We start from the raw sequence: 57,671 nt of genomic DNA, 5'->3' as shown, positions 1-57,671 counted from the left end.
TGATCTTAAAAATCCTGTCCTATTTCAATACGGAGCGCTCCGTTGATGAGGTCATCAAACCGTTTGAAGAAAAACTCGAAGACGGAGCATAGTTGCAAGGTTGCAGGCGCTTCCAGCTCTAACCCCAAACGCACGACTCAAGTTACAACTACTCGTCCAGTACCATAAAATAAGCCACCTGCCTGGGCTGGGAAGAACGGATTTTGATAAACTCGTTGTCGGAAAGGTGCTCAATCTGCGGCTTTACATAGCCGGTCGTATCATTTTCAATTTGTTCATAGGTCAGGTAAGCCTCAAACAGCTTTTCATCCCTTAGATCCGCATACTCGCCAATGGGCACATCGTATCTTACCGTTATGGAAGAGGGGCTATAGCTAATCCGTCTCCCTTCGGGCAGGTTGCGGGTTTCCAGATCAACGCTCACCTCTCCCTCCGTAAACTGGGCTACCGCAGCGTTAAACTGCACCTCCTGCTGCGACAGGCTGATTAGTTCATTTTTGTTCAGCGGGACCGTCCGCGAGATATTCTCAGACACTCCCTCTACTACCAGTGAATCGGTCGGCCACCCGGTTATATCTTCGATCAGGGAAACAGCCCCGCTGATCTGTATGCTGTCCGGCTGTACCGTCGGTTTTCCTGTAAATCCATACTGTTGCTCAAAAGAAATGCTGAAAATCGGCTGAACAGGCACCATTTTCGAAATACGCTGCTCTAAATTCAGCGTCAGCATCAGTGGTTGTACTTTCTGTATATTCACTTCCGACATCGCATTCATCTGCTGCTGCACCTGGTCGTATAAATTAACTTCGGAGCCCGTGACATTGAGATTAACCGGGGGGGGGTTATTATAAATGCTGATAAGCTTCCATCCTTCCCCGGAAATACTTACCGTTGCCGTTTCGGGCAATCCCTGTGCCAGGGCACGATCTTCCGGCATCCCGGCAGCCACGATGGGGAGATCGACATTCAGGTTATAATCCCTGCTGAGATTGACCATAAACCAGAAGCATACGGCCAGGATAAGCGACACCGCAAAAACCACGATGCGCTCACGGCCGACATCCGCAATTTCATCCTCGTTTGACTTCTGGATGAGATTTTCCCAGCCTTCCGATATATTTTGCTTAATTTTGTCAGGAGTAGGTAATTCCATGGTACTTAAATCATGTTCATCTTGATACAGCCGGGGATCTAATATAACCGGGGGGCGAATCCTATGCAACGGGATGAGCTGCATTTCTCACGCACTGAACGGTGAAAATAACACCAGGTATTTAATCTTACAGCTATCAGGAGCGAACCACGATCTCCCTGATAATTTTTTCCCCCACCTTTTCGTTCAGTTTCTTGGCGATGCTGAATCGCTTCATATGGATCTCCTGTCGCCAGGCGGGATTTTTTACGTGAACTACTAAATTGCCGTGTTCAAAATGGATATTCTCCGTCTCCCCGGCAATACGCTCGCCCACCGTCTGTTCCCAGATAGACAGAATCATGCCTCGTTTGAGCCTTTTTCGATGGGGATAGTCGTCCAGAAAATCCTTGAGGGCATCTCTCAGCAACTTGGGACTATTTGATCGATATCGTGACATAGGAGCTCCTTGTTATTTACCGTTATACCTGGCTTACCTCACCCTGCTCTACCCGAAATTTCCGGTTTTTTGCACCGTCAAAGGTTACATAGTCATCAAAAGGAATGGGGTTGGCGGCCGTCACAAACGTTTGGCCCGCGTGCTCAATTAAGGCATTTAAGAGCACTTCCGTTCGCTGGGCGTCCAGATCCCCGAACACATCATCCAGTAAAAAAATAGGGAGATCATCCAGCTCTTCCGAAAAATACAAAAGCTGCGCCAATTTCAAAGCCACCGCAAAAAGTCGATGTTGTCCCTGCGAGCCGTATTTCCGAAGTTCGAAATCATCGAGGTAAAACACGATTTCATCGCGGTGGGGACCGACCAGCGTGAGTTCACGCTCCATTTCGTGATCCTGTTCTTCCTCCAGTTTTGTTTTATAGCGTTCCCGGACGGTTTGATCCTCCCCGGAAGGCTCACAAAATGTTTGATAGACCAGGTGCGGCTTGTGCCGCATCCCGGAGATTACCTCATATTCCCGCTCCAGATACTCCTGAAACTGGTTAAGCACCTGCGTCCGTTTAGCTACGATACGCGAGCCGTATTCCACCAGCTGCACATTCCAGGGGGCCAGGTAGGCTTCCAGCACTTCCCGGGAGCCCCGGAATTCCTGCAGAAGCTTATTTCGCTGTTTCCGGGCCTTCCGGAAGTCCATCAGATCCTGCAGGTAACGCGGTGAAATCTGGCTGATAAAAGAATCGATAAAGGAACGCCGCTCTTTGGGTCCCTCACTGGTTAATTTCTTGTCGGCCGGCGACAGCACCACCACCGGCACCATGCCGATAAGATCCGACAGACGATCCAGCGGACTTTCATTGACAAATATCTTTTTGCCCTCGCCCCGGGAGTACGAGCATCCGACATCAAAACTGGACCGGATATTTCCCTCAAAATGGCCCTTGATCATAAAGAAGGTGGCATCATGATGGGATACATACCGGTCGCTGCTGGAGACAAAACTGCGGCTCATACACAAATAATGGATCGCATCGATCAGGTTGGTCTTGCCCGCCCCGTTCTTGCCGGTGATCACATTCAGATGCGGGGCCCATGCTACGTTTGTCTCAACGTGGTTACGAAAATTTTGCAAATGCAGACTCGTATTTCGCATAAATAAATGCTGACAGACTAAAAAGAGCGCATGGAAACAGGGCCTCATTGGTCCCTCATGCCTCTTTTTATGACCGGAGAGCAGCCTGGATCCTGGAAACTATATTCTCAACCGTCGAAGGTATCTCCTCCCATGAAGATAGCATTCGCACCCAGTTGCTCTTCGATACGCAGCAGCTGATTGTATTTGGCGATACGGTCCGTGCGACTCATGGAACCGGTCTTAATTTGACCCGCATTGGTGGCCACGGCTAAATCAGCAATCGTCGTGTCTTCCGTTTCACCGGATCGGTGAGAAATAACGGCCGTATAATCGTTCTTGTGTGCCATCTCAATCGCATCCAGTGTTTCGGTAAGCGTACCGATCTGATTAACCTTAATGAGGATCGAGTTGGCCACCCCCTGCTGAATGCCCCTGGCCAGCCGGTCGGTGTTCGTGACAAACAGGTCGTCACCTACCAGCTGCACGCGATCTCCTACCGCCTCGGTGAGTATTTTCCAACCGTTCCAGTCATTTTCATCGAGGGCATCTTCGATAGAGACAATCGGGTATTTATCAACCCAGTTGCTCCAGAATTCAACCATTTCTTCAGAAGAACGCTTGCTGCCGTCGCTCCATCGGAATTCATAAACCTCCTTATCGGCATTGTAGAATTCAGCCGTAGCGGGATCGAGCGCAATGACCACCTCTTCGCCGGGGATATATCCCGCCTTTTCAATAGCCTGCAGGATCACTTCAACGGCCTCCTCATTGGAATCCAGGTCAGGCGCAAAGCCTCCCTCATCCCCTACCGCGGTACTGTAGTTTTTATCAGAAAGCACGCTTTTCAGATGGTGGAAGATTTCGGATCCCATTCGAACCGCCTCGGAAAACGTCTCTGCACCGGCAGGCATAATCATAAACTCCTGCAGATCCACATTGTTATCCGCGTGCGACCCGCCATTGATAATATTCATCATAGGCAAGGGGAGCACTTTGGCATTGACGCCGCCGATATAGCGCCAAAGCGGAATGTTCAATGCGTTGGCTGCCGCATCGGCCGCTGCGAGCGACACGCCCAGCATTGCGTTGGCGCCCAAATTACCCTTGTTTGCCGTGCCGTCCAATTCCAACAGCTGATCATCAATGGCCACCTGGTTAAAAATTTCCTTTCCCCGCAGCTCTTCGGCAATGGCGGAATTCACATTCTCCACAGCCCGGGTTACTCCCTTGCCCAGATAGCGGTCGGAATCGGAATCGCGAAGCTCTACCGCCTCATGCTCTCCGGTAGAGGCCCCGGAGGGGACGGATGCGCGTCCCATGACTCCATCTGTCAATACGATATCAACCTCTACCGTGGGATTTCCCCGGGAATCAATAATTTGGCGTCCGATAATCTCATCTATTAAACTCATGCTCCTCAATATTTTTTATCAGTGAAATTGATTCGAAAGGTACAAGGATTTTACCTATGGATAAAGAAGAAAAAGCTGAGATTTAGCAGAAGGTATTCTGTAGAAAGTACAAGGTTGTAGGTATTAAGTAAAAGGTCCAAGGCACTACTTTATACTTTGTACTATTTGTACTTTGTACTGCCCTCACTTACCACATCCCCCCGAACGTGAACTTGATCTGCGGGGTACCGAAATATTTCTGGGCATCAAAATGAGATCTTGGCTCTCCCTGCTCATTTACCGCTATGGGAAATCCGTCCTCATCATATCCGTACGGGCGGTAAGGCTCCATAATCTGCAGTCCGTCTTTGAAATAGTAGAAAAAATAGCCGAACTCGATAGTGGTACGCGTGCCGAAAGAACGTCCGATGTCAGCCCCAACTTTGAGTTCACCGGCATAGCCCCACTTCGACTCGCCGTCGCCCCAGCCGGTAAAGAAATCATTGACGCGCTCCGCTCCCACTATAAATCCCGTGTTCGGGTTGATGCGAATATCACGAAATCCGTTCTCGTTGGAATCGTTCAGATAGGGGTAGACAAACGCCATGGCAGGTCCCGCAGCCGCGCCTACAAAAAAGCGAAAATTATCCTGGATTTTCCGCGCAAACAGCCGCTGTTCCAGCCCGAAAAGAAAAGGAAATCCGAACCCTCGTTTATATTTGTTGGGAACGATGCGGCTGCCCGTAAAAAAGCTTTGAAAAGTCTGCTCGCTCACATCGCGAATACCGGTGATACCCGCCTGAAAACTAAATTCCGTATAATCGCCAAGCACCCGGCTGAAATGTCCCCCGACGCCAAAACCAAAATTATTGAGCATAATATCAAAGCCGATCCCCGTGGTATACCCCTCGCTCAAAGGGGTTTTGGGATCCGGAGTGCCGACAACTTCCGGTTCCTCAAGCTGGGCATATACTGTGTTAGAAATGGGGCCCAGTGTCATAATCATCACTAATGCGGCCAGTACCGGTATAAATCTATTTTTTTTCATGCTTTAACTATTCCGTTTGATCTTTTGACCCGTTGCAGTGCTCTTTCTTTAACCGTTAGTATCCCAAAAAATTATGAAATATTTAAATTTTACTTAAATAAATTTGTAATTATATCCAAGTAAATTTGACTCTGGGTTAAGAAAGGCGTTTATTCAGGCTGTTTACGACCGAAGTAACTCACCAACTGAAGTAAATATATTATGAGTTCTGTAAGCATGTATCTTGTTTTCGGACCGGCCGGTACGCTCCGGCGAATGCCAGCCCAGCTATTCAGTAGTATTGAGCCAAAGTATACCTACAAGTACGACTCTTCTGACCACAATGACGAAGTGCACGTGGCGGTTTTCGAGGAGTATGAAAAACAGATTAATGCAAGTGTTACCCTTACCTGCATTGTTGAAATTACCGGCAAGCAAAACCGGTTCATACTTAAGAAAACCGGTGGACGCATGGGCTTTCGCGGCAGTTCGCTTGACGAAGAAAAACGGACCATCGATGATGAAGTAACCGATTTCATTCTTGATTTTGCCAAACGTTTTGGCCTTACGGTCCAGAAAGAACAGGATCAGGAAACGGAAGAGGAAGACTCTAAATAACGCTTATACTCACAAATGAGCAGCAAGGTGAAGGAATGGACGGTCCTTTCCATGTTGGAATGGGCTACTGATTATTTTAAAGAAAAAGAAATTCCCGATCCGAGGCACAGCATTGAATGGCTGTTGGCTGAGACGCTCAACACGAAGCGACTGGACCTCTATCTCAAGTACGACCGACCGCTATCACCGGCAGAGCTGGGGGAACTGCGTCCCATGGTCAAGCGACGCGCCAAACACGAACCGTTGCAATACATCATCGGCTTCTCGGATTTTGTCAATGCTCGTATCTCGGTGAATTCCGATGTCCTTATCCCGCGTCTTGAAACCGAACAACTCGTCGAGATCATCCTCAATCGCCATGACGAAGCAGAGGATCACTCCCTTTCCGTGTTAGATATCGGTACCGGTTCCGGTTGCATCCCCATCGCTCTCAAGATGGAGCGACCGGCATGGCAGCTGTCCGCCGTAGATATTTCGGTCAAAGCTCTGGAAACAGCACGGAGTAACGCGAAACAAAATGAGGTGCATGTCTCCTTTTCGGAGGGAGATATCATGGATCCGAAAACCATTGCCCCGGGCAACTCCTGGGATATTATTGTGTCGAATCCTCCCTATATAACACCGGAGGAAAAAAAGGCACTGGAACCGCAAGTTCGAACGTACGAACCGCACCGGGCACTCTTCACCGACGACATGGACAAAATGTACGGAAACATCCTCCGGTTTGCTGAAAAGAACCTGTCTCCGGGGGGTACGCTCTACCTGGAGCTGCATGACCTTTTTGCCGGGCAAATACAGCAGCTTTTTGATCAAAAAGACTGGAAAACCGACCTTCGAAAAGACTACGACAAGAAGGACCGTTTTCTTATCGCCCGCCTTAAATAAGGGCTGATTTATATCGTTTTTACTCTTCAGCTCCGGTATATTTTCACGGCAAATTACCAATCCACATTTTAGTGTGGATAACTTGTTGAAAACTTTTTTAATCACCGTATTTCCATGTTAACTAAAGGAAAAATCAATGTTAGCGTTGTATTAAGCGTTGTCAAGTCATTTTTGATAGAAAAGCTGTTAAATATTTAAATCATTGCTACTCATAGCTTTACACTGTTTAGAGTAATGTGGATAACTTTTGTAAAACACGATGATATTTTTTTGACATCTGTCTGTGAAATTGCCATCTTCGTTTCACCCTAATTAGTGACAGCACTCAGGATGTGTGGATAACTACAGGGTTTATTTGCACAGAAACACATTAATTTTTTTGGAGGTCTTGGGACGTTGAGTACACTTTCTGCCGAAGCTGCCTGGGAGCAGTGCCTGGATATCATTCAAGATAATATCAGCTATCAAAAGTATAAGTCATGGTTTGAACCTATTGATCCCGTTAAACTTGAAGATAACACTCTAACCATCGAAGTTCCCAGCCAATTTTGGTACGAATGGCTGGAAGAGCATTATTACGGGATGTTGCGGTCAACACTGGCCAAAGTATTGGGTGAAAATGGCAAGCTGGAATACTCGGTAGTACTGGAAAAATCTGATAATGAAACCAACAACCGGTCGGTGCGTCTTCCCCAGCGTCCCATGCCTCCGGACAGTAACCAAAATGAAAATATGAGCGGCTATTCCGAATACAGTCCGGGCAAGATCGAGAATCCCTTTGTCATTCCCGGCATACGGAAAGCCAAAATCGATTCTAACCTCAACAACAATTACGTTTTTGACCGATACATTGAAGGCGACTGTAACCGCCTCGCCCGCTCTGCTGCGATGGCCATTGCCGAGAATCCGGGGAGCAACTCCTTCAATCCTTTCTTTATCTATGGCGGCACGGGGCTGGGCAAAACGCACCTGATCCAGAGTATCGGCAACAAGGCCAAGCAGGAATACGGCAACGAACTGGCGGTCCTGTATATCTCTTCGGAAAGTTTCACGAATGAGTTCGTACAGGCCATCCGTAACAATCGCGCCAGTGAATTTACGATGTTCTACCGGCAGATTGACGTATTAATCGTGGATGATATCCAATTTTTCAGCGGTAAAGAGAAGACGCAGGAAGAGTTCTTTCATATCTTTAACGCCCTGCACCAGGACGGAAAGCAGATCGTACTGAGCAGCGACCGCGCTCCGCGGGAAATTCCCGATATCGAAGAACGGCTGATCTCCCGATTCAGCTGGGGACTCAGCGCCGACCTGCAGATCCCCGAATATGAAACCCGGTACGCTATCCTGGAGCGGAAAGCAAATGACAACGGCATCGAGCTCTCGCCGGATGTGCTTGAATTTATCGCACACAACTTCAAATCAAATGTACGCGACCTCGAAGGCGCGATCATCAAGCTGCTGGCGTTTGCATCGCTGCAGCATGTGGATGAAATAGAGCCCCAGATGGCCAAGCAGGTACTGAAGGACATGATCAAGGAATCACACACCTCGATCTCTATTGAGCAGATTCAAAACTACGTGTGCGATTATTTCGGCATCGATACCAATAAAGTCCGCGAAAAGACACGAAAACAGGAAATCGTCGAGGCCCGGCAGATAGCCATGTATCTTTCCAAGCAGTTTACCGACTCCAGCCTCAAAACCATCGGCCTTCATTTCGGGGGACGCGATCACTCAACGGTAATCCATGCGATCTCTACGGTGGAAGAACGCATGCAAACCACGGCCAAGCATAAACGAATGGTCGATGAACTGTACCAAAAAATCGAAATGGCCACCCTTTAATCACTTATGGCTACCCTGACCCTTAAAAGCCTCTGTTTCAAGGCTTATCATGGATTTTATGAGGAAGAGCGCCGGCAGGGGAATCGCTTTGAAGTCGATCTCACGTTCACGGCTGATCTGCGGCAAGCCGGTGACAGTGACCGCCTTGAAGACACCATCGACTACCAAAAAGCGGCGGACATCGTTCAAAAAGTGATGGAAGGACCCTCGCAGAAGCTCATCGAAACCCTCACCAAACGTATTGGCGACCAGCTTTTCGAATCGTTTCCGGAAGCGGAACGGCTACAGGTAGCCGTCCGAAAACTTATGCCCCCCCTTGACGTAGAAACCGCGTATTCCGAAACCCGCATGTCATGGCAACGGTCGTTGTAGCAGTTGGTTCCAATATGGGCGATCGCCGACAGCACCTCTCGGATGCCAGAACCTTTTTACGTGATCTTTCCGAAACAACCCTCACCGCCTCTTCCATCTACATCACCGAGCCCATTGGTCCCGCCACCCGCGACTTTTATAACGCGGTCGCCGCGCTGACCACCGATGCCGAACCCGTATCACTCATTAAAACATTCAAAACATTTGAAGCCGAACACGGGCGATCGCCCGGGCATCCCCGCTGGAGCGCCCGCACCATCGACCTGGATATTATTTCCTACAGTGACTTGGTGATTCAAACGGATAGCCTTATTATTCCCCACCCGGAATACCATAAGCGTTTATTTGTACTGGAACCGCTTCGGGAAATCCTGCCCCGATGGAAGGATCCGAAGACCGGCCGTTCGATGGATGAACTTCTTGCGGAAGCCCCCGATATGCGAATTAAAAAAACGGATTTACGTTGGTAAACAGATATGGCGAACCAATTCGAATTTATTGCAATTGAAGGTGTTATCGGCGCCGGTAAAACCTCCCTGGCCAAGCTGTTGTCCGAGCGGAACAGTGCCCGCCTGGTGTTGGAACAGTTCAAAGACAATCCTTTCCTGCCCAAATTTTATGAAGATCGTGAACGTTACGCCTTCCCTACCCAGATGGCCTTTTTGGCCAGCCGTTTTAAGCAACAGCAGGATATGCTGAGCAAAGACCTGTTTCACCAGATGACGATTTCCGATTATATCTTTGAAAAAGATCGTATCTTTGCCCGGCTGAACCTCGAAGACGATGAGCTGGCCCTTTACGATTCTATCTTTGATATTATGACCGGCATATCGGCCAAACCCGACCTGGTTATCTACCTGCAATCGTCCGTCGATCGCCTGATGGAAAATATCCGCCAGCGCGACCGCGACTACGAACGCAATATTACCCGAACCTACCTGGAAGAATTGAGCGAATCATACAACCATTTCTTCTACCATTACAATAAATCACCACTCATGATCATTAACACATCAGAGATTGATTTCGTAAGTAATAAAAAACACTTAGATTATATAGAAGAACAGATCTTCGATCAGCCCATACGCACTAATACACATATTCATATTATCCCTGACTAACCGTAATGATACGCACACTTTTATTTTTAGTACTGATGTACCTGCTCATCAAGGTTATCAGCCGACTTTTTTTAAACTCCGGATCCGGTAGCGACCCAAAAAACGGCAAAAGTTTTTTCTACCAGACTTTTCGCCAGTTTCAACAGGGACAGCAACAGCAGCGCCAACAGCGGAATCCCACCCGGGACGCCGATCGTTTTGAAGAGATTGAAGAAGCCGAATACGAGGACATCACCGAAGATGATACCTCATCTGCCAAATCGTCTGATTAACGCCTTAACTTTGCTTATCTTGCAGTGCACCAACTGATTCTAACGGAAACAGCTATAACTACATTTAACTTGAAAGCAGCTATTTCGCATGAACTTTGAAGAACAATTAGAAGAAGGACTTTCACTGCTCCACGAAGGTGATTACGATCACGCACTGGATATCTCCTACCAGCTCCAAAAAATGGAGCCGGAATCGGCCGACGGCTACCATTTGGAAGGGATGGTATTTCAGAAGCTCAACCAGTGGGAAAAAAGCATTGAAGCGCTCGATAAAGCCATCAAATGTGAAAAAGAAAAAAGCGGCTATTATAACCTGCGCGGCTTTGCCCACCTGCAGCTGGAAAATCTGGATGAAGCCAAGGACGATTTTGACAAGGCGATCGACCTGGATGACTCGCCCGCAGCGCACCGAAATCTCGTCCTCTATATGATTATGAGCGATGAGGGCAATGAAGCCATCAGCTACCTGCTCGACCGCATCCGAAATAATCCGAAAGATGTAGAAAACTGGATCCTGATGGGTGATCTTATGCAGCGCGCCGGACAGGGAGCCAAAGCCCGCACCTATTACGAGCAGGCTCAAAAGATGGATCCGGAGAACGAGTATATCAAAGAGCAGCTGGCCGAAATCTGATAAAGTAATACGGTACCGGATCTTATTTCACTCCAATCAGATTACGGGGCCGGACGGCATTTATTTGAAGGTTGTGTATTGGGATTTAAATGCTAATCATTTATATTAGGGGTCTTGAAATCAGATCCCTTCGTTGCCCTGGTGGCGGAATTGGTAGACGCGCTGGCTTGAGGGGTCAGTTCCCATCTTGGGAGTGCTGGTTCGACTCCAGTCCAGGGCACTTTAAGAAGTGAAATATTAGCCGTAAGGTGTTGACTCATAATAGGTTTGCATTTTACGGCTTTTTCTTTTTGTAAAGCAAACCGGTTGATAAGTTTGATTTCTCCTCTTTGAGCAGGTGGTATTTTTTGAGGTCCTTGCGCATCTCCACCCGGTCGCCCACCCTCACCATATCATTGAACCACATCTGCACGCTGGCCACCAGCCCGAGAATAGTATCATTAAAAATAAGCAGGGCAATTGCTGTCATCGCAATGTAGTAAGTTCACTATCATAAAAAAGACGAACTAAAGAACAACATTAAGGTTTTTCAAAGCCTCCCATTAATAGTATATTTGCTTAAAATATCGAAGGCTGCAAAGATTCTATCCTTATTATAATAACATTTCACATAATTTAAGGAGGATCTTGCCAGGAATTTATAAATGTTTACTATCAGAATTATGAAAAAAATTCCTTCACTGAGGAAGCAAAGCGTTTTTTATCTTCCAACCCATTATTTGCCCTTCTTATTCGTGGTTATAATGTGGACTTTTACAGGGTGTTCCTCTGACGTTAGTAGAGAAAAAATATCTGCCCAAATGTTCCAACATCATTTTGTAACCACCGAAATGCCAACGGGCGAAGAGAAGACGTGGGGATACGGTACGCCTTCAATGGCTGACTTCGACCAGGATGGAGATTTAGATTTTTCATTTGGCGTTCGCGAAGACAGTATCTATTGGTTTGAACACAAGGGATGGGATCATTGGTCGCGTCACACCGTTGGCGTGTTACCGAATCGGACGCTCGGCGCTACGTCATTTGATGTGGACGGAGATGGATGGGAAGACATAGTGACCGGAGGTTATTGGTACCGTAATTCCCAAAACCCACGCAAAAATCACTTTGAATTATACCAATATGACTCGAGAATTACTTCAGAAATCCATGATATTGTAGCATCTGATGTTGACGGAGACGGGAGTAAAGAGATGGTCGTAACCGGAGATGAGGTGGGACTTTTTTGGTACGATATTCCGGAAAATCCAGGTCAAAATGAAGATTGGCCGCGGACCACCGTCACATTGGAGGTCCTGAATGACCATGATGATATTCATGGAGGGATTGCCCCCAATGGGGTCGGAGATCTGAATGATGATGGATATGCAGATATCGTGCTGCCTGATCGATGGCTGGAGAATATAAATGAAGGCAGGGAATGGGAGTCTCACAGCTTGTCATTTGCGAGTAAGCGGGGCCCCTGGGGTCTTTCTGGTCGAAGCTGGATTGCAGACCTGAATGATGATGGACGCAGTGATATTGTGATGGTTGATGGCGACCAACAAGGCTCCCGGGGGGCATGGCTGGAAAACAAAGGAGGACAGCCACCTGTATTTGAAACACACTTCCTTCCTCAGAAGGCATCTGGTAAACGAGGCTCATTCCATTCGCTGCAAATAGCGGATTTCAATGGAGACGGACTTCTGGATATATTTGCAGTTGAGCAGGAAGACCCAACTATTTTACCCGAGGGGGCTCCGCCACGATGGTTTATCTGGGAAAACGTTGGCAATGAAAAAGAACCAACGTTTATTGAGAGAGTTATTTTTGATGGGCGGCTCGGCGGTCATGATGCTCTTGTCGGCGACGTAGATGGTGACGGGAATCTTGATATTTGTTCCAAGATATGGAAACGGTGGGAAAAAAATGCCAATGATGGTCGAGAACACGCCGATTGTCTACAAAATTTAAGGTAAGAAAACGATTTCTGATATTATATCAAAACCAGGGGGGATCAAATTTAACATCATCATGCTATTGGTGAGCCGGTAAATAGTTGATATCAATAAACAACATCGTTTAACCAGACCCAAGCAGGAGGTTGTTATGATTAGAAGACTATTTGTTACTACGCTCATGGTCGGATTGTTCAACGTGCCGACGGACGCTCAATCCACGTATATCGAATTAAGCTATCAATCGTTTAAACCCTTTGTCCATTTTCAGCTCAATTTAGGCAACTCACACAGTTATTACCGGGATTCCTACCAATCCGCCTACCTGAAAGGGTATATGGACGGGGTTAACGACGCCTATTATAACGACTACCGGTTTTATGAGCTGGTCCGCGATATCGATATCTATGAAGCCGGTTATCGTGACGGGTACAGGGATCGCGAGTTGTTAATCCGTCTGCGGGGCCGCAGCTGGTATCACCGACACCGGTTTATCTACGACGATTATCATTCTCCCTACTATTCGGTGCAAATATGGCTGGATGGACTGACATTCGCTTTTCTGCAGGCTCCCAGGCACCGGCTTCCCGATCGATGGATCCACCGGGTCCACCCGAAAGTCAGGCATTACCGCGCACGCATGCATAAAAGGAAGCATTATGCGCATATAGAAAAAAGGTATAAAAAACGCGTCAAACGCTTACGGAAAAATGCGCGAAAATCGCGTTCCCGCTACCGAAAGCAAAAAGGGCGGAACAATTACCGGTCCGGGAAAATACGCCGGGCTTCCACGATTGACAAAAGGAAAGCAAGAGAAAGGGTACGGCAGCCCCGGAAGAGGAGAACCCGTTCTCATTCCGTACAGCGAAAACGCCGCGGGCAGTCTGTCGGAAGCGCTCCCCGAAAAGCCCGTTCAGCCCGGCATATCAACAAACGGTCCCGGGTCAGGCAAAACCGCGGCCCTAAATCCACCCGACCGGCCCGGGTAAAAAGAAGCGGCAAGCGGAAGCGGCGCAAGGCCGTGCGCTCCGGCAGCAAAAACAGAAGCCCGCGCCAGCGTTCGGTCCGCAGGGCCCAGAAACGTCAAAAAAACCGCGGGGCTGTTAAACGCAGCAGGAAGAGCCAAAAAAAGAAAGGGGGAGGAAGGAGTCGGGGCCGGGGTAATTAGCGGCAACGCTTTAGCCGGCTAACCAAACCAGCTCAACCTACAACACCACGCCTAAGTAAGTAAACTGTAAGGAGCCCTGATAAACCAGGATTTTCAGTCAGTATCACAGCCTGAGCGCATTCAAAATCACAACATATAAATACCATATGTAAGGATGTTGAATACGCAACATGCAGAGGTAGGCCAATAAATCGGTTTTCAAAGGATTCTATCACTTTTATCCACAGCGCGGGAATGAAGACCCGCGCTGTGGATTTGCTATGACTTTGCCGGTTGCAACAATATAGCGTAATGGCTTCCAGCCGGGAAACATGTTATTTTATATAGACGGGAATTCATACGATATTCACCTGATGGTTCTATCATTGCACCCATTAATCACAAAAAATAAACAGAAGTCATGGTTATTATTGTAGGAGCGGGTCCCATCGGACTGGCGACCGCCATTGAACTCAAGCGGAAGGGAATTCCCTCCAAAATTATTGAACGAGGCAGCCTGGTCAACAGTATTTTTCACTATCCCAGGGATATGACGTTCTTTTCAACCTCCGACCGGCTGGAAATCGGCGGGGTCCCTTTCATTTCTCATAATCCCAAACCCACGCGGCGCGAAGCGCTTGAGTATTACCGTCGCGCGGCCGAAAGTTATGACCTGGATATCCACCTGTATGAGGAAGTACAGGCTGTAGACGGTGAGGATGGACATTTTACCGTCCGGACCGACCGGGATCACTATGAAGCCTCCAAAGTAGTTGTAGCCACCGGCTTCTATGATATCGCACGTAAAATGAATATTCCCGGCGAAGAGCTGGACAAAGTGAAACACTACTATGACGAAGCCCACGCCTATGCCTGGCAGGATGTGCTGGTTATCGGGGCGGGTAATTCAGCCGTGGATGTGGCGTTGGAAACCTATCGCACCCAAGCCAACGTTACGCTTGCCGTACGGGGCTCACAGATTAAAGAAACCGTGAAGTACTGGGTGAAGCCGGATATTGAAAACCGTATTAAAAACGAGGAAATAACGGCTTATTTCAACACAGAGGTCAAAGAGATAAAACCCCGGGAAGTAGTACTGGATACCCCGGAAGGCATCAGGGCCATTCCCAATGATTTTGTATTGGCCATGACGGGCTATCAGCCGAATTTCGAACTGATGTCACACTTCGGCATTGCCCTGACCAACGACGAGAAGCGCATGCCTGTGTACGATGAGCAATCACTCGAAACCAACCGTAAGGGCATGTATGTGGCTGGGGTAGTCTGCGGCGGGATGGATACGAGCAGCCTATTTATTGAAAACACACGCGTTCACGCCGAACATATCTCCGGCGATATTAAGCGTAAATTGACTGCCCGTTCAGTGGGTTGACGGCTGTGATGGGTCGCCTCTGTCCCCGGGAAAGCTGACATACGGCGACAAAAAAAGAGTTGGCGGGGTTACGTTTGTGCGGGTAACATCAAATGATCGGGGCCTCTCAGCCTGAGATGAGCAAAAAAAGAGAGGGTAAGCAACCTGCATCACGCCGCTACGACCTCCTACCGCTGCTACCTTCCGGTCCTGACGGAGTTCAGAGGGAGCTGGCTGCGCAGGGCCTACCCTCAAGATTCAAAGATACAACTTAGATGGGGTTAATAGCAAATCAAAACGCTTTCCCCGCGCCTGCAATCATGTAACGTTAAGACGGGAACATTCTTGAATTGAACAAGTACCTTTTAACAAGGATGGTGCTCCAATACTATTACATATACAGCTAAGTCATTATACAAGTGGAGCTACGGGGACTTGAACCCCGGACCTCTTGCATGCCATGCAAGCGCTCTAGCCAACTGAGCTATAGCCCCAATGCGAGTGTGCAAATATAAGCTGTTTATTAAACTAATGCTAACATTTTATGAATTCGCCTGATCTCCGTTTGCCATTCCGAATTTTCGGGATATTCCCTGCGGGGCCAGCTTGCGCCATCCCGGTTACTTTAAAATATAAAACCCGGGCGAGCCCCGGGGTCTTCAAATTTATTTCTATTTAGCATTAAATATTTTTTGCCTTTGATCATATACAACCACATATTTACACTCTTAAATTCTAAATCTTTAGCAGGAAAATACTATTATGAAAAGAGCTCTTAATATACTTTTAATATCGTTTATGTTGGTGGGGGGAACACTCGTCCAATACGGCTGTAAATCGAGTGAAGAAGTGGTACAGAATGTTGATACCGACGGGGACGGCCTAACCGATGCCGAAGAAGAAAAGTTGGGTACCGACCCCAATAATGCCGATACCGACGGGGATGGTCTGACCGACGGAGAAGAAGTGAATGAATATGATACGGATCCACTTAATTCTGATACGGATGGTGACGGCCTCTCGGACGGAGATGAAGTTAATTCATACAATACCGATCCCAATGCGGAAGACAGCGACGGCGACGGGCTTACCGATGGGGAAGAAGTCAACGAATATCGCACAGACCCCAATGCGGTTGACAGCGACGGCGACGGCATAAGCGATTATGACGAAGTTATGGAGCATAATACCGATCCCAACAATGTGGATACGGATGGTGACGGCTTTACCGACGCCCAGGAACTTGAGTTGGGAACAGATCCCAATGATCCGAAGGATCCTCCCTATCTGCGGGAAGATGACGTGGATGTTGTCAATTTTGACTTTGACCGATCCAATATCGACCAAGCGGCTGCACGTATTCTCAGGGATAATGTAGAAGCGATTCTGAGCGCTGCCAAATTCCACGTTCGCATCGAAGGATACACCGACCACATCGGTGGCGACCAGTATAACTTACGACTGAGTCAGCGCCGTGCAGAAGAAGTTGCCCGCTTCTATATCAAAAACGGCGTGGCCGAAAGCCGGCTTACCGTTCGCGGCTTAGGTAAAGCGCCCGTCCCCTGTATTGATCAGGATCCGGGACAAGGATGCCGCAAAAACCGGCGTGTGGAAACTATTCCACTCAGTCCGTTTGACATGAAGCCGGCAGCCAACTAACATTCTTTTACCCACTCACCTATTTTAAAAGGCGGTCTCACTGATGAGATCGCCTTTTTTATTGCCGCTTTTTGAAATAGGGTGCATCTTGGATTATATTAAAAGAGCATTTACATAAATGCGCGGCCCGCACCCGAACATCGTGACAAGGCCTGAATCATAAAGCAGGGTTGACAACCTATAACCCACTATCACAAGAGATCCTAAAGCGAAATCAGCATTCTGAGAGGAATTTGCAAAAGCCTCGTAAAGAAAAACCTTATTAATAGAGTTTTGTATTCTGCACAAATTACTAACGCTCTCTCTAAAGCCATGAATTACCTAATCAGGCCGTGGATGCCTGTGATAACGTTCATTTCATTATCACTGGCATTTTTTACTCCCACCGGTCAGCCCGACCGTGCTATTTTTCTTCATACGGCAACAGCTCCCGCCTCCGACGGACGTCAAATTTCCCGTGAAGGTATTTCCCGGACCGATACCACCCGGCAACTAAACGACGCCCCGGATTTTACGCTTACCCAGATGAATGGCGAGTCTTTTACCCTTTCTGAGCACGAAGGCAAAGTGGTCGTTCTCAATATATGGGCCACCTGGTGCGGTCCCTGCCGGAAAGAAATTCCCGATTTTGTTGAAATACAGGAGGAGATGCGGGATGAGGACGTTCTTTTTGTAGGGGTTTCCCTCGATGAGGAGGGCTGGGAAGTCGTTCGTCCCTTCGCCAGGAAATATGAGGTCAACTATCCCCTGGTAGTGGATGACGGTTCGGTCTTTGACGGCTATGGACCATTCCGGGGCATCCCGATGACCTTTGTCATCAATAAGAAAGGCAAACTGGAATATGTCGCACCCGGCATGGTCAACAAAAAGACAATCAAGCCCATACTGGAAAAACTGGCTCGCCGCTAACCCGCATTCTTCCCAATCCAACCCGCATTATCCACCAAGAAATATGAGGGAGGACAACACCAGCTGAACAAACATACTCATCAGGCTTGAAGTAGCACTCCAGCCGATTTTAAAGATATATGCCCAAAGAGAGTCGTGGTGAGCAAAAGGGACTACCGGCTCCAGGCTCAAAGCTGCCAGCTCAGGGTGCCCATCGCCCATCTCCCGGGCATATGCGCCCCCAGGATGTCCTGATATCGCTCATCAAACAGGTTATCCACTTCCACCCCTATCGTCATATTTTGAACCAGCTCATATCCCACTTTTACATTCCATACGCTATACCCGGGCGATTTATAGGCACTGATAGCCTCAGCACGGTCACCCTGGCGCTGTTTCCAAAGTCCGCTAAGGGTCGTTTCAAACGCTCCTTTTTGTAGTGAGACCATCCCGTTAACCAAGTGACGGGCATAATTGGAAACATATTTCGAGGCCGCCCCCTCGTCACTGTAGGTATCCGTAAAGGTATATCCGACTCTGTTTCTCAGGATCCACTCGCGCCCCAGTTTCCTGTTCATCGAGAGATCCGTTTCTATGCCGGCCGTTCGTACACTGCTCAGATTTTCGGTATACAGGTAATCCGTATCCGGTTGTAAGTTATCGTCGTTGCGGATATTCTGTGAGTTCGTTAGCACATAATCAATCAGGTTGGAAGAAGCCCTGACAAAGCCGGTGGACGAAAACCGGACGTTCGGCAACAGAAACAGGTCGAATCCCGCTTCGGCCGACCACGATCGTTCAGCCTTCAGCCACGGATTCCCGATATTGCGCCCCCCCGCAACCGGCCCGTCCAGATTATTGGAGATATACCGCTCGGTATAACTTGCAGAACGGATACTGCGCCCCCCGGATGCCCGAAAAATCCATTGTCCCAGATCATAGGATGCGCTCAGGTGAGGCATCAGTTCCGTACCGTAATTCTCATCATGGTCGACCCGCAGACTGCCGTTCAGCGTCAACGGACTGCCGGGCTGCCACTGCACCATCGTAAAGCCGGCGTAATGCCAGTCGTTGTGTCGTCCCCGGTCGCTGCTCTTAATAAACCGGTTGCTGGTCTGAGCCCCGTAGGTCCATGACCACCGGGAAGACAGCTGCCGGTTCTGGTAGAGCTGCAGATTCAGCAGCTTCGTAACATGATGGTTAGCGGGGGTGTCGGGATTAAAGATGAAATCATCCGTATTATGTTTATACGATCCCTTCAGGGTTGTTACCTGGCTACCGGTACGCCTGGTAAGCTGAAGCTGGTTCCACCAGGCCGTCACACGCTCGGTTGCGTCGTCATAGGGACTGGCGGTATAAAAATATTTGGCATTGAAATCACGGTCATCATAGGCGGTACGCGCCGACAAATCCCATCCCTCTCCCAGCTGATAGCCGGCGGAGAGGGAAGCGTTCCCAATACTAAATCGGTTCTTGTAATCTTCGCCCAGCGACTGTCCCGGCGTATCATACCACATGCCGCCGCCACCGATGCGATAGTTATCATCGCTGTAAAAAAAACCGGCGCGGCCTGTTTTAAGGTTATCCTGACCATAACCGATCTCGGCGTCGGCACTGGTCTCCCGCCCTCTGTCAGGCTGGCCAAAAGTGCGTGTTATGATATTAATCACGCCTCCTACCGCATCAGCACCATACTGGGCAGCGGCCGGCCCGTGCAATACTTCGATGCGTTCAATCTCGGAAGGTGCAACAGGGATATTGGAATTAAAGTGCGCGGTAAGGGGATCGTTTAGCCGCACTCCGTCAATCATGACCAGCACCTGCGAAAAGGTGCTGCCCCGAATACTGAAATCCGATTGTGTCCCGAATGCCCCTCTCGACTGCACCTCCACACCCGACACATAACGCAGCACTTCATCAGCCGTGTGAGCCGGCAGGCTTTGGATCGTCGAGGCTGGAATGATGGTGATATTGCGTCCCGAACCCGCCGCTGTCTGGGGGACCCGGCTTGAGGAGATTACAACCTCTTTCGAGACGACCAGCGTATCGAGTGTTTCCGTATCCTGCGCCCGTCCCGGGAGGGCAGCCAATAATAACAGGAATAGCAGGGATGCTGTTATATGGCGAGGCCCAGCGAAGAAGCCGTTCAGGTTTTCTTCAGTGGAGAAGGCTTCCGGAAATGAAATCATGGGATAATGGTGTTTCTTAATTTGTATTTGGCTTGTGTTGATTTTTTAAAACCTGCGAAGAAAATATCATGAATTTCCACGCAAAGAAAGTTCTAAAATAGGCAGCAGAGAGAACCCGGAAGCCTTCATTCGTTTAGCCCCTGTCCATCAAAGCGTTTTGGAATACCACCTTTATCAATTTAAGCCATTAAAAAGGAACGCATAACCTGTTCTCCCGGCTTTAAAGCGGGATTACAGATATATCCATGTTCCCGGCGTACCATTTCCTTATCTTATCATTCTTAACAGATGTTAGATAATTTCCACACTATTTGCATATATAATTATTGAATTTGTCCCCGGATTTCCCCGCCTCCATGTTCTACAGTATGAACATTGACGTAGGTATTTCCCGCTTTCATTTCATCCAACAACATCTCCAATGCCTCTCCCTCAAGGGATCCGACAAGATCATCAGCCGTAATTGTTCCTTCCGCCAGTATGCCCTGGAATTGTCCTTCGATCAGTTGGGGAGGAGGGGCGGAAGGATAAAGCCAAACTACGACACCACCGTTTTCCCCGGCCGGGGCATTATGAATATGAGCCATTCGAACATCTTCAATATGAGCTACAATCAGCTTGTAGTGAATGGAGGCACCCTCTACTTCGAATATAGCCTGGCCCTGAGCGTCCGTTTCGACAGCCGGTACCTCATTTTCACCTTTAAGATGAGTACGAAAATTTCGCTGAAGGGGACCCGACCATGAAGCCCCGCTCCCTTCAACTTTTGACAGCTCAGCAGGTTGTCCTGAGTCACTCTTATTCAAGTTGACCGGTTGGTCCTGACAGGCATATCCAATAACCAATACCAACGAAAGTAGTCCTATAAACCATCCTTTTTCCATCTTCATAACAATAATCCCTCTTATTTTATTTTATGATTGCAATTGAATAAGAAGGTGCAACGGCTCTTGTCTTCCACAATGATATCATAATATATACAGTCTTTGTGATATTTATTTCCCCTCTACTTTTTGATAAATATCTTCCTTTGTATTATCGATTGTCGCGAAAACAAGGCAGCTGATTCAGCACCCTTCATTAGACTATACAAGTATTTGCATTAAAAGGTTGCCTCCGCAACATCGGAAAAATAAAAATAATCTTTCGTCAATGTCTCTCCTGCGCCAGAATGTCCGAAACAGGGCATTAGATAAGTGGGTATTTACTCTCTTTGCGCAGACGCTTCAGCCCGGATAGTCCTCATTAACGATTCAAATGCTTCCGTCTTCGTCAGGTAAGCCGAGGCACCGGCGCTTCGCATTTTTTCCATAACCCTCTTCTCATCGTGGAGTGAAAGTCCGATGATACGAATGCCCGGCATTTCGGAGGTTATTCTGCGCGTGGCTTCAATCCCATCCATCTTCGGCATATTTACATCCATCAGCACAATGTCCGGGGCCGTCTCCCGGCTTAACGATACAGCCTCCCCTCCATCACCCGCTTCGCCCGCCACAACCACATCATCCTCATCCTCGATAATCTTTCGAAACCCTTTGCGAACCATCTGGTGATCGTCTACAAGCAGAACGCTTATTTTTTCTTCATGGACAATGTGCGGGACATCATTTCGACTTATTTGACCTGATGCCTCTTCCGGCTCTGCCGGCTCTGCGGTTGCAGCCTCCCCGGAAAGCGGTATGCATAGTGATATCTTCGTACCTTCCCCCCGTTTGGCCTCTATCTCCACAACGCCTCCCAGCAGATCTATACGCTCTTGTACATTAAAAAGCCCGAAGCTTCCATTTTTATCCGGCGTCCACTCCGTGTTGTCCGGATCAAAACCCTCCCCCTCGTCCCTGACCGTTACTCGCAACCGATCTTTGCTCCTTTGCAAATCAATCACAGCCTCTTTTTCGGAAGTATGTTTTACTACGTTAAACAGCAGCTCTCTTATACTTTGAAGGACGGTTATCCGTACCTCTTCATCAAGCGGCTTCGGTTGTCCATCATCATGGATGATCACCTTAAGACCGCGCTTTTCGAGCTTTTCGGCTAACCACTCTGTAGCAACCCTTATATCGCCGTCTATAGAGGGCGGAGGTTTCAGCTCAGACATTAACTCCCGGCTATATCTAAGCGCATCATCGAGAATTTCCTGCAGATCGCTAATCGCCCTCGATGAATCAGCAGAATCGGGGGTATCCCGTAGCAAATCAACTTTCATTTTTCCCAGAGCAAGCAGCTGTCCCAGGTTATCGTGAATTTCGGTAGCCAACTGCTGGCGCTGGTTTTCCTCTGCCTTACTCAGCTGAGATGCCAGGGATCGCAACTGGGACTGGTAGGATAACAACTCTTTTGTCCTCTCCTGTACCCGCTCTTCAAGGGTTTCATTTATAGCCTTCAGCTCTTCCCGGGCATGGTGGCGCTCGGAGATGTCAAGTACAAATTCAACAATCTCGTTCTCGTCTATCCGACGCGGGGCGAACAGCCCCCACCATCGAGAGCCGTCCTTTCGTATGTACTGCTTTTCATAAGGTTTGGTATGATTATGCTTTTCAAGGTTTGCTACCGCTTGTTTTGAAACAGGATAAAATTTTTTGGGAGTCAGTTCCTGCCAGGTCTTTCCCACGGCTTCTTCCCGGTTATATCCACTCATCTCCAAAAAAGCGTTATTTACCTCTTTAATCCTCATGCTGTCGGTGTCCCAGAAAAGCACCCCCACCGTATCAATTCGAAGTGCGGCGCGCAGCCGGTCCCTGTTCTTGCGAAGCTTGAGTTTTGCCTGCTTCCGTTTGGTTATATCCTTGAACAGTACCGCTACCTTCTGTTCTTCTTGCTTTCCGACGCGGTAGACAGATATTTCAAGCCAGCGGTTTAACTTTTCAGCATACACTTCCCCCTGAACGGGTTCTCCCGTCAAAATAACCTTCTCATATTTTTTAACCCATTTTTCATCGATGACAGGCAGGACGTCTTTTAAACCTTTCCCTTCAATCCCTGGGAGACCCGCGTGTTTCCTGAAAGCGGGGTTGGTTTCCAGATAGTGAAAGTCCACCGGCTGGTTCTCGTCATTGAATTCCAGTTTGATAATGCAAAACCCTTCATCCATCGTCTCAAACAAGGTCCGATACTTTTCTTCGCTTTCACGGAGTGCCTGCTCGGCCTGCGTGCGTTCGGTAATATCCCGGGTAGTCCCGGCCACAGCTTCAACCTTGCCCCTATCGTCAAAAACGGGTACAAAAATATAGTGATACATGCGCTCGCCAAGCTGGGCATGCGGAAAGGACACTTCTCCATGAACAGGCTCTCTGGTGGCAATAACCTGATCGATTTCACGCTCATGCATCTCCGCATGCCACGGCTCGTATCCCAGATCCTGTAAACGCTTGCCAATCGATTCTTGGCGCGTTAGTCCCCACACTTCCAATAAAGCATCGTTGACGAACTGGAAACGATAAGCAAGGTCAAACACGTACATCAGGTCGGGCGTACTGGAAATGATCGCCTCGTATAAACGCTCCTGCCGTTCGGACCTGGCCGTTATATCCTCCAACTCTGCCTTAGCCTGTTTTCGCGGGGTAATATCCACAAGCACATTGACACCGCCTATTAGTTCCCCATCTTTATTATACAGCGGAGAGGGATGAGCTTTAAACCAAATACGCTCCCCGTCCGGCCGCTCGGCTATGGCTTCGGCGCCGTTTATACGTCTCTCCTCGCGAAGCGAAACAGCCATGGGACATTCATCGTGCGGCATGGGACTTCCGTCCGTATGATACAGTTTCAGGCTGACACACCATTTATCCGTGCCTAAATCCGGTTTCCTTCCCGAAAATTTAACAGCGGATTCGTTGTAATACTTAAGTCGGCCTTCCGTATCAGTTACGTAAATGGCAACCGGCAGGGAGTCTGCAATCTGCTCTCCCGTATTATTTTGCAGGAATAATTCGATCAGGTTGTTATACATATCCTCTCATTGCTTTTTCTTTAAAAAGTGATACCGTACATAATCAATGAAAAACATGCATATCACGCTTTTCATTTTTTCAACGGGACGCCATGCCATCCCTTAAACATCGTAACCGCTATTTTGATCCGGACTGGCCTCTCCTACTACATGCCCTGAGGAGTATAAAACGAATATTGTACCCCCACCCGGAATCGAACCAGGATCTGAGGTTTAGGAAACCTCCGTTCTCTCCAATTGAACTATGGGGGCATATCATGTATAGATAAAGAAGCGCTTAATGGTCCCCGTTTCCCACCTGGGCGGGGTAGGAACCCAATATTTTCAGCGAGCTGGCCTTTTGCTCCAGCTCCTCGAGGGCCAGCCGCGTATCCGGTTCAGCAATATTGCCCTCGATATCCAGGTAAAACTGGTACTTCCACGGCTCGTTGGGCTTGGGACGTGATTCCAGCTTGGTCATGCCTATATCATGTTCAGCAATTATATTCAGGCAGCTGACCAGCGCCCCTTTGTCGTGGGAGGTGACCATCAGCAGCGAAGTCTTACACGGAATTTGCCGGTCGATTTCCACCGGGTCGGTGCTGACCACCACAAAGCGCGTGAAGTTTTCGGGCTGATTGGCCAGATCCCGCTTTAAAATTTTAAGGTCGTATATTTCGGCCGCGTGAGCGCCCGCAATGGCCGCCTGCGACAGGTCGCCGTCTTCGAGCACTTTCTTTGCCGCCATGGCCGTATCAATATAGGATTCTATTTTGCACCTGTGCTGTTTGGCCAGAAAGTTGCTGCACTGGGCAATAGCCTGTGGGTGCGAGAGGATGCGCCGGATCTTATCCACCGGAACCTCCTCGACTGCCAGCAGGCAGTGAATAATCCGCAGGGCTTCCTCGCCTACGATATGCAGTTTCCCGTCGCCCAGGATATCGTAGGTATCGCTGATGGAACCGGCCGTCGTATTTTCAATGGGCAGAATGGCATAATCCGCCTCTCCCTCTTCCACCGCCCGGGCAGCCTGTCGAAAGGTATCATACCCGATGGAATGCACTTCGGTGTATCGCTCCTCAAAATGACGCGCCGCCGCCTGATCACTGTATGCCCCTTCCGTCCCCTGGTAGGCTACCCGTACCTGTTGGGCATCATTCCTGACATTTTGGTGATCGACCAGGGTGTGCGTCTGGAAACGAACGGAGTGATCAATAATATCTTTAAAGAGCTGTTCGGCAAAATAGCGATCCAGTCCCGCTTCCCGGGCCAGCTTCGTAATCTTGTCGAGGAGCTGCTCCTCACGCTGCAGGTCCCGGATATTTTTCTTTTCATCAATCTTAAAGGACGAGACCTCACGCACCAGCTGCTGGCGTTTTGCCAGCGCATCAATAATCTGTTTGTCGGTCTCGTCGAGCTGTTGTCGTATTTGATCTAATTTATCGGCCATATTTTTCTTCAGTTCACTTCGAATCCACCGGAAGGATATCAGAATAATAACGTTTATAAAAATAAAATTATTGATCTCCGAAAAAATATAAGATAAACCATTGGTGATCAGTGCTAAAGAAGATCGAGTACGATCTTTAACCTATCTTATCCCCTCCCGGGGAGTGTAACTTCTGGTCTCAAGCGCGTTTGCGTATAAAGCGGGCTCCTGTTTTTCACCGGTGGCACATTTTTCGTTATAAAGTGGAAGAACAAATGCACACATAGCCTATCCCGTTGACTTTTGATACCGCAGGATAGCGGCGGGAAGGATGATTACCGCCATCAGGCTGAGCAAGCCGGTCAGATGCTGTACCTCTGCCCAGCCGGCTCCTTTCAGTAATACCATCCGCATAATTTTGATAAAATGGGCAACCGGATTGAACATCGCCAGCTCCTGCGCCCACACCGGCATACTTTCAATAGGGGTAAACAGGCCTCCCATCAGGATAAACACAACCATCAGGAACCAGGCAATAAACATCGCCTGCTGCTGGGTGTCGGTTATCGTGGAGATAAACAAGCCGATCCCCTGTACGACCAGCATAAATATGGCAGCAATGCCAAAAAGTAATAAAGCACTGCCCACAAAGGGGATATTAAATCCATAATAGGCGATCAACAGTCCCACTCCCAGCTCAAAAAGGGCGATAATCCAGAACGGCAACAGCTTGCCCGTAATAAACTGGTAGCGTTTAATCGGCGTCACGTTGAGCTGTTCTATGGTGCCGATTTCCCGCTCACGCACGATATTCATTCCGGAAAGAAACATCCCGATCATGGATACAAGCACCACCAGGATTCCGGGCACCATGTATTTGATGTAATCGAGGTTGGGATTGTACCAGCTGGCCGGAATAACCTCCATGCCCGGAGCTGCTATACCGGATCGCTGAACATCCGTAGCGCGGGGCTGTATTTCTGCATTGAAATCCTGAATAATAGACCGGCCGTATCCCTGGATGAGTCCGGCTGTAGCTCCGTCTACGGCATCTATATTCATTTGAACAGAACTGCTTTTGCCGGAACGAAGATCTTTTTTGAAGTGAGGAGGGATGACAAGCGCCAGCTGTACCTCGTTTTTCTGTATCTCCCGGATTCCCTGATCAATATCCCGGGAGCGGCTTTTTAAATGGAAATAACCCGAGGCCTGCAATTTGGTTACCAGCTGCCGGGACAGGTCCGACTGGTCGAAATCCACTACATGCATATCCACTTCTTTAAGCTCGTAGGTTGCTGCAAAAGAGAGTACCACCAGCTGGATAATAGGCATCACAAAAATAATAGGCAGCATGCTTTTATTGCGGAATATCTGCAGGAACTCTTTTTGTAAAAGAAATTTAATGGTACGCATTCCGGTTATCAGTTATCAGTTATCAGTTATCAGTTATCAGTTATCAGTTATCAGTTATCAGAGGCTGCCGATTTCTCATCCTCGTGTCAAGCATTAATTTTATCATTGGGTTCATTAAAGACAGCCATTGTACAGGTCTTCGAATTCATTAAACTCAACCTTAGCCTCATCCTCAAACCTGGAATATTCAACTTTCATCTTTATACTCTATACTTAAAACTTTCTTTTTTTACCTTTGCCGTCTCACTTTTCACTGCCTGATGTCCCCTGCCGGCTGATCACCGACATACGGTCTCCTTATTCCAGTCTCATTTTAAAACTCCTGACACTGAGGACAATAAACCCAATAGTCATGACAAGCAGTACCAGGGTTTCCTTCCAGAGAAACAGCAAATTGGAATCTTTCAGCATAATGCTGCGCACAATGACCAGGAACCATCGTGCCGGAATCAGGTTGCTTATCCACTGTAATACCTGGGGCATGCTTGCAATCGGAAATATGAATCCCGACAACAGAACGGTCGGCAACAACAGCCCTGCCAGGGAAACCATCATAGCGGTCTGCTGATCATCGGCTTTGGTAGAAATTAACACACCCAATGCCAGCGCAGCGAATATAAACAGCAATGACTCAGCCAAAAAAAGGCTGTATGATCCTCTGAAGGGTACGTCAAATACCCATTGAGCCATTATTAATACCGTCAGTACATTTATAAATGACAGTACGAGGTAAGGCAGGACCTTGCCAATGATAACCTGGGACGGATGCAGCGGAGAGACCAGCAGGATCTCCATATTCCCCATCTCTTTCTCACGGGTAATAGCGATGGAGGTCATTAATGTTGAAATAAGCATCAGAATAACGGCAATAAGTCCCGGCACAAACAGATTGACGCTTTCCAGCTGCGGATTGAAGAGCATGTTGGCATGAGTTGTTATGCCTCCCCCTTCCGTGACGGCAGGGAAAATCCGGTGCTGAAAATCCACGATGATAGAGGAAGAATACTGTTGGATAAGCTGTGCCAGATTCGGATTGGAGGCATCCGTTATTACATAAACGGCCGGCTGCCCTCCTCGCTCCAGTTTGCGGGCAAAGTCATTTTCGAAAACAATGACTTCGTCAATCTCTCCCTGCTGGAAAATAGCCTCAATGTTGTTGATATCCTGTATTTCACCCGCTACGCTGAAATAATTTGAAGCGTCGATCTTATTGACAAGCTGCCGGGTAACTTCATCACGGGAGCTGTCCAGGACCATGACACGGGCATTCTGTACCTCATTGCGGATCGCAAAACCAAACAGCAGCATCTGGATAATCGGCATGCCAAACAACACCAGCAGCGTCCGCCTGTCGCGATAAATCTGCTTGAATTCTTTTGTGATAAATGCTTTGAATGATTGCATGTTCAGTGATCCGTTGGCAGTGTTCAGTTTTGACTCCGATCTGCGCCGCGAGCCAGTTCTATAAAGACCTCTTCAATATTATCAGCCTTAAATTCCTCTTTTAATCCCGAGGGCGTATCCAGCGCTTCTATCACGCCGTCAACCATGATGGAAACACGATCACAGTATTCGGCCTCATCCATATAATGGGTGGTCACAAAAACGGTGGTCCCACCCTCCGTCACCTCATATATCTGCTCCCAAAATTGGCGTCGGGTTATCGGATCGACGCCGCCCGTCGGTTCATCCAAAAAAACAATATCCGGCTCATGCAGTACCGCAACTGAAAACGCCAGCTTTTGTTTCCATCCCAATGGCAGCGAGCCGATACGCTTGTCGCGTGCATCACTGAGCTGAAGTGTTTTCAGCAGATCATCCGCTTTAGCTTTTACGGTTTCCATCGGAAGACCGTAAATACCTCCGTACAGCCGAATATTTTCCCAAACGGTCAGATCGGCATACAGAGAAAACTTTTGGCTCATATATCCTATCCTATTTTTGATCGCTTCCGCTTCGGTAAACACATCAAAACCGGCAACGGAGGCTTCCCCCGATGTCGGCGTTAATAAACCGATGAGCATTCGGATAGCCGTGGTTTTCCCCGCTCCATTAGCCCCCAGGAAACCGAATATTTCTCCTTTACTTATTTCAAAGCTGATATTATCCACCGCAGAAAAATCGCCGAACTTCCGGGTCAGATTCCGGGTCTTAATCGCTGGCCTGGTGCTATCCATGAGTATGATTATCCTTCATTAATGCTATAAAACTGTCTTCAATATCGGGCGAGGTCGGCTTAATGCTGATTCCGGACAGACCGGCATCTGTCAAGTAGGCCTCCAGCTCATCAATATTTGGCTCTTCCCGTTGTTCGGTATAGTGCACGTATTCCCCGAACGGTTGTACGGAATGGGTCCACGGATAGCCGCGAAGTTCTTTTATAAGCCGGTACATGCTGGTGGCTTTGACGGCCAGAATCGGTTTCCGGAATGACCGGACGATATTCTCCGGGGTGTCAATCTGGAGGATATTCCCCTCGTCAATAAGTGCCACGCGATCGCACTGGCCGGCTTCATCCATATAAGGCGTAGAGGCAATTACGGTGATCCCCTCATCATTCAGCCGCCGGAGCATCTCCCAAAACTCCTGCCGCGATACCGCATCCACGCCCGTGGTGGGTTCGTCCAGCACAAGCAACTCCGGCTTATGGATAAGGGCGCAGCTTAACGCCAGCTTCTGTTTCATGCCACCGGACAGGGCACCGGCCAATCGATCTTCAAACTTTTCGAGCTGACTATAGATCGGGGCCACCAAATCGTAATTTTCTTCCAGTGAGGTACCAAAGACCGAAGCAAAAAAATTCATATTTTCCCGCACGCTTAAATCCTGATACAGTGCAAACTGTCCGGGCATGTATCCGAGCAGGGGACGAAGGGAACGGTAGTCTTCTATCACATCCATACCTAACACATTGGCCGTTCCGCAATCCGGTTTAGTTAACGTCGTCAGGATTCGAAACAGGGAGGTCTTCCCGGCCCCGTCGGGGCCGATAAAACCGAACAATTCTCCCCCCGCAACCTCGAAGGACAGGTCGTCGAGGGCCGTAGTCTTGCCGTAAGACTTGCTGATATTTTTAACTTCTACGATGTTCATTGGTGGTGGTTGGCTATATGTTATTGGCTCTTTGGCGTTTCTGAGTAACCCATAACAATTCACTAATTGAAATTCACTTCTCCGGGCATACCTATTTTTAAAATTCCATCGGGATTGGGTACGCGAACTTTAACGGCATATACTTGTGTTACCCGTTCCTCCTTGGTTTGAATCATTTTTGGTGTAAATTCCGCTTCAGAGGCAATCCAGCTTACCTTTCCATCCATTGCCTGGTTTTCCTCCGCATTTTTATCAACTAACACCTCAACGTGCTGTCCCAGTTTCACCGACGGCAATTGCGCCCCGCTGATATAAACCCGAAGCTCCAGCGTATCCAAATTGGCAATTTCATAAAGCGGCTGGCCTTGCCGGAGCATTTCGTGGGTTTCCACAAAAGAGGTGAGTACCGTTCCGGTCACCGGGTTCATAATCAGGGCATCGTCAATCTGGTCCTCCACCTGCTCGATACGCGTTCGGGTGGCCTCAATTTCAGCCCGGATGGATCGTTTCTCGGTTTGCAGAGCCCGAATTCTTTTCTCGATCGTCTGTACGTTAGACCGGGCATTATCCAGCTGCTGACCGGTAGCGGCTCCATCTTCGTGAAGAGCTTCCGTACGCTTCAGGTTGGTCCGGGCCAGGGCTAATTCCTCTTGCCGGACCTCAACCTGGGCCTCAATGCTCTTTATATTGGAACGGACGGATTCCAATCGGGATCTCAGCTCTTCCTTCTGCAGCCAGAGGCGGGTCGTATCCACCTGGCCAACCCTGGTATTCTGCTCAAGGCGGTCCCCTTCGCTAATGGTGTACTTTACAAGCTTGCCCGGCACCTCGGAAGAGATGGACGTTTCCGTCGCTTCAAATTGCCCGTACGCATCTGATTTTTCTTCGGAAGCGCAGCCATAAGATCCAAACGCCACAAAGACTGCCCCTGATATAACTCCAAATAATTTTAAAACCTTTATTTTGTTCATTTTCCCGCTTCTTTTGAATTCGTTTATTTAATTTACCTGCTCCTGCAAGCCTATTCCCAGTGTCGTAAGGTATTCTGACTTTGCCTGCGACAGTCGCACCCGGTTGATATACAGTAAAAGGCGCGCCTGGTTAGACCGGGTCAGCTCCGTAACATATTCCGTAGCGGTGATAACCCCGTTTTTAAGCTGACTGGCACTTTCCTCCACAACCTGAGCGCGAAGTTCAATAATCTTCCGGTCCCGCTTCATATTTTCTTTTATGGATGCAATACGCTCGCTGATACGATCGAGCGAAGCATCGAGCTGGCGCCGAAAAGCACGCTGTTCCTGGTCTATCTTCTGCTGTTCGATCTGTAACACCTGATGCTGCCGGTCGGCATTAAAAAAATCCCACACGTTCCAGCGCACCTTCAATCCGGCTATATAGTAATCGTGGAAGTCATCATTCAGGAAATTAAGCCCGGGTCGCCCGTATGCTGCGGTTCCAAAGGCTGCGAGTGAAGGCATTCGCTTTGTCCGGACCAGCGCTTTCTGCTTTTCCAGGGACTCCCGCCGGCTTTCAAACAGGTCCAATTCCGCGCGTTGGGGATGCAGCGCAGGGTAATCCGATGAGACCTCCGGCAGCTCCAGTCTGGTGTCTCGATCGATCTCTTCTCCGATAATTTGACTGAGTACCCGGTAGCCGGCCCTGATGTTTGACTCGTTGTCGGCGGAATCCTGTCGGGCGGCGATCAGCTCAGCCTTCAGAATATGCTGTTGACTGGGCAGCAGAACGCCGTTTTCTACCTGCGAGCGTACCGTTGAATGCTGTTCCCGCAAGTTATCAATCAGCAGTCCTATGGTCTTGGCTTGCTGCCGGGAGAGCAGAATCCCGAAATATACCTGGTCAATCTGCGAACGTATCCGATGCAGCTCCACTTTTGTGGCATACATATGCTGGCGGCCTTTGGCCTGTTCCACCTCTTTTCGAATCCCCGCCGCTCCGCCATTAAAAATCGTCTGGGTCACATCAACCGACGCCTCATACTGATCCTGGCTGACGCTCGGGGGACCGCCTCCGCCGGGCAATCCTATTTCCGTTACTTCCGACTGGTAAGTGGCCTGCCCGTTTACCGTGACATCAGGGAAATAGCCGGTATGTGCGATATCGACGTTGAGCTCCGTAATCTTCTTCTGGAGCTCAATATTCTTGGCGGTGGGATAACGTTCATCAGCCAGCCGGTAACAATACTCCAGGCTGATTGAATCCGGCTGTGCACTTCCCGCAACGGATACGGATATCAATGAAATAATGACGGCTGTAACGGTAATCATTGCTTTCTGTAGTTAATTCCGTTTAGAATAAAATCCACCAGAAAAGCTTTTCGCTCTTTGAGAAATTCCGGGAATTGCTCCTCATCGAATTCAAAGAATACCTCAACCATCGTCCGTGCTATAAAGGGAAACAAGATAACACCAACAATGCTTATGAACAGCTGTCGTGGATCGACGGCATCCATCCTGCCCCGGTCAACTTCTTTTTTAATCTGTTTCACAAAATCGTCCGGCGGATGGATTCCTTTTTCTTTAATAAAATTTCGAAACCGATCCGGGTGCTGATTCATCTCGTAAATGATAAACTGCGCGATTCTGGGATTATCATTCAGAAAGGCATAATAGGTATCGATAAGCCGCTCTAATTTTTCATCGAATGGATCCTGGGAGCTGAGCACTTTAAAGAGAACCGGAAAAAAGCGGCTCATTTCACGCTGATATACTTTCCGGAAAAGCTTGTCCTTGCTGCGGTAATAATAATGCAGCATTGATTTATTGATATCGGCTTCGTCGGCAATCTCCTGCATCCGCGCCCCGGCGTACCCTTTGCGCTGAAATATGCGGGAAGCCGCTTCAAAAATTTGTTCTTCGGTATCCTGCTTGTTTTCTGCCATAGTCAGTATGGGTCTTTAGTTATGCTTTAGATATAAGCTAAACGTTTCAACTATTAATTTCAACTATTTAGTTGGATTTAATAGTTAATTCCTTGCCGCCTGCGGTTTTGACCTCTCCTGGCAAGGTTTAATCTATTTGCCGACTGTCAGTTACGGTCTGCAGGGAGGTTATAGGGAGCTTCCTATTATATCTGTTCGGATTCTTCAAACTCTACATTTCCAATCTTAATACTTTCAGCTTTTACTGCTTGCTTCTTGCTTTTGGCTGCTTCTATAATTAACCTTCAAATAAATAAAGAGCAGAACGTGAGCGTTATGACGACAAAAGAAAAACTGGTTACATACGATGACTACCGCAAACTGCCGGATGACGGGAAGCGGTATGAAATTATCAGGGGAGAACTGCTTATGACACCTGCACCAAGTACAAATCATCAACGCGTATTAGGAAAACTTTTTATATCGCTTAACAATTATGTGGAGGAGAACAATCTCGGAGAAGTGCTTGTTGCCCCGGTTGATATTATTTTCTCCATGACGGATGTCGTTCAACCCGATCTAATATTTGTGTCCAGGGAACGGGAGGAGATTATTACAAAGAAAAACATCGTGGATGCCCCGGATCTGGTGGTTGAGATCATCTCCGAACATACCGAAGCGATCGACCGGAATCGCAAAAAGGCACTGTATGAGCGGTATAAAGTACGGGAATACTGGATTGTCGACCCGGAAGAAAGGCAGATAATGCAATATGTTTTTGAAGAGGGAGCATTTAAGCTTCAGGCGAATACGAGAACGGAAGACGCGGGGAAGATTATCTCGGCAGCCGTCACCGATTTTACGCTTCGGCTCAAAGACGTGTTTAAAAACTAATTTCTTGTGAATCGACGCAGTACCTTATCCGATGCGGTATTTCAACTCATCGATTTTAGTCAGGATCTCCCCCCGGTCCATCTCCTGGTAGCGCTCGGGCAGCAATTCCCTGGAAGTGCATTCGATAACGGCGCTCAGGGTTTGCAGCTCGATCTCCTCGGGATAGGTGGGTGGCAGAAAATCACTGAGCGCAATATCCAGCACTTCCGGGGATACTTCTTCCATCCCTTTGGCCGCGGCGCGGAATTTCGCCCGCGTGAGGGCGGCCTCCATATCGGCTCCGGAAAAAGATTTTAATCCCTGCTCGATAACCTGCGGCGTATGCTCCTCGGTCATGGTCAGGCCGGTCTTCTTTTTCATCACTTCAAACAGTTCCAGGCGCTCTTCTTTGGTATGGGGAGCAAAAAGGGCCAGGTGCTCTTCAGCCCGTCCCTGTCGCTTCAAATCCACCGGCATCAGGTCCGGACGCGCCGTCATCAGGAACCAGAGAATACGTCCCCGGTTACGCGTATCGCTCATAAAACTGGCAATCTGTGAAAAAACCCGGCTGGAAACCCCGCTGTCGCCGCTGGCTTCGCGATCGCCCAGGTAGGCATCCGCCTCATCAATCATAACGGCCACGGGAGCCATTGCCTTCAGCAGACCCAGGATCTTTTCCAGGTTGCCCTCGGTAACGCCCTGCCACTGGCTGCGGAAATTCTTCAGTTTCACCATGGGGATCCCGATCTCGCTGGCAAAACAGGTCACCAAAAAGGTTTTCCCGGTCCCGACGGGGCCGCATACCAGGTAGCCCATCGGGATCACATCCTGCCGGCCGTTCTTCAGGGCCTGTACGGCAAACCGCAGGTGTTCCTTCACTTTGGTGTGCCCGGCTACATCATCCAGTGTATAATGTGTTTCCACAAATTCCAGCAAGCCGTACGCTTCCGACTCAATGAGTTCTTTTTTAGCCGCCGAGAGCCGGTCATGCGTTATCTTTTCCCTGTTCTCCCGCGCATTGGACAATATGCTGCGGAGATTCACAAAATTCAGTCCCGCCGTCTGCTGGGCTACCACTTCTTTATTCACCGAAGAAAACTTCTTAAACTGCTCGCCCGGCAGTTCGTGGCTGATAAACGAACGCCGCTGCTGTTGATCCGGTATATCGATCCGGATATCATCGGTATACGGGTTTTGGACCAGCGTTCTGTTCAGATCTGCCAGGTTTTCGGTGAGGAGAACCGTTGTAAAATCGGCTGCCAGAAACATCGGATCGTGCGCCCAGCGCGACAGGTAGACCATCGACGTGCGATCTTCGGATCCCGTGGACCCGGCCTCACTTATCGGCACGATTGTTTCGGCATAATCGATGATGAGGGCGATACTTTTTTTACTGTCGATACGAACCCTGAAATACTGCTCCAGCAGGGAAAAAACGCGTACCGGATCCTTGGGAAGCTTATTGGCATAGTCGGTACCGAGCAGGGAATCACGTCCCGACAATGCCCGGTTAAAGTCTTTACGGCTCTGCTCATCCCGGAAATAGATACCCGAGGAGCGATCGTAAAAAATCACGAAGTCCCGCGCCCCGAAAAATTCTTCCGACAGAAAGGATTTCAGCCGGACAAAATCCGTCTTTTCTTTTTTTTCGAGCGGGACCAGGTCGTATACGTTGCCATGCAGAATAAACTGGTTTATTGTGCGGCTTAAATATTTTTGGGCGAATTCACGCGCCCACCGGGGGTAATGTTCGAACATTCGGTTATCGGTTATCGGTTATCGTTCCTGCTCAGTCCAGCACAACCAGCTTCAGGGTCTCAATTCTACTGGAGGTGGCTTTGCTGATAATTATTTTTTTCCCGTCAATCAGCAGCTCTTCATTTACGTTGGGGATACGTCCCAGTGTATTAATTATATAGCCCGCCACGGTCTCATATTCTTCCGCTTCCAACGGGAGATCGATTTCCGGATATTTTTCAAGCAGGTCTTCTACCTCGATGCCCCCGCTCAGGATATACGTATTGCCGGAAATTTTCTTCATAAAATAATCTTCGGTATCGTACTCATCCTGAATATCCCCGACAACTTCTTCCAGCAGGTCTTCGATGGTTACCATTCCTGCAGTGCCCCCGTACTCATCAATGACCACGGCTACAGAGAGGTTTGACTTTCGGAACTCCGAAAGCAGATCTTTTGACCGGTGCGAGGAGGGCACCAGTTTAACGGGACGCATAATCTCGGTGAGGTTTTCCGGGTTATTAAACAGGTCATACGCAAAGATGACGCCGATGATGTCATCAATGGATCCCTGGTATACCAGGAGCTTGGAAAAGCCGGAGGTAATAAACAGTTTCAACGTCTCCTCAATGCTTGTACTTTTTTCTACCGCCACGATATCGGTACGGGGGATCATGGATTCCTTGACCCGCATATTGGAAAGTTCCAGGACATTATGCAGGATTTCGGAATCTTCCCGGTCAAGATCCTCTCCCCCGGTGTCGCGCAGTTCCTTGAATATAAGTTCCACATCCTGTCGGCTGAATAGCTGATCGGAGCGGACGGAGTCGGGCTGCACGAGCTTAATCACCGCCTTCGAAGCCGCGTTGGCAATCACGATAAACGGTTTAAACAGGTAGTAGCTGATATGTTGAGGAACGGCGATAATCTTCATCCACCAGTCGGCGTGAATGCGAAAGAGAGCCTTCGGTAAAATCTCCCCAAAGAGCATGATCACAACGGAAGCAATCACCGTTTGAAAAATCAAAATAACGACTTCGGAAGGCGCGCTTCCCACCCAGCTTTGATACAGGGCAGTGACCGGGGCAACCAGAAAAATAGCCATTAATGTGGCGTAGACCACATTCACAATGTTGTTTCCGACAAGCGTGGTTGTTAAAAACGTCTCAGGACTCTGTATAAACCTGTTAACCGCCTTTCCGGTCCACGAATTCTTGCGCGACTCAATTTCCAGTTTAAGCCGGTTGGCGCTTACAAAAGCCATCTCCGATCCGGAAAAAAAGCCGCTGAGAATAACCGTCAGGATTATGAGAAGCAGTTCTGTCATTTACCCTCAAAGTTCGGTTTTCGCTTTTCCAGAAAAGCTGCCGTTCCTTCCCTGAAATCCTCCGTCTCACACAATTGGGCGAAGAGCTCTGCCTCGGTTTCAAACCCCTTGTTTCCTCCTGACTGGTACACAGCCGCAATAGCATGCCGGATGGCCACAGGCCCGTTTGCAAGTATCTTTCGGATCAGCTTTCGGGCAGCTTCCACCGGGGCTTCCTCAGTCACACGATTCACCAATCCCATCTCCAGCGCCTCTTCCGCCCGCACCTGCCGGGCGGTCAGAATTATATCCAGCGCCCGTGCACGCCCTGTGATATGCGACAACCGCTGGGTACCCCCGTAGCCGGGGATGAGTCCCAGTCCCACTTCCGGCAGCCCAAAAGCCGCATTGGCCCCAGCCACCCTGAGGTGACATGCCATCGCCAGCTCGGCACCACCGCCCAGTGCATACCCATTCACGGCCGCAACTACCGGCTTGCGGCTGTCTTCGATAAACTGAAAAACCTCTTGCCCCTTCTCGGATATTTTTTGGGCCGAGGAACCGTCAAGCTCCCTCAGTTCTTTGATGTCGGCACCGGCCACAAACGCTTTTTCCCCGGCCCCCGTGACGATAACAGCAGCCACCGCTTCATCTTTTCGGATCTCCTTAAAAACATCATAGAGTTCATCCAAAACCGCCCTGTTAAGAGCATTAAGCTTTTGGGGACGATTAATCGTAACGGTAGCAATCCCGTGATCATCCGTCTCCTGGATGATCGTATTATAAGACTGAGGCATACGTTTTTTTATTCCTTTACGCGATTTGAAGAATTGGCATTCGATTCTGACCGGGCTTTCTGTTCCTTCTCCATTTCCCGGAATTCCTCATCCAGGCTAAAGTCATCCAGCCCGGTATGATAAGGAAAAATCTCCCGATCCATATCGTCGATAAGCTGGGACGTTTCTTCCACTTCTTCAAGCAGGTTATCCAGCTGAAAACCGATTTCATCCGGATTACTCATCGTCATCGACTGCTCATAGATATACTGAATAGCATCTTCGATCGTCTCGAGATGAGTTTCGGAAATAAGATATTTCTCCTTGGCGATTTCAAACTTTTCCAACCGTTTTTTAAGTATTTTCACTCTTCGCGCCGTCGTTCTTTTCAGACGATCGGACTCCATACGTTCTATTTCATGCTCCTCTTTTTCGACTTCCCTTTTCAGGCTCTCCTCCACCGATGTATCGATGTATAGCCTGTAGCGCTTGTGAAGATCCAGCAAGGTAAGGTAGTTGGAGGTCAACTCCTGAATTTTACTTCGAATATTTTCCAGCAGTCCCTGGGAGCTGTACGGCAGGCGATCAAAATTTTCCCTGATCAGTTTGGTCAGGCGTTTTAACGTTAAAAACCGTTTACGGCTCTTCGGATCCAGCTCCTGAAACAGGGTTTTTTCTTCATCAGCGGGGTCGCGCGCATGCAGTTTTTTAAGTTTCACATTCTGTTGAAATTGCGGTAGCCGGGGGACGATGCCGAGATATATCAGTTCCGTGCTAAACGCCATCGCCAGGATGAGATTCGGAAGCATTCCCATATCGTTTACCACAAATGCCGAAATGGTAGCTATCAGCAGCACTCCCAAATTGACGGGATGCAAAAAAGCCTCGCGTGTAAAGTTTATGGATTGCTCTTCCTTACTCATCTTCCTGCGATTTATCGTCGGGGCTGCCTGGCCGGCTTCCGGGTTCTTCACCATCGGTCTCTTCTTCTGCGGATCCGGATCCAATCGTTTTTTCAACCTGAATATGGTCAGCCTGCTGTTCAATCTCTTTGTATAAAAGGCCCATTTCCGTTTTAAGCTGCCTGAGGGTGTCTTTGGCCCTGCTGCGGCTCATCTCTTCATCCAGCTGCTTCTCGGTTTCCTCCAGGTGCTCTTCCAGGGTCAGGCTATCCATGGCTACATCCAGCCGGGCTTCCACCGATGCCAGCTTGTGCTTCAGAGAGTCCAGGAAGTCATCTACCGATTCCATCATTTGGCTCGTGTCCATATTCCGGAGCGCCTCCGTAATATTCCGGGTTTTCTCCGCCCGCGACAGATGCTCTCTGGATGCACGCATCTTCCGGTAATGCGCCTTATACTCTTCCTTTAAACGCTCTCGTTCACTGCGGCTGTCAGAACTCATGGATTAGTTATTTGCTGTTAATTATTGGTTGTTGGTTTAGGCTGTTATTACGGATATGTTAAATCTCACAATTCAACATTCAAAATTAACCATTCAACATTTATAGCTCCAACCTCTACCTTAGCCTTACCCTCAACTCGCGACCTTCTATTTTTTACTTAACGCTGAATCACATAAAACCTTCTACCCGCTTTTTTATCCTGGTTCGGATAAGACTGCCCGTCACGAAGAAACACGAAGTGCGCAATAAATGCGTCTGAGCCTGAAATTACGACTTCGAGCGCTCTTTATTGCCAATGGTTTTATCGTGTTCTTTCTCAACAGCCTCTTCATCAATTTCTATTTCTCCCTCCTGTTCCCCGGATGAACCCACGCTTTTTTCTCTGTCCCCAACGTCGGTTTTGCCCATCTCGGATTTAAACTGCTTAACCAGTTCGCTGGCCCGTAATTTTTCGGCATTGGCTTCAATCTCCATCGCTTCCGTATCCACGCTATCCAGCGCCAGTTCCATCCGGGCTTCATTCCTGGCCGTTTCCTCATTAAGCCGGTTAACCATCTCATCGTGCGTCTGATCCAGTCCCCCGGTCTCAAATTGTTCCAGCGCATCGGCCACCTTGCCCTGCCATTCGGCTCGTTCGCTGGCTCGCAGCGCCTCTTTGGCTTCTTCTATCTTGCGATCTTTTTCCCGGATGAAGGCTTTCTTTACTTTCAGCGCCTTCTCATACGCCTGCTCTGCAAATTTCAGCTGCTCTTTCGAAGACGACAGGTTCTCTTTGGCATTCTCCAGCTGCAGTGCATAGCCTTCGGCAATATCATCGCGGTCGGCATTAATAGCAGATTTTATCTTGGCCGTGAGGCTCTCAATACGTTTTTCATATTTTTTGACCTCTTTTTGAAGCATAATCATGTTCGCCTTGACCGTGGCAATATTTTCATTCATCTGGGGAATCTGATCATTCAGGTCCCGGATATTCTGCTCCAAAATAAGCTTCGGATCTTCCATTGAACTTACGACTCCACCGAATAGCGACTTGATTGCGCGAATAAATCGTTTAAACATGGTATTTGTGGTTTATTAGATTTTGCCCTTGCCCTAATCAAACACAACGTTGCAATAAGCAATAATTAGTATAGTAAAGTTAGGTTATTTTATTGATATTGCAATCTTTTTCAGGGTTAAATTTTATTTTGTGGCTGCCGGCCCGATCAACGCGGTGTGTGATCATCGGGAGCTTCTCACCTTTTTCACGGGAAACTACAAATGCATTTCGCATCGCATTCCCTGCTACTTCCAAGGCCTCTTTATTGTTCGTAAAACCTACGGCTAATGTTTCACCCTTTTTCACCGGGTCGCCGGCTTTGTGTTTTAACTCAATACCGGCAGCCGGATCCACCCGGTCCTCCTTCGTCTTGCGTCCCGCCCCCAGCTCCAGGGAAGCAACACCGATTTTATAAGCATCCACCACCGACAGATAGCCGGATTCCGGGGCGTCGATGTCAAATTGATACTTCGCCTTCGGATAGCTCTCACAATTCCCCGGCACAGCCGCATCGCCGCCCTGGGCCCCCGTCACCTCCAGCCATTTCTCATACGCCTGTCCGTTAGCAACAGCTTCCTTACTTCGTTCCATACCCTCTTCCACGGTTTCTGCCTTGCCTCCCAGCATGATCATGGTCCCCGCCAGCGTATGCGTTACCTGCATCACATCCCCGGGCCCCCGGCCCTGCAGTCCCTCCATCGCTTCTTCCACCTCCAGCCAGTTTCCGATTTTATAGCCCAGCGGCTGGTTCATGTCGGTCAGATAAGCGATCGTCTCTTTGCCGAAATTTTCGCCGATAGCCACCAGCGTTTCTGCGAGCTGCTGAGCTTTTTCCGGTGTTTTCATAAAAGCGCCGGAGCCGAACTTGACATCCATCACCAGGGCATCGATCCCTTCTGCCAGCTTTTTACTCATAATACTGCTTGCGATCAGCGGGATGGACTCTACCGTAGCCGTCACATCACGCAAGGCATACATCCGCTTGTCAGCCGGGGCAACCTCTTCGGTCTGTCCCGCCATCACCATCCCGCATGTAGAAAGCACCTCCCGGTACCGTTCAAGCGTCAGATCCACCTTAAAGCCGGGAATCGACTCCAGCTTGTCGAGCGTACCGCCGGTGTGTCCCAGTCCCCGCCCGGAAATCATCGGAACCGGGATGCCGTAACTGGCCACAATCGGTGCTAATATAAGGGAAAGCTTATCGCCCACGCCACCGGTAGAGTGCTTGTCCACTTTTTTGCCCGGGAGATCGCTGAGATCCAGCACTCGGCCCGAATGCAGCATCGCATGCGTCAGCGCCGAAGCTTCTTCCTCGTTCAGCCCATTCAAAAAAGCGGCCATCAGAAACGCACTCATCTGGTAGTCCGGCAGCTTATCCCGGGTATACTGTTCGACCAGGTAGCTTATCTCCGGACGTTCCAGTATTTTCCCGTCACGCTTTTTGGCGATTAGGGACACAGGGTTGTACGATTTTGTAGCCATAGATAAAGAAGTTACATTCTTTGTGGACACGGATGTGTAGTAAAAAGCCGGATACGTAGCAATAACGTATTTTTCCCCACAAATTAACAATAGAAACTATGATTACCGTCTTTGCCGATCAACATCTATACAAAATAGCCTCCTTTTTCCCGGATTCCATTGATCTCATACTCTTTGATCCCTCCGAAGGGCTGCCGGACGACCTCCACCGGGCGCAGGGATTGCTCATACGGACAGTCAATCCCATTAATCCCCGCACCCTGCCTGAGATTCCCGGATCGCTCTCCTTTATCGGGACGGGATCGTCGGGTACCGATCATGTAGACCGGGACCACCTGAAAAAAAATGGCGTCGCGTTCGTCGATGCCGCCGGCTGCAATGCCCGATCGGTAGCCGAATACATAGCTGCCAGCCTGCTGATCTGGTCCGAACAGGAACAAAAACCGCTGGAAAACCGCTCCGTGGGCATCGTGGGGGTCGGGCACGTGGGCTTTCAGGTACAGAAAATACTGGACGAACTGGATCGGAATATCCAAACCGTCGGCTATGATCCCCCGCGGGACCAGCGGGAAGCGTCCTTCACCTCTGCCCCGCTGGATCAGCTTCTGCACACCGATATTCTTACCTTCCATACGCCCCTGACGACGTCGGGAGAACACCCCACCTTTCACTGGCTGGATGAGGAAAAACTGTCCCGTCATTCTTTTGAACTGGTCATCAATACGGCCCGCGGCGGCATTGTTGATGAGCAAGCGTTGCTGAAAGCTCAACAAGAAGGGTCCGTCCCCTACTATATGCTGGATGTGTGGGAGAACGAACCGGAAATAGATCTCCGTTCGGCCGAAAAAGCGTACCTGAAGACTCCCCATATTGCAGGCTATTCGATACAGGCCAAATTAAATGCCTCCCAATATGTGGCGGATGCGCTGCTCGCCCACTTCAACATCGATCAAAAAAAACAGCGCCCTGAATATTCCCTGAAACAGGTTGATGAACCCGTGGATCATTTTAAGGATTTGCCGGAACTGATGAAACAGCTGCACCCGATCGGGGCCTATGAAGCCGAGCTTCGCCGTATTTTGAGCAACTCCCCTCGCATACGAGGCAGGCTTTTTAACAACCTCCGGGCGGAGTTCCCCCTGAGACACGAATTCAGCCATATCCGGCTGCGGGACTCCTACTTCGAACGATTTCCCGTACTAAAGAACCTGGGGTTCAGGATACAGGTTATTTGATCAGCTATCAGCTATCAGCTATCAGCTATCAGCTATCAGCTATCAGCTATCAGCTATCAGCTATCAGCTATCAGCTATCAGAGGCTGCCCGTTTTAACTCTCCGTGTCAAGGATCAAGTCAAGAAATTTTGCATTCCAGGCCAGCCTCAAATTTTTGACTTCCTGCTTGTCTCTTCAAGTGTAAGAGCTGCCTGTTGCGAAATATGTAATCTTCCTTTCACGCTTTATTCCCTACTCCGAATAGTTCCAGGGCTGTCTGGGAGGTCTGGCGTACGACCGCATCCAGCGGCAGCTCTTTAACCTCCGACAGGCGCCGGGCGGTAAACCGGATGAAGGCGGGTTCATTGCGCTGGCCTCGTTTGGGAACAGGCGCCAGATAGGGGGCATCGGTTTCGAGCATCATCTTCTCGAGGGGAAGCTGCGCCACCGTCTTATCAACGCCCGCATTTTTAAAGGTGAAGATTCCGCCGATCCCCAGGTGAAGACCGAGATCCAGGGCACGCCGGCCCTCGTCAACCGAACCGTTAAAACAGTGCCAAATGCCGGAGAGCCTGCCATCCTGCTGCTCCTCCACGATATCCAGCAGATCGCCGGTACTGACCCGGTTATGCAGGATAATGGGTTTCCGGACCTGACGGGCAACCCTGCAATGAATGCGCAGGCTTTTCTGCTGTTCGTCCCGGTATTCGTCGCTCCAGTAATAATCCAGCCCGGTTTCACCGACGCCCGCGATGGCCGGATCGTCGCAGTATGCATACAATGTTTCTTCTGTGACCCGGGCGCCCTCGTTGATAGAGGTGGGATGAATGCCCGCCATCTTATGCAGCGCTATTTCCGGATGGCTGAGCTTGTCCATTTCGGGCAGCGAATCGAGGTCAATGGCCGGCATAAAGATATGGCGGACACCCGCACCGGACGCCCGGTTCAGGACGTCCGCGATGTCGCCTTCGAACTGCTCGGAATAGAGATGGCAATGCGTATCAATCACTATGAATGCTTACTGTACTTCCACCGAATGATATTCAATCAGGCGCTTCATGGGTTTGCTGATGTAGCGGCCCGATTTCATACCGTATTTGGTCAGAATTTCATTAATCATATCCTGGTGTCCGTAGGCAACCGAACCGATAAAACGAACTTCATACTCCCGGGCATCGGTATATTTCATCACAATGCGGCTGATAAAATTTTCAAATCCCTCATAAAGTATCTCGCGCACGAAAGGATGATCTTCATGTTCTCCGAGGAAGGCGGCATAAGAGGCGATAAACCGGCTTTTCTGGGACCCGTCATAGACGCCCTTGTTAATGTAATCGAGATCCATATTGTAATTCTTTTCCAGATCATCACAGAGCTCATCGGGGACTTCAAACCGGTAATATTTATTAATCAGCTTTTTCCCGAAATAACCCGCACTGCCCTCGTCACCCAAAATAAAAGCGAGCGAAGGAATATGCTCAACAACTTCACGGCCATCGTACAGGCAGGAATTGGACCCGGTCCCCAAAATGCAGGCAATGCCCGGCTCATCGAAAAAACACGCCCGGGCCGCTCCCAGCAAATCGTGATAGATATAGATAGACGCCTCAGGGAAGCTATATGCGAGAGCGGTTTCCACTTCCTGCTTTTTCTCCTCGCTGTCGCACCCCGCCCCATAGAAATAGATATCACTGATTTGGATATCGCCGATCCTCGCAGACAGGTCGTGCTCGACAACATCCCGGATGCTTTGTATCGTATGATAATAGGGATTCAGTCCTTCTGTCTTGTAAATCTCATGATCGTCCGCCGACTTTACACACCATTCTGTTTTTGTGGCACCGCTGTCGGCTATTAAAATACTCATAGATACTTTTCATTCATTTATTTATTGTTGCCAAATCTAAGCATTTTTTGTTATATCCTGCAAAACTCCATCTCAAAAATCGCAGCCGGCCTGCATGCTGCCTGTCGCCAGGCACCTATATCTATCTATACAGGAGAAAATAAGCAAAGCTAATGAAAATAACGTACAATATTTATCTTAAAATGGGTACGATGCCGGATATTCAACAACGGCCGACTGGTCCCGGGGAAACATCCGGCAGCGGCCCGCCTCTTGAACAAAACGCATGAAGGATATTCGATCTGTGTGCGGCCCCTGATGAAAACGCGGGTTAAAACAAAAAACTTTGTAAGGATTTGTCTCTGAACGACTCTTACTTGTACCCTGCAGCTGGAACTGGCAAATAGCAGGAATACGACGTTAATCGCACTTTTGTCATTTATTTTTTATAACGGAGTGACACTATGTTGTCAGTTTTATTTAATATATTAATCGATGAAAAATAAAAGCCAAACTCAGAACCAATTCTATGTCTGACAATAAAGATCGCGATAAAGCACTGGAAATGGCTATCGGCCAAATTGAAAAACAACACGGGAAGGGGACTATCATGCGTCTGGGCGACGAAGCCGTCCAGGATGTCCCCAGCATCTCCACCGGATCGCTCGTGCTTGACCAGGCACTTGGCGTGGGCGGCGTGCCGCGGGGACGCATTACCGAAATTTACGGCCCGGAAGGCAGCGGGAAGACCACCCTGGCCATGCATATTGTGGCGGAAGCCCAGAAAGCGGGCGGCTATGCGGCCTTTGTTGATGCCGAGCATGCGTTTGATCCCCGTTACGCCAAAAACCTGGGCATCAATACCGACGAGCTGCTGGTATCGCAGCCCGACAGCGGTGAACAGGCCCTTGAGATCACGGAAACGCTTATTCGCTCTGCCGCCCTGGATGCTATTGTGGTCGACTCGGTAGCGGCGCTGGTGCCCCGGGCCGAGCTGGAAGGCGAGATGGGAGATTCGCACATGGGCCTGCAGGCACGGCTGATGTCGCAGGCGATGCGTAAAATTACGGGGATTATCAACAAGACACGCACCTCGGTGATTTTTATTAACCAGATTCGCGAGAAAATCGGGGTCATGTTTGGTAATCCTGAAACGACCTCCGGGGGACGTGCGCTCAAATTTTATTCTTCTGTTCGTATGGACATCCGACGGATCGGATCGCTCAAAAAAGGTGATGACGTGGTCGGTAACCGCACCAAGGTAAAAATTGTCAAGAACAAAGTAGCCCCGCCCTTTAAAGTCGTGGAATTCAATATCATGTATGGAGAAGGCATTTCCCGCATGGCTGAAATTCTGGATATGGCGGTTGAGTTCGATATTATTGAAAAGCGGGGCAGCTGGTACCGCTATGACGGTGAGCCGATCGGTCAGGGAACAGACAATGCGATCGAGTTTCTCGAATCAGATCCCGAACTGACCAACAACATTGAGCAGATGGTCCGTGATGCCATGAACCCAACACCACAGGAGGAGGAAACGGCAGAAGCGGCAGAGGAGGAGACTGAAGGCGATGATAACGAAGATTAGTGATGAGCGATGAGGCCGGACCTGAGCATCCCCTTCCCGGGATAATCTCTTCCATTGCCGTTCAAAAACGAAACAAGGAACGGTATTCGATCTATGTGGACGAGCAGTTCCTGCTGGGAGTCAATGAACAGACCCTCATCAAATTCAACTTGAGCAAGGGGGTCGAGGTGACGCCCCTGCTGTTTAAAAAGATGCAGCGGGAAGAGGGACGGTTTGCCGTTAAAAAATACCTGCTCAAGCTTTTGGGGCGGCGCGACCATGCCCGCAGGGAACTGCTGACCAAAGCTCTTCGAAAGGAATATACGCGGGAGGTCATTCTTAATGTACTGGATGAACTCGAGGATAAAGGGTATATCGACGATGCCGGTTTTGCCCGCAAGTATGCGGCCGACCAATACCGTCTCAATAAATGGGGCCCCGCAAAAATAAAAGCTCACCTGTTTAAGAAAGGGATCCGGCGAACGGTTGCCGAACAGAGCATCCGGGAGGTATTTAAAAATGAAGATTTAGAAGAAACTTTTATACATTTAGTCGGAAAGCGGAAACGGCATTTCCTGAGAGAAGAGCACCTGCTAAAACGGAAGAACAAGATCATACGCTACCTGGCGGGCAAAGGATACCGCTCGTCCGGTATTTACCGTAACATTGACAAACTCATGAAGGTTATAGAACAATGAAAAGCCTCACGCTCGACCGGCTCATACGACTGGGATTAGCCCTGGCGGGCATGGCCATCCTGTTCTATCTGTTATACTATTTCGGCACCCTGGTGGGGTATGCCGTCATTGCCATTGTCATTACCTACCTGCTGGATCCGGTCGTAAGCCGCATACAGTCCACCGGCATTAATCGGATTTGGGCTATTGTACTCACCCTCAGTGCTCTTATTTTACTTCTCGTCTGGATATCAACCAATATTTTCCCGGTTATTGCCAATCAGATGGTGGATCTGGCGGGACAGCTGAATCTCGAGACGATCCAGAATATCACACAGCAGGTGGAGCAGCGGCTGAGGGACAATTTCTCTTTTCTGCCTGAAGAATTTCTGAGTACCAATATCACCCGGATGCTCCGGGAACTGTTTGATATCGGCCAGCTGCCCGCAGCTTTGAGCAATCTTATCGGACTCTTTACCAATATTTTCTGGGCGGCGCTGGTCATTCCGTTCGCCACGTTTTTCTTCTTGAAGGACGGTACCAAAATCAGGCGGGACATCCTGCAGCTGGTGCCCAACAAATACTTTGAGACCACCCTCAGCCTGATTGACAAGATTGAAACCCGCCTGGGTATTTATTTCAGGAGCGTTATGCTGCAGAGCCTCATTGTGGCTCTTTCCTCATGGCTGGTCCTCTCCATCGTTGGCCTGAATAACGCGCTCTCGGTTGGTATCGCTGTGGGACTGGCCAACACCATTCCCTATTTCGGTCCCGCCATCGGCTATCTTCTCTCCATCACCGTTTCCATTATTGAAGTCGGCAATTTTTCGCTGGTCCTGCCCTGTATTATCGCTATTTTCCTGGTGCAGCTGCTCGACAACCTCGTATTGCAGCCGCTCATCTTTTCCCGTTCGGCCGAAATCCACCCGGTTGCCATCTTGTTCATTATCATGGTCGGGGCCGAAATTGCCGGCATCCTGGGTATGCTGATTGCGGTGCCCATAGCAACCACCATCAAAATTACGATCAACCAGATCCGATGGAGTATCAATAACTACTATGTATTTCGTTCTGCGAAATCTACCGAACCGTAGCAGGGACCGATACTTTTCCAATTTTGCCCTTAATATCTAATCTTTTTTGTTTATCTTTGCGATCAAACTGACAGCAACTTATACCGTCATTGCCCATTGATCAACATTGTTGTATTCGCCTCCGGATCCGGTACCAATTTCCAGTCGATTATTAATGCTACGGAAGATGGACAAATTGAGGGACAGGTCCGGGGACTGGTGACCAACAAAAATGATATTCAGGCAATCCGGCGAGCCCGAAAGCATGACATCGCTCATGTTACCATTGATCCGGCCGATTTTACAGACCGGTCGGATTACGTCGGGGAACTGCTGGACCAGCTTGCAGCATGGGAAACCGACCTGATCGTTCTCGCCGGCTATATGATAAAAATTCCGGCCGAGCTCATTAAAAAATTTGAGAACAGGATTATTAACATTCACCCCTCGCTGCTGCCGAAGTACGGCGGTAAAGGGTTTTACGGGCATAACGTGCACCGGGCCGTCCTTGACAACAATGAAACGGAATCGGGCTGTACGGTTCATATCGTAACCCGGGAGTATGATGAGGGTCCTATATTAGCTCAGAAAAAAGTCCCGGTATACGAATCTGATGATCCGTCAACGCTGGCCAAGCGGGTGCAGCAGCAGGAGCACCTGCTGCTGCCTGAAGTTATCGCCAAACTTGCTAACGAACTCAAACAAAAAAACAATTCATAATAGTGTCACTACAACCGCTTGCCGAACTGCCTGAACATCCCCTCCCCATCAACCGAGCGCTCCTCTCCGTGTCGGACAAAACCGATATCATTCCGCTGGCCGGGGCACTCCACAAGGCGGGTGTGGAGCTCATATCCACCGGCGGGACGGCCCGGAAAATTCGCGGAGCTGAGATCCCCGTAACAGATGTCAGTGAGGTAACAGGCTTTGAAGAATGTCTCGACGGACGGGTTAAAACCCTGCATCCGCTTATTCACGGCGGACTGCTGGGACGAACCAGCCACGAGCCGGACGTCAAAGAGATGAAACGGCTTAATATCGACCCCATTGAACTGGTGGTTGTCAACCTCTACCCCTTTCAGCAGGCCACGGCTGACCCTGACTGTACGCCAGCCATAGCCACAGAACATATCGATATTGGCGGTCCGACCATGATCCGGGCGGCAGCCAAGAACTTCCCACATGTCTGTGTGTTGACCTCACCAGCCCAGTACGGTGACTTCAGGAAAGCACTCAAAGAGAAACAAGGTATCCCCTTTGCGAAACGGCAGCAATGGGCGAAAGAGGCGTTTAACCACACGGCAAGCTACGATACACACATCGCTGACTATTTTAATGAGCTGACTGTCAAAGACGACGAGCAACCGGAGCAATTGAATATTTCCCTTCCGAAATCACAAAGCCTGCGATATGGCGAAAATCCCCATCAAAAAGCGGCTGTATACGGCTACCAGGATGAGTTTATAGACTGTTTTCACGGCAAACAGCTCAGTTATAACAATTTTTTGGATGTCGACAGTGCGTTGCGGCTCATAGCAGACTTCCGGGATGCTCCCCCGACCTGTGCCATTTTCAAACACACCGTGCCCTGTGGCATCGCTTCCGACAAGTCCCTGCACCGGGCCTGGAAGAAAGCCTTCCGTACCGACACCAAGTCCCCTTTCGGCGGCATCGTGATCGTGAACCGGGAGCTGGACCGGGCTACCGCGGAAGCTATTGATGAAATCTTCACCGAAATCATTATTGCCCCCTCCTTTTCCCGGGAAGCCCGATCACTGCTGGAGCAGAAGAAAAACCGGCGGCTCATCCGGCAGCGGCAACCCCTCAGCAAAAAAACGGACAAACAATTTCGATCCATATTCGGGGGAGCGCTCAGCCAGAATACTGATTTTACGGTTACCGCGAAAGAGGATCTCAGGGTGGTAACGAAACGACAGCCGACGGAAAAAGAAATACGGGATATGCTCTTCAGCTGGAAGGTGGTAAAGCATGTAAAATCGAATGCCATCGTATATGCCAGGGATCAACAAACCATTGGCATCGGCACGGGACAGACCAGCCGTGTGGAGGCCTCTCAAATTGCTCTTGCCAAGGCCCGGGAAGAAGGATTGTCCCTTGCCGGAACGGCTATCGCATCGGACGCTTTTTTCCCCTTTCCCGATGGCGTGGAAGCCGCAGCCGGGGCGGGCGCAACCGCGGTTATTCAGCCGGGCGGGAGCATCCGTGACGAACAGGTCATCGAAGCGGCGGATCGCCTTGGACTGGCCATGGTCTTCACCGGGAAACGGCTTTTCCGTCACTAAATTCAGCTTGCATTTTCATTTTAACTTTTAATCTTATTTATTCGCAAATAGGCGGACAAAATTGTATTTTCGACCTTGTTATTTTCGCAGAAAATAATTTGACGACCCGAAGCTCATCTACATTTTTTAAAACATGGAAAAAAACGCCTCTAACGTGCAGAAAAAGCAAAATAATAAAGGATGGTTTGACTGGCTCTATACCGATATAGCCATCGACCTGGGGACCGCCAATACGCTCATTTACTCCCGCGGAGAAGGTATTGTGCTCAATGAACCCTCCATTGTTGCCCTGAACATGCAAAATGAACCGGTAGCAACGGGCCATGAAGCACGGTTGATGCACGAAAAGACCCACAAAAATATCCGCACGGTACGTCCGCTCAGGGACGGGGTGATCGCCGATTTTGAAGTGGCCGAACAGATGATCCGAGGCATGATCGACAAGGTGAAAATGAAATGGTATTCCAGTACCCGGCAGATGGTGGTCTGCGTGCCCAGCGGTATCACCGAGGTGGAACGGCGCGCCGTGCGCGACAGTGCCGAACACGCCGGGGCCAAATCCGTCCATCTGGTTGATGAGCCCATGGCAGCCGCTATCGGCATCGGGCTGAATGTGCATGAGCCGATCGGCAATATGATTGTCGATGTGGGGGGAGGAACGACGGAAATTGCCGTAATCGCCCTGTCCGGGATCGTGTTTGCCCAGTCCGTACGCCTGGGCGGGGATGAGCTGAATGACGATATCATCAACTATTTCCGCCGTAACCATAACCTGCTTATCGGGGAGCGTACCGCTGAAAAGATCAAGTGTGAGATCGGCTCCGCCGCCCCTCTCGACGAAGAGCTTGAAATGGACACCAAGGGACGCGACCTGGTCAACGGCGTACCCCGGACCCGGCATGTAACCTCCAAAGACGTCCGGGAAGCCATCTCCGAATCCGTCAATACCATAGTTGAATCCATTACCAAATCACTGGAACAAACCCCGCCGGAACTCTCTGCAGACATCCTCGACCGGGGAATTCTGCTCACCGGGGGTGGAGCCAAACTCAAAAACCTGGATAAATTGATTCGGGAGACTACCGATCTGCCCGTTCATATTGCCGAAGATCCCCTGACGGCGGTTGTCCGCGGCACCGGTGCGATCCTGGAAGATCTGGAATACTATCGAACTGTAATTAATTAAGTCACAACAGGGTGAATGCCAATACATTTTCCGGGAATATCTGATGTCAAAGATCATATTATTACAGCAGTGATTTTAATAATCGCTGTTTTTTTTATGATCGGACGGCATCAGGGCGGACTCGACAACCTGCGTAAGATGTCGGTCACCCTTTTCAGTTATCTTGAAGAGCCCTTTTCCAATATCCGCACGTATCGACAGGCGCTCAAGACCAACACCTATCTGAGAGAACAAAATGTGCTGCTGCTGGATGAGTTGAGCCGGCTGCGATCGGCCGACCAGGAAAACCAGCGGCTGCGTAAGCTGCTTGATTTCAGCCGCGAAAGCAACCTGGATCTGTATCCCGTTCAAATTGTGGGCAAACAGCTAAACCAGGTTTCCAATTCCTTAACGATAGATGCCGGCAGCAAGCAGGGGATTGAAAGTGGAATGCCGGTCGTCGGAGCAGAGGGACTGGCCGGAAAAGTTATTCTGACAGACAAGGGCTATTCTCAGGTCATGCCTTTTTTAAACACCCTGTTTAAGGTCAGCGCTAAACTGCAGCATTCCAATGCGTATGGTATTGTTTCCTGGAACGACCGTTCCATTGAAGAGCTTCAACTTAATTTTATCCCGCAAACCGTCGACGTGGATACAGGGGAAGTAGTCGTAACTTCAGGATACAGTAACCAGTTTCCCCCCGGTATCCCCATCGGTAAAGTCACCCGAGCGGTCCCTCAAAGGGGTAAGGATACGCAGCAAATCTTTCTCGCTCCCTTTGTTGACCTCTACAGCATATCAGGCGGATTTGTCATCAAGTTTAAACCCGATACTACGATCCGGAATCTCAATCAGCAGTATCAGGAAGTACTGGAATGACCAAAGAACAGCTGAAATATATCGGGGCCGGAGTACTGTTTTTGTTGCTGCAAATCATGCTGTTCCGGCATTTGAGTATCTACCAGATGCAGCCGGACCTTGTCCTTGTCTTTTTGGTCTGGTTTATGAGTAAAAAAGACCGGGCCGCAGCTTTGCTTATGGCGGGACTGCTGGGATTTTTACAGGATTTTTTGCTTGATCTGTGGGGACTTCATATGTTTACAAAAACATTATTGGTATATTTGAGTCATCGCTTTATACCACAAGACCAAAAAACACCACTGTTGATCGGGCCTGTGTTTTTGACCGTCCTCCTGGCTGCTCTGCTGCACAACCTGATTTTTTTAGGACTGAATCTTTTCATTCAAAACTATTCTGCTGAAGTCTTGTTTTGGCGTCACCTGATCGGCAACAGCCTGTATTCTGCTGTTATTGCCTGTTGCATCCATCTGTTCCGAACAAAAAGATGATCCATGAATGACACGTCATAAGAAAAAACGAACGGAATTATCAATACGCATCTTTCAGCTGATCATTATCCTGCTGGGACTGGTGATTATGGGACGGCTGTTTCAACTTCAGATTCTGGATTACGAAACATATGAACCGTTAAGCCGGGAAAATGCGCTTCGCCAACAGAATATAAATCCGGCACGCGGACTCATCTACGACCGGAGCGGGCAGCTGCTGGTCGACAACAAACCGATCTATTCCATTACGATCACGCCTTCTGCTTACGAACCCAAAAAAACACCTCTTTTGGCCGACCTTTTGGGCGTATCGGAGGTGGAAGTCCGGCAGCGTGTCCGGGAAGCACGGGATTACTCCTGGTATCGGACCTCCCGGCTTTTTACCGAAATTGACTTTAAGACGTTTTCCGTTATCCAGGAAAATATCTGGCAGCTCCCGGGGATCGGCCACCAGGTTGAAAGCAAGCGGCACTACCCCGTTGACAGCCTGCAGGCTTCCCATATTCTCGGCTACCTCCGGGAAGTTTCCAAAGAGGAATATCTCGAGCAGCAACACTACCATCTCGGTGATAAAACCGGGAAAACCGGACTGGAAAAAGAATATGAATCCCAGCTCAGGGGAGAATACGGAACGGAATATGTCGTGGTCAATGCGATGGGACAAAACCTGGGTTCTTACCAGGAAGGGGCCATTGACGAGGCTCCTGAGAAAGGAGCGAATCTTCATACTACGCTTGATACCGAGCTGCAGCTGTTGGCCGAAGATCTCATGGAAGGGAAACGAGGGGGACTGGTTGCACTGAATCCCCAAACGGGAGGCATTTTAAGCATGGTAAGCGCCCCGCAGTATGATATACGCCGCCTGTCGGGACGCATTGACTCCGACTACTGGCAAAAGATCAACACGGACCCCGATAACCCGCTTTTCAGCCGTGCATCATCCAGCAGGCAGCCGCCGGGATCTACGTTCAAGCCGTTAATGGGACTTATGGGCCTGGAGCTGGGCATTATCAATCAAAATACCACTATCTATAATCCCGGCTACTATTCCCGGGGACGCCGTTATAACGATCTTGCCGATCCGGGACAATATAATATCGGCAAAGCCATTCAGGAATCCAGCAATACTTTTTTCTTCTGGTTAATGGATAAAATTGTTCACAGCTACAGTATTGACCGCTGGAATGAACTCGCATCCAGCTTTGGTCTCGGACGTTCCACAAACGTCGACCTGCCCAATGAAACCACAGGTATTCTGCCCGACAGCACCTATCTGAATAACCTCCTGGGCGAAGGTACCTGGGGTATTGGCGATCAGCTCAGCCTGGGAGTGGGACAGGGTTTCCTGGCCGCATCTCCCCTGCAGATGGCAACCGTTACCGCTCAAATCGGCAACGGGGGCTATGCACTTCGTCCGCACCTCGTTCATTCGATCAGCCAAAGTGACGGTACCGTTCACTATACCGATAGCGATACGACGAAGATAAGTTGGGTCGACTCCCAGAATATCGACGTTATTAAAAACGGTATGCGCCGTGTTGTTACTACCGGCAGCGGACGCTATTACGCTAATTTAGACAGCGTCGCGGTAGCGGGAAAAACAGGAACAGCACAGAACCCGCATGGCGAAGATCATGGATGGTTTGTCTGTTTTGCCCCGGTGGATAATCCCCGGATCGCAGTGGCCGTTCTCCTCGAAAACAGCGGGTACGGCTCTATATCGGCGGCCCCTGTCGCCTCGCTGCTGGTGGAAAAATATATTACCGGCGAGATTAATCGCCCTCATGTATACGATTACGTTAAAGATTTTGAACCCAAGACAGAGGACAACCCCGATGAGTAATATTGGAGAATATAACTGGCCGCTCACGACGCTCTGGGTTGGCCTGGTTACGATCGGACTGGTCGCTATATACAGCGCTACTCAGGGTCCCGTTGCAGAATTTTTGCCGGCCTACATTCAGGTTAATTTTTATAAGCAGCTGATCTCTTTCGGTATTGCCCTGATGCTGATTGTCGGCCTGCAGTATGTAAGTCCCCGTACCTTTCGCGAGGGATCATATGTGTTCTACGTTGTGGGACTGCTGCTCATGGTACTGACGCTCATTTTCGGCAGGGAAGTAAACGGCGCCACAAGCTGGCTTGTCCTGGGACCGCTGAATCTGCAGACCAGCGAACTGATGAAAATTGCCACGGTCCTTGCCGTAGCAAACTATTTGACGAGTCAGCGCAACCTCTCTGCCGAAAATCTTAAAACAGCCTTAACAACGGTCCTGATTATTCTGGTCCCCACTGTGCTCGTCTTCATGCAAAACGACTCCGGTACGGCCATCATCTTTTTAGCCCTGATCCCCGTGGTTCTTTTTTGGTCGGGGCTGCCCTACGGCATATCGCTGTTTATTATTTCTCCCGCAATAATAGGCTACCTGAGCATTATTGCCTGGTACTGGGGACTGGCGGCCGCGGTCTTTCTGACGCTGCTGGTATTTATACTACAGCGGCGGACCTGGCTCACCTTCACCTCTTTTGCCACCGGCATTCTGCTCGTCATTGGTGTTCAGGTGGCCCTGTTTCAAGTGTTGCAGCCCCACCAGCGTGCGCGGATAGAGGCCTTCACAAATCCCTCCTTCGATCCCCAGGGGGCGGGCTGGAATATCATACAGGCAAAGACCGCCATCGGTTCGGGGGGACTGTACGGCAAGGGGTATCTGGAAGGAACCCAGACCCAGCTTCGCTTCTTACCTGAACAGTGGACCGACTTTATTTTCTGTGTGATAGGAGAGGAATTTGGTTTTGCAGGAGCCGGTTTCGTCGTCTTATTATTGACCGGGTTTACGATTGTTCTTCTGCGATCTGCTGCCAATCATAAACACCCCTTTGCCCAGCTGGTCATTGTGAGTGTCGCCGCGATCTATTTCACGCATTTCTTTATCAATATAGGCTCGGCTACCGCGCTTATCCCGGTCATCGGCGTCCCCCTGCCCTTCATCAGCTACGGCGGATCGGCGCTGATCACCAACACCCTTATGCTCGGCATCTGTTTAAATCTGGATTTCCATAAACGACAGTTCAGTATCTATCGGTAGAAGGCTTTGCAAAACGGCTCTTTTGCTCAATCTCTACATTTTCGCGATTTCAAAATCCTCACTTATGGCTAATAAGCTCCAGTTTTGAAATCGCTCAGGCTTTGAGCTTGACCAAAACTCCTCGTTTTTCTAAGTTTTCTAATAGTATGTTGTTAGTCTGACTCTTCAATCATCTTCTCCGTTCGCAGTCGAAAACTTTGGCGGTGGTACCTGGTCGCTCCATATTCCTGCAATCCCTCAAAATGCTGCGGAGTCGGGTACCCCACATTCGTATTCCAGCCATAATAGGGATATTCTTCGTGGAGCTCACGCATCCACTCGTCCCGGTACACCTTTGCAATAATGGAAGCCGCCGCGATGCTCATCGAACGGTCATCGCCCCTGACCAGGCATTGGTGCGGACACAATCCCGGGCTAAAGCGGTTTCCGTCCACCAACAGGAAATCGGGAGCGGCCTGTTCTGCCTCGCTGCATTTACGCATCGCTTTTATGGACGCATGCAGAATATTGAGCTTGTCGATTTCACGCGGCAGGCACCACCGTACGGTCCAGAAACGGGCCTCTTCCCTAATTTGCCGGCTGAGCCTTTTGCGATCCGCCAGGGAAAGCGTCTTGCTGTCTCTGATCTCCTCAACAAACGTCCCGGCCTCAAAAATAACCCCGGCAGCCACCACCGGTCCCGCCAGACACCCGCGTCCCACTTCATCGAGTCCCATAACCCGATGCATGCCTTCCTCCCATAGCCTGCGCTCAAATTGAAGACGGTCCACCGCTCCATTTTTCTCAAAGTCGTCAACCGCCATTGTCATTTATGAATTAATTTCTTTTGTAATACGTTACATATACTCCTGCTAAAGTCAATATTATTACTATGCTTTTCAAGTATCAAAAATGGGATTCTGCATTCGCAAAAAAAGCAGCTGATTCACCCTTTGATACGCTCATGGATCTGTTTCAGGAGCTGCTTACGATTGCAAGCGGAGATGTTTCCCAGGCGCTGCGCTGGCTTACCGAGCTTGATAACCAGTATGACATCACGGAGCAATTCGAGAATTTCGGTATCGGCGATTTTGTAGAGGAACTGGAACAGCGCGGGTATATAGAGCAGGACCGGGATCAAAATATGCTGGTCATCACCCGCAAGACCGAACGCAGCCTGCGCAGGCGGTCGCTCAGGGAGATCTTTAACAATCTTGAAAAGGGATCGGTGGGCAATCACCAGACAAATTACTTAGGACGCGGACTTGAACGAAAACCGGAAACCCGTAACTGGCAGCAGGGCGATGATATCGCCAACATCGACAGTGTCGGTACGATGATGAATATGCTGAAACACAGCAACATCGACCAGATGAATCTGCACGAGGATGATATCCGGGTCCACGACACCGATCACTATACTTCCGTTGCAACGGTCCTGCTGATCGATCTAAGCCACTCAATGATCCTGTATGGCGAGGACCGTATTACCCCGGCCAAGAAGGTCGCTATGGCGCTCTCTGAACTTATTCTCAACAACTACGCCAAGGACTCGCTCGACATCGTCGCTTTTGGCAATGAAGCCTGGAAAGTCGAAATCGAAGACCTGCCCTATCTAAAAGCAGGCCCCTACCACACCAACACCCAACAGGCGCTGCAGCTGGCACGCCACACGCTGCACAAGCGAAAATACGCCAATAAACAGGTTTTTATGATCACGGATGGCAAACCCTCATGCATCATCGAAAACGGAAAGATCTATAAAAACAGCTTCGGGCTCGATCAAAAAATCGTTAACAAAGTACTGGATGAAGCCGTCAAATGCCGGAGAGACAATATTGACATCACTACGTTTATGATAGCGCGCGATCCGTACCTGCAGGATTTTGTGCGCAAGCTGTCGAAAGCGAATAAGGGGCGGGCCTACTTTGCCTCCCTGGATAACCTGGGGGGATACATTTTTGAAGAT

Annotated in this window: 55 protein-coding genes, 3 tRNA genes and 1 other RNA gene (2 of these 59 running past the window's edge); 29 read left to right on the top strand and 30 right to left on the bottom strand. The window is 49.3% G+C overall.

Annotated elements, in window-relative coordinates; translation table 11 throughout:
• A protein-coding gene (locus BUB16_RS04300; RefSeq protein ID WP_073059838.1) for a 4-hydroxy-3-methylbut-2-enyl diphosphate reductase crosses the window boundary here: on the top strand, window positions 1–92 show its final stretch. 1,162 nt of this gene lie to the left of the window's left edge; only the last 92 of its 1,254 coding nucleotides appear in the window; its start codon lies off the left edge, out of view; it ends in the stop codon at window positions 90–92.
• A 56-nt stretch (window positions 93–148) separates the two neighbouring features.
• On the opposite strand, the gene BUB16_RS04295 is transcribed toward BUB16_RS04300, so the two are convergent.
• From BUB16_RS04295 to BUB16_RS04275, 5 genes are all read right to left on the bottom strand, one after another.
• Entirely contained in the window at window positions 149–1,153 is a 1,005-nt protein-coding gene (locus tag BUB16_RS04295) for a CdaR family protein (RefSeq protein WP_139240180.1), read from the bottom strand.
• A 136-nt stretch (window positions 1,154–1,289) separates the two neighbouring features.
• A complete protein-coding gene (locus BUB16_RS04290; protein ID WP_073059834.1) occupies window positions 1,290–1,592 on the bottom strand; it encodes a DciA family protein in 303 nt (100 codons plus the stop codon).
• A 22-nt stretch (window positions 1,593–1,614) separates the two neighbouring features.
• Window positions 1,615–2,742, bottom strand: coding sequence for a DNA replication/repair protein RecF (gene recF / locus BUB16_RS04285; protein WP_073059953.1), 1,128 nt, complete (start codon window positions 2,740–2,742; stop codon window positions 1,615–1,617).
• A gap of 107 nt (window positions 2,743–2,849) precedes the next feature.
• Window positions 2,850–4,136 carry a phosphopyruvate hydratase gene (gene eno / locus BUB16_RS04280; RefSeq protein ID WP_073059832.1) on the bottom strand — a complete coding sequence of 429 codons (1,287 nt, stop codon included), beginning with the start codon at window positions 4,134–4,136 and terminating at the stop codon, window positions 2,850–2,852.
• A gap of 187 nt (window positions 4,137–4,323) precedes the next feature.
• Window positions 4,324–5,163 carry a hypothetical protein gene (locus tag BUB16_RS04275; protein WP_073059829.1) on the bottom strand — a complete coding sequence of 280 codons (840 nt, stop codon included), beginning with the start codon at window positions 5,161–5,163 and terminating at the stop codon, window positions 4,324–4,326.
• Window positions 5,164–5,364: 201 nt separating this feature from the next.
• On the opposite strand from BUB16_RS04275, the gene BUB16_RS04270 reads away from it, so the two are divergent.
• The 9 genes from BUB16_RS04270 to BUB16_RS04230 all read left to right on the top strand — a co-directional run bounded on the left by BUB16_RS04270 (window position 5,365) and on the right by BUB16_RS04230 (window position 11,112).
• Window positions 5,365–5,760, top strand: coding sequence for a hypothetical protein (locus BUB16_RS04270; protein ID WP_073059827.1), 396 nt, complete (start codon window positions 5,365–5,367; stop codon window positions 5,758–5,760).
• 15 nt (window positions 5,761–5,775) lie between these two features.
• Entirely contained in the window at window positions 5,776–6,645 is an 870-nt protein-coding gene (gene prmC / locus BUB16_RS04265; protein ID WP_073059825.1) for a peptide chain release factor N(5)-glutamine methyltransferase, read from the top strand.
• A gap of 396 nt (window positions 6,646–7,041) precedes the next feature.
• Entirely contained in the window at window positions 7,042–8,493 is a 1,452-nt protein-coding gene (gene dnaA, locus BUB16_RS04260; protein ID WP_073059823.1) for a chromosomal replication initiator protein DnaA, read from the top strand.
• Between the two features lie 6 nt (window positions 8,494–8,499).
• A complete protein-coding gene (gene folB, locus BUB16_RS04255) occupies window positions 8,500–8,865 on the top strand; it encodes a dihydroneopterin aldolase (protein ID WP_073059821.1) in 366 nt (121 codons plus the stop codon).
• Complete coding sequence (gene folK / locus BUB16_RS04250) at window positions 8,847–9,335, top strand: 2-amino-4-hydroxy-6-hydroxymethyldihydropteridine diphosphokinase (RefSeq protein ID WP_073059819.1); 489 nt, start codon at window positions 8,847–8,849, stop codon at window positions 9,333–9,335. The genes folB and folK overlap by 19 nt, the downstream gene beginning before the upstream one ends.
• A gap of 6 nt (window positions 9,336–9,341) precedes the next feature.
• Window positions 9,342–9,986, top strand: coding sequence for a deoxynucleoside kinase (locus BUB16_RS04245; protein ID WP_073059817.1), 645 nt, complete (start codon window positions 9,342–9,344; stop codon window positions 9,984–9,986).
• 5 nt (window positions 9,987–9,991) lie between these two features.
• Entirely contained in the window at window positions 9,992–10,258 is a 267-nt protein-coding gene (locus BUB16_RS04240; protein WP_139240179.1) for a hypothetical protein, read from the top strand.
• 88 nt (window positions 10,259–10,346) lie between these two features.
• A complete protein-coding gene (locus BUB16_RS04235) occupies window positions 10,347–10,892 on the top strand; it encodes a tetratricopeptide repeat protein (protein ID WP_073059812.1) in 546 nt (181 codons plus the stop codon).
• 135 nt (window positions 10,893–11,027) lie between these two features.
• Window positions 11,028–11,112: transfer RNA gene (locus BUB16_RS04230), tRNA-Leu, on the top strand.
• Window positions 11,113–11,166: 54 nt separating this feature from the next.
• Here BUB16_RS04230 and BUB16_RS04225 read toward each other — a convergent pair.
• Entirely contained in the window at window positions 11,167–11,361 is a 195-nt protein-coding gene (locus BUB16_RS04225; RefSeq protein ID WP_073059810.1) for a mechanosensitive ion channel, read from the bottom strand.
• A gap of 331 nt (window positions 11,362–11,692) precedes the next feature.
• Here BUB16_RS04225 and BUB16_RS04220 point away from each other — a divergent pair, with 331 nt between their 5' ends.
• The 3 genes from BUB16_RS04220 (at window position 11,693) to BUB16_RS04210 (ending at window position 15,369) form a co-directional block, all read left to right on the top strand.
• Entirely contained in the window at window positions 11,693–12,850 is a 1,158-nt protein-coding gene (locus BUB16_RS04220; RefSeq protein ID WP_073059808.1) for an FG-GAP repeat domain-containing protein, read from the top strand.
• A gap of 130 nt (window positions 12,851–12,980) precedes the next feature.
• Entirely contained in the window at window positions 12,981–13,997 is a 1,017-nt protein-coding gene (locus BUB16_RS04215) for a hypothetical protein (protein ID WP_139240178.1), read from the top strand.
• Window positions 13,998–14,397: 400 nt separating this feature from the next.
• Entirely contained in the window at window positions 14,398–15,369 is a 972-nt protein-coding gene (locus BUB16_RS04210; protein ID WP_073059804.1) for a YpdA family putative bacillithiol disulfide reductase, read from the top strand.
• Window positions 15,370–15,499: 130 nt separating this feature from the next.
• Here BUB16_RS04210 and ffs read toward each other — a convergent pair.
• Together ffs and BUB16_RS04200 are read right to left on the bottom strand one after the other, a co-directional pair.
• An RNA gene (ffs, locus tag BUB16_RS04205) (signal recognition particle sRNA small type) lies at window positions 15,500–15,599 on the bottom strand.
• A gap of 169 nt (window positions 15,600–15,768) precedes the next feature.
• Window positions 15,769–15,842 (bottom strand) — tRNA-Ala (locus BUB16_RS04200).
• Window positions 15,843–16,110: 268 nt separating this feature from the next.
• Here BUB16_RS04200 and BUB16_RS04195 point away from each other — a divergent pair.
• On the top strand, window positions 16,111–17,007 hold the full coding sequence (locus tag BUB16_RS04195; RefSeq protein WP_073059802.1) for an OmpA family protein: 897 nt from the start codon (window positions 16,111–16,113) through the stop codon (window positions 17,005–17,007).
• Between the two features lie 312 nt (window positions 17,008–17,319).
• The gene (locus BUB16_RS04190; protein ID WP_084088022.1) at window positions 17,320–17,916 is read left to right on the top strand and encodes a peroxiredoxin family protein; all 597 of its coding nucleotides are present in this window, start codon (window positions 17,320–17,322) and stop codon (window positions 17,914–17,916) included.
• Between the two features lie 167 nt (window positions 17,917–18,083).
• Here BUB16_RS04190 and BUB16_RS04185 read toward each other — a convergent pair whose 3' ends face one another.
• The 12 genes from BUB16_RS04185 to BUB16_RS04130 form a co-directional block, all read right to left on the bottom strand.
• Window positions 18,084–20,084 carry a TonB-dependent receptor plug domain-containing protein gene (locus tag BUB16_RS04185; RefSeq protein ID WP_073059798.1) on the bottom strand — a complete coding sequence of 667 codons (2,001 nt, stop codon included), beginning with the start codon at window positions 20,082–20,084 and terminating at the stop codon, window positions 18,084–18,086.
• Window positions 20,085–20,407: 323 nt separating this feature from the next.
• Entirely contained in the window at window positions 20,408–20,974 is a 567-nt protein-coding gene (locus tag BUB16_RS04180) for a CHRD domain-containing protein (RefSeq protein WP_211483087.1), read from the bottom strand.
• A 314-nt stretch (window positions 20,975–21,288) separates the two neighbouring features.
• On the bottom strand, window positions 21,289–24,033 hold the full coding sequence (locus BUB16_RS04175; protein ID WP_073059796.1) for a PAS domain S-box protein: 2,745 nt from the start codon (window positions 24,031–24,033) through the stop codon (window positions 21,289–21,291).
• A 179-nt stretch (window positions 24,034–24,212) separates the two neighbouring features.
• Window positions 24,213–24,285 (bottom strand) — tRNA-Arg (locus BUB16_RS04170).
• Window positions 24,286–24,310: 25 nt separating this feature from the next.
• On the bottom strand, window positions 24,311–25,462 hold the full coding sequence (pheA, locus tag BUB16_RS04165) for a prephenate dehydratase (protein ID WP_073059793.1): 1,152 nt from the start codon (window positions 25,460–25,462) through the stop codon (window positions 24,311–24,313).
• A gap of 267 nt (window positions 25,463–25,729) precedes the next feature.
• Complete coding sequence (locus BUB16_RS04160) at window positions 25,730–26,854, bottom strand: ABC transporter permease (protein ID WP_073059791.1); 1,125 nt, start codon at window positions 26,852–26,854, stop codon at window positions 25,730–25,732.
• A 297-nt stretch (window positions 26,855–27,151) separates the two neighbouring features.
• Complete coding sequence (locus tag BUB16_RS04155) at window positions 27,152–28,258, bottom strand: ABC transporter permease (RefSeq protein ID WP_073059789.1); 1,107 nt, start codon at window positions 28,256–28,258, stop codon at window positions 27,152–27,154.
• A gap of 23 nt (window positions 28,259–28,281) precedes the next feature.
• Entirely contained in the window at window positions 28,282–29,031 is a 750-nt protein-coding gene (locus BUB16_RS04150; RefSeq protein ID WP_073059787.1) for an ABC transporter ATP-binding protein, read from the bottom strand.
• Window positions 29,024–29,947: an ABC transporter ATP-binding protein gene (locus BUB16_RS04145; RefSeq protein WP_073059785.1), complete on the bottom strand. Its 924-nt coding sequence runs from the start codon at window positions 29,945–29,947 to the stop codon at window positions 29,024–29,026. The genes BUB16_RS04150 and BUB16_RS04145 overlap by 8 nt, the downstream gene beginning before the upstream one ends.
• Window positions 29,948–30,009: 62 nt before the next feature.
• A complete protein-coding gene (locus tag BUB16_RS04140) occupies window positions 30,010–30,918 on the bottom strand; it encodes an HlyD family secretion protein (protein WP_073059783.1) in 909 nt (302 codons plus the stop codon).
• Between the two features lie 27 nt (window positions 30,919–30,945).
• Window positions 30,946–32,232 carry a TolC family protein gene (locus tag BUB16_RS04135; RefSeq protein WP_073059781.1) on the bottom strand — a complete coding sequence of 429 codons (1,287 nt, stop codon included), beginning with the start codon at window positions 32,230–32,232 and terminating at the stop codon, window positions 30,946–30,948.
• The gene (locus BUB16_RS04130) at window positions 32,229–32,846 is read right to left on the bottom strand and encodes a TetR/AcrR family transcriptional regulator (protein ID WP_073059779.1); all 618 of its coding nucleotides are present in this window, start codon (window positions 32,844–32,846) and stop codon (window positions 32,229–32,231) included. Before BUB16_RS04130 ends, BUB16_RS04135 begins: the two co-directional genes overlap by 4 nt.
• A 315-nt stretch (window positions 32,847–33,161) precedes the next feature.
• Here BUB16_RS04130 and BUB16_RS04125 point away from each other — a divergent pair, with 315 nt between their 5' ends.
• Window positions 33,162–33,719 carry a Uma2 family endonuclease gene (locus BUB16_RS04125; RefSeq protein WP_073059777.1) on the top strand — a complete coding sequence of 186 codons (558 nt, stop codon included), beginning with the start codon at window positions 33,162–33,164 and terminating at the stop codon, window positions 33,717–33,719.
• A gap of 24 nt (window positions 33,720–33,743) precedes the next feature.
• Here BUB16_RS04125 and BUB16_RS04120 read toward each other — a convergent pair whose 3' ends face one another.
• The 7 genes from BUB16_RS04120 to BUB16_RS04090 form a co-directional block, all read right to left on the bottom strand.
• The gene (locus tag BUB16_RS04120; protein ID WP_073059774.1) at window positions 33,744–35,456 is read right to left on the bottom strand and encodes an ATP-binding protein; all 1,713 of its coding nucleotides are present in this window, start codon (window positions 35,454–35,456) and stop codon (window positions 33,744–33,746) included.
• Between the two features lie 31 nt (window positions 35,457–35,487).
• Complete coding sequence (locus tag BUB16_RS04115) at window positions 35,488–36,762, bottom strand: hemolysin family protein (RefSeq protein WP_073059771.1); 1,275 nt, start codon at window positions 36,760–36,762, stop codon at window positions 35,488–35,490.
• The gene (locus tag BUB16_RS04110) at window positions 36,759–37,538 is read right to left on the bottom strand and encodes an enoyl-CoA hydratase/isomerase family protein (RefSeq protein ID WP_073059768.1); all 780 of its coding nucleotides are present in this window, start codon (window positions 37,536–37,538) and stop codon (window positions 36,759–36,761) included. The genes BUB16_RS04115 and BUB16_RS04110 overlap by 4 nt, the downstream gene beginning before the upstream one ends.
• 8 nt (window positions 37,539–37,546) lie before the next feature.
• Window positions 37,547–38,494: a hypothetical protein gene (locus BUB16_RS04105; protein ID WP_139240177.1), complete on the bottom strand. Its 948-nt coding sequence runs from the start codon at window positions 38,492–38,494 to the stop codon at window positions 37,547–37,549.
• Window positions 38,433–38,921, bottom strand: a complete 489-nt coding sequence (locus BUB16_RS04100; protein ID WP_073059766.1) for a hypothetical protein — start codon at window positions 38,919–38,921, stop codon at window positions 38,433–38,435. The genes BUB16_RS04105 and BUB16_RS04100 overlap by 62 nt, the downstream gene beginning before the upstream one ends.
• 268 nt (window positions 38,922–39,189) lie before the next feature.
• Window positions 39,190–39,981, bottom strand: a complete 792-nt coding sequence (locus BUB16_RS04095) for a PspA/IM30 family protein (protein ID WP_073059764.1) — start codon at window positions 39,979–39,981, stop codon at window positions 39,190–39,192.
• Between the two features lie 79 nt (window positions 39,982–40,060).
• Complete coding sequence (locus tag BUB16_RS04090) at window positions 40,061–41,443, bottom strand: thymidine phosphorylase (protein WP_073059762.1); 1,383 nt, start codon at window positions 41,441–41,443, stop codon at window positions 40,061–40,063.
• 98 nt (window positions 41,444–41,541) lie between these two features.
• On the opposite strand from BUB16_RS04090, the gene BUB16_RS04085 reads away from it, so the two are divergent.
• Window positions 41,542–42,678 (top strand): NAD(P)-dependent oxidoreductase, encoded by a 1,137-nt coding sequence (locus BUB16_RS04085; RefSeq protein ID WP_073059760.1) that lies wholly within the window; start codon window positions 41,542–41,544, stop codon window positions 42,676–42,678.
• Entirely contained in the window at window positions 42,633–42,836 is a 204-nt protein-coding gene (locus BUB16_RS22350) for a hypothetical protein (RefSeq protein ID WP_434083886.1), read from the top strand. The genes BUB16_RS04085 and BUB16_RS22350 overlap by 46 nt, the downstream gene beginning before the upstream one ends.
• Before the next feature lie 59 nt (window positions 42,837–42,895).
• Here BUB16_RS22350 and BUB16_RS04080 read toward each other — a convergent pair whose 3' ends face one another.
• Both BUB16_RS04080 and BUB16_RS04075 read right to left on the bottom strand, forming a co-directional pair.
• Window positions 42,896–43,666 (bottom strand): TatD family hydrolase, encoded by a 771-nt coding sequence (locus BUB16_RS04080; protein ID WP_073059758.1) that lies wholly within the window; start codon window positions 43,664–43,666, stop codon window positions 42,896–42,898.
• A gap of 9 nt (window positions 43,667–43,675) precedes the next feature.
• Complete coding sequence (locus BUB16_RS04075) at window positions 43,676–44,524, bottom strand: hypothetical protein (protein WP_073059756.1); 849 nt, start codon at window positions 44,522–44,524, stop codon at window positions 43,676–43,678.
• Between the two features lie 508 nt (window positions 44,525–45,032).
• On the opposite strand from BUB16_RS04075, the gene recA reads away from it, so the two are divergent.
• The 10 genes from recA (at window position 45,033) to rodA (ending at window position 55,723) form a co-directional block, all read left to right on the top strand.
• Window positions 45,033–46,091 carry a recombinase RecA gene (recA, locus tag BUB16_RS04070; protein WP_073059754.1) on the top strand — a complete coding sequence of 353 codons (1,059 nt, stop codon included), beginning with the start codon at window positions 45,033–45,035 and terminating at the stop codon, window positions 46,089–46,091.
• Between the two features lie 2 nt (window positions 46,092–46,093).
• Window positions 46,094–46,768 (top strand): regulatory protein RecX, encoded by a 675-nt coding sequence (locus tag BUB16_RS04065; RefSeq protein ID WP_073059752.1) that lies wholly within the window; start codon window positions 46,094–46,096, stop codon window positions 46,766–46,768.
• The gene (locus tag BUB16_RS04060) at window positions 46,765–47,841 is read left to right on the top strand and encodes an AI-2E family transporter (protein ID WP_073059750.1); all 1,077 of its coding nucleotides are present in this window, start codon (window positions 46,765–46,767) and stop codon (window positions 47,839–47,841) included. The genes BUB16_RS04065 and BUB16_RS04060 overlap by 4 nt, the downstream gene beginning before the upstream one ends.
• A 96-nt stretch (window positions 47,842–47,937) precedes the next feature.
• The gene (gene purN / locus BUB16_RS04055) at window positions 47,938–48,540 is read left to right on the top strand and encodes a phosphoribosylglycinamide formyltransferase (protein ID WP_073059748.1); all 603 of its coding nucleotides are present in this window, start codon (window positions 47,938–47,940) and stop codon (window positions 48,538–48,540) included.
• 2 nt (window positions 48,541–48,542) lie between these two features.
• A complete protein-coding gene (purH, locus tag BUB16_RS04050; protein WP_084088021.1) occupies window positions 48,543–50,123 on the top strand; it encodes a bifunctional phosphoribosylaminoimidazolecarboxamide formyltransferase/IMP cyclohydrolase in 1,581 nt (526 codons plus the stop codon).
• Between the two features lie 133 nt (window positions 50,124–50,256).
• Window positions 50,257–51,309: a rod shape-determining protein gene (locus BUB16_RS04045; protein WP_073059746.1), complete on the top strand. Its 1,053-nt coding sequence runs from the start codon at window positions 50,257–50,259 to the stop codon at window positions 51,307–51,309.
• Between the two features lie 96 nt (window positions 51,310–51,405).
• Window positions 51,406–52,167 (top strand): rod shape-determining protein MreC, encoded by a 762-nt coding sequence (gene mreC, locus BUB16_RS04040; protein ID WP_073059945.1) that lies wholly within the window; start codon window positions 51,406–51,408, stop codon window positions 52,165–52,167.
• A complete protein-coding gene (gene mreD, locus BUB16_RS04035) occupies window positions 52,164–52,637 on the top strand; it encodes a rod shape-determining protein MreD (RefSeq protein WP_073059744.1) in 474 nt (157 codons plus the stop codon). The genes mreC and mreD overlap by 4 nt, the downstream gene beginning before the upstream one ends.
• Before the next feature lie 7 nt (window positions 52,638–52,644).
• A complete protein-coding gene (gene mrdA / locus BUB16_RS04030) occupies window positions 52,645–54,480 on the top strand; it encodes a penicillin-binding protein 2 (protein ID WP_073059742.1) in 1,836 nt (611 codons plus the stop codon).
• Window positions 54,473–55,723: a rod shape-determining protein RodA gene (rodA, locus tag BUB16_RS04025; protein ID WP_073059740.1), complete on the top strand. Its 1,251-nt coding sequence runs from the start codon at window positions 54,473–54,475 to the stop codon at window positions 55,721–55,723. Before mrdA ends, rodA begins: the two co-directional genes overlap by 8 nt.
• Window positions 55,724–55,875: 152 nt before the next feature.
• Here rodA and rnhB read toward each other — a convergent pair whose 3' ends face one another.
• Window positions 55,876–56,526 (bottom strand): ribonuclease HII, encoded by a 651-nt coding sequence (gene rnhB, locus BUB16_RS04020; protein ID WP_211483086.1) that lies wholly within the window; start codon window positions 56,524–56,526, stop codon window positions 55,876–55,878.
• Window positions 56,527–56,594: 68 nt separating this feature from the next.
• Between rnhB and BUB16_RS04015 the strand changes: the two genes are divergently transcribed.
• Window positions 56,595–57,671 carry the 5' portion of a vWA domain-containing protein gene (locus tag BUB16_RS04015; protein ID WP_073059738.1) on the top strand. The gene runs 33 nt beyond the window's last position, so only the first 1,077 of its 1,110 coding nucleotides appear in the window; the start codon lies at window positions 56,595–56,597; its stop codon lies beyond the right edge, outside the window.

The sequence above is a fragment of the Fodinibius roseus genome, assembly GCF_900129315.1.
Taxonomy (GTDB): domain Bacteria; phylum Bacteroidota; class Rhodothermia; order Balneolales; family Balneolaceae; genus Fodinibius; species Fodinibius roseus.
Note: the sequence above shows the minus strand (reverse complement) of the source record. Positions and strands in the feature narration are given on the sequence as shown.

Excerpts from the sequence above, each read along its gene's own strand:
- BUB16_RS04045 (WP_073059746.1), top strand. The coding sequence starts at position 50,257 with ATGGAAAAAAACGCCTCTAACGTGCAGAAAAAGCAAAATAATAAAGGA.
- BUB16_RS04090 (WP_073059762.1), bottom strand. The coding sequence starts at position 41,443 with ATGGCTACAAAATCGTACAACCCTGTGTCCCTAATCGCCAAAAAGCGT.
- BUB16_RS04110 (WP_073059768.1), bottom strand. The coding sequence starts at position 37,538 with ATGCCTCAGTCTTATAATACGATCATCCAGGAGACGGATGATCACGGG.
- BUB16_RS04135 (WP_073059781.1), bottom strand. The coding sequence starts at position 32,232 with ATGATTACCGTTACAGCCGTCATTATTTCATTGATATCCGTATCCGTT.
- BUB16_RS04060 (WP_073059750.1), top strand. The coding sequence starts at position 46,765 with ATGAAAAGCCTCACGCTCGACCGGCTCATACGACTGGGATTAGCCCTG.
- prmC (WP_073059825.1), top strand. The coding sequence starts at position 5,776 with ATGAGCAGCAAGGTGAAGGAATGGACGGTCCTTTCCATGTTGGAATGG.
- BUB16_RS04275 (WP_073059829.1), bottom strand. The coding sequence starts at position 5,163 with ATGAAAAAAAATAGATTTATACCGGTACTGGCCGCATTAGTGATGATT.
- BUB16_RS04100 (WP_073059766.1), bottom strand. The coding sequence starts at position 38,921 with ATGAGTTCTGACAGCCGCAGTGAACGAGAGCGTTTAAAGGAAGAGTAT.
- BUB16_RS04175 (WP_073059796.1), bottom strand. The coding sequence starts at position 24,033 with ATGTATAACAACCTGATCGAATTATTCCTGCAAAATAATACGGGAGAG.
- rnhB (WP_211483086.1), bottom strand. The coding sequence starts at position 56,526 with ATGGCGGTTGACGACTTTGAGAAAAATGGAGCGGTGGACCGTCTTCAA.
- BUB16_RS04085 (WP_073059760.1), top strand. The coding sequence starts at position 41,542 with ATGATTACCGTCTTTGCCGATCAACATCTATACAAAATAGCCTCCTTT.
- eno (WP_073059832.1), bottom strand. The coding sequence starts at position 4,136 with ATGAGTTTAATAGATGAGATTATCGGACGCCAAATTATTGATTCCCGG.
- folK (WP_073059819.1), top strand. The coding sequence starts at position 8,847 with ATGGCAACGGTCGTTGTAGCAGTTGGTTCCAATATGGGCGATCGCCGA.
- BUB16_RS04065 (WP_073059752.1), top strand. The coding sequence starts at position 46,094 with ATGAGCGATGAGGCCGGACCTGAGCATCCCCTTCCCGGGATAATCTCT.
- BUB16_RS04125 (WP_073059777.1), top strand. The coding sequence starts at position 33,162 with ATGACGACAAAAGAAAAACTGGTTACATACGATGACTACCGCAAACTG.
- BUB16_RS04095 (WP_073059764.1), bottom strand. The coding sequence starts at position 39,981 with ATGTTTAAACGATTTATTCGCGCAATCAAGTCGCTATTCGGTGGAGTC.
- BUB16_RS04120 (WP_073059774.1), bottom strand. The coding sequence starts at position 35,456 with ATGTTCGAACATTACCCCCGGTGGGCGCGTGAATTCGCCCAAAAATAT.
- pheA (WP_073059793.1), bottom strand. The coding sequence starts at position 25,462 with ATGGCCGATAAATTAGATCAAATACGACAACAGCTCGACGAGACCGAC.
- BUB16_RS04190 (WP_084088022.1), top strand. The coding sequence starts at position 17,320 with ATGAATTACCTAATCAGGCCGTGGATGCCTGTGATAACGTTCATTTCA.
- BUB16_RS04220 (WP_073059808.1), top strand. The coding sequence starts at position 11,693 with ATGTTCCAACATCATTTTGTAACCACCGAAATGCCAACGGGCGAAGAG.
- BUB16_RS04075 (WP_073059756.1), bottom strand. The coding sequence starts at position 44,524 with ATGAGTATTTTAATAGCCGACAGCGGTGCCACAAAAACAGAATGGTGT.
- BUB16_RS04180 (WP_211483087.1), bottom strand. The coding sequence starts at position 20,974 with ATGAAGATGGAAAAAGGATGGTTTATAGGACTACTTTCGTTGGTATTG.
- BUB16_RS04295 (WP_139240180.1), bottom strand. The coding sequence starts at position 1,153 with ATGGAATTACCTACTCCTGACAAAATTAAGCAAAATATATCGGAAGGC.
- BUB16_RS04160 (WP_073059791.1), bottom strand. The coding sequence starts at position 26,854 with ATGCGTACCATTAAATTTCTTTTACAAAAAGAGTTCCTGCAGATATTC.
- BUB16_RS04150 (WP_073059787.1), bottom strand. The coding sequence starts at position 29,031 with ATGGATAGCACCAGGCCAGCGATTAAGACCCGGAATCTGACCCGGAAG.
- BUB16_RS04225 (WP_073059810.1), bottom strand. The coding sequence starts at position 11,361 with ATGACAGCAATTGCCCTGCTTATTTTTAATGATACTATTCTCGGGCTG.
- BUB16_RS04215 (WP_139240178.1), top strand. The coding sequence starts at position 12,981 with ATGATTAGAAGACTATTTGTTACTACGCTCATGGTCGGATTGTTCAAC.
- recF (WP_073059953.1), bottom strand. The coding sequence starts at position 2,742 with ATGCGAAATACGAGTCTGCATTTGCAAAATTTTCGTAACCACGTTGAG.
- BUB16_RS04240 (WP_139240179.1), top strand. The coding sequence starts at position 9,992 with ATGATACGCACACTTTTATTTTTAGTACTGATGTACCTGCTCATCAAG.
- BUB16_RS04185 (WP_073059798.1), bottom strand. The coding sequence starts at position 20,084 with ATGATTTCATTTCCGGAAGCCTTCTCCACTGAAGAAAACCTGAACGGC.
- BUB16_RS04140 (WP_073059783.1), bottom strand. The coding sequence starts at position 30,918 with ATGAACAAAATAAAGGTTTTAAAATTATTTGGAGTTATATCAGGGGCA.
- BUB16_RS04235 (WP_073059812.1), top strand. The coding sequence starts at position 10,347 with ATGAACTTTGAAGAACAATTAGAAGAAGGACTTTCACTGCTCCACGAA.
- BUB16_RS04115 (WP_073059771.1), bottom strand. The coding sequence starts at position 36,762 with ATGACAGAACTGCTTCTCATAATCCTGACGGTTATTCTCAGCGGCTTT.
- BUB16_RS04270 (WP_073059827.1), top strand. The coding sequence starts at position 5,365 with ATGAGTTCTGTAAGCATGTATCTTGTTTTCGGACCGGCCGGTACGCTC.
- BUB16_RS04290 (WP_073059834.1), bottom strand. The coding sequence starts at position 1,592 with ATGTCACGATATCGATCAAATAGTCCCAAGTTGCTGAGAGATGCCCTC.
- BUB16_RS04195 (WP_073059802.1), top strand. The coding sequence starts at position 16,111 with ATGAAAAGAGCTCTTAATATACTTTTAATATCGTTTATGTTGGTGGGG.
- BUB16_RS04130 (WP_073059779.1), bottom strand. The coding sequence starts at position 32,846 with ATGGCAGAAAACAAGCAGGATACCGAAGAACAAATTTTTGAAGCGGCT.
- BUB16_RS04145 (WP_073059785.1), bottom strand. The coding sequence starts at position 29,947 with ATGAACATCGTAGAAGTTAAAAATATCAGCAAGTCTTACGGCAAGACT.
- rodA (WP_073059740.1), top strand. The coding sequence starts at position 54,473 with ATGAGTAATATTGGAGAATATAACTGGCCGCTCACGACGCTCTGGGTT.
- folB (WP_073059821.1), top strand. The coding sequence starts at position 8,500 with ATGGCTACCCTGACCCTTAAAAGCCTCTGTTTCAAGGCTTATCATGGA.
- BUB16_RS04105 (WP_139240177.1), bottom strand. The coding sequence starts at position 38,494 with ATGGTGAAGAACCCGGAAGCCGGCCAGGCAGCCCCGACGATAAATCGC.
- mreD (WP_073059744.1), top strand. The coding sequence starts at position 52,164 with ATGACCAAAGAACAGCTGAAATATATCGGGGCCGGAGTACTGTTTTTG.
- mreC (WP_073059945.1), top strand. The coding sequence starts at position 51,406 with ATGATCGGACGGCATCAGGGCGGACTCGACAACCTGCGTAAGATGTCG.
- recA (WP_073059754.1), top strand. The coding sequence starts at position 45,033 with ATGTCTGACAATAAAGATCGCGATAAAGCACTGGAAATGGCTATCGGC.
- BUB16_RS04155 (WP_073059789.1), bottom strand. The coding sequence starts at position 28,258 with ATGCAATCATTCAAAGCATTTATCACAAAAGAATTCAAGCAGATTTAT.
- BUB16_RS04245 (WP_073059817.1), top strand. The coding sequence starts at position 9,342 with ATGGCGAACCAATTCGAATTTATTGCAATTGAAGGTGTTATCGGCGCC.
- BUB16_RS04210 (WP_073059804.1), top strand. The coding sequence starts at position 14,398 with ATGGTTATTATTGTAGGAGCGGGTCCCATCGGACTGGCGACCGCCATT.
- mrdA (WP_073059742.1), top strand. The coding sequence starts at position 52,645 with ATGACACGTCATAAGAAAAAACGAACGGAATTATCAATACGCATCTTT.